This window comes from Nocardia sp. NPDC056541 (genome assembly GCF_042794235.1).
In the GTDB taxonomy this organism is placed as follows: domain Bacteria; phylum Actinomycetota; class Actinomycetes; order Mycobacteriales; family Mycobacteriaceae; genus Nocardia.
This window is the reverse complement of record NZ_JBHTUD010000007.1, coordinates 338,536-388,284: the sequence shown is the minus strand read 5'-3', so window position 1 is coordinate 388,284 and position 49,749 is coordinate 338,536. Positions and strand designations below refer to the sequence as shown.

Annotated in this window: 46 protein-coding genes (1 of these 46 only partly in view); 20 read left to right on the top strand and 26 right to left on the bottom strand. The window is 67.9% G+C overall.

Annotated elements, in window-relative coordinates:
• Positions 1 to 130 precede the first annotated feature (130 nt).
• From ACFQ9R_RS15440 to ACFQ9R_RS15415, 6 genes are all read right to left on the bottom strand, one after another.
• Positions 131 to 2,392, bottom strand: a complete 2,262-nt coding sequence (locus tag ACFQ9R_RS15440) for an MMPL family transporter (RefSeq protein WP_378991226.1) — start codon at positions 2,390 to 2,392, stop codon at positions 131 to 133.
• Positions 2,393 to 2,541: 149 nt separating this feature from the next.
• Positions 2,542 to 3,732: a fumarylacetoacetase gene (gene fahA / locus ACFQ9R_RS15435; protein WP_378991224.1), complete on the bottom strand. Its 1,191-nt coding sequence runs from the start codon at positions 3,730 to 3,732 to the stop codon at positions 2,542 to 2,544.
• 28 nt (positions 3,733 to 3,760) lie between these two features.
• Positions 3,761 to 4,963, bottom strand: a complete 1,203-nt coding sequence (locus ACFQ9R_RS15430) for a homogentisate 1,2-dioxygenase (RefSeq protein WP_378991223.1) — start codon at positions 4,961 to 4,963, stop codon at positions 3,761 to 3,763.
• Between the two features lie 73 nt (positions 4,964 to 5,036).
• On the bottom strand, positions 5,037 to 5,846 hold the full coding sequence (locus ACFQ9R_RS15425; RefSeq protein ID WP_378991222.1) for an exodeoxyribonuclease III: 810 nt from the start codon (positions 5,844 to 5,846) through the stop codon (positions 5,037 to 5,039).
• Positions 5,847 to 5,868: 22 nt separating this feature from the next.
• Positions 5,869 to 6,828 (bottom strand): GNAT family N-acetyltransferase, encoded by a 960-nt coding sequence (locus ACFQ9R_RS15420; RefSeq protein WP_378991221.1) that lies wholly within the window; start codon positions 6,826 to 6,828, stop codon positions 5,869 to 5,871.
• On the bottom strand, positions 6,818 to 7,408 hold the full coding sequence (locus ACFQ9R_RS15415) for a peptide deformylase (RefSeq protein ID WP_378991220.1): 591 nt from the start codon (positions 7,406 to 7,408) through the stop codon (positions 6,818 to 6,820). Before ACFQ9R_RS15415 ends, ACFQ9R_RS15420 begins: the two co-directional genes overlap by 11 nt.
• Positions 7,409 to 7,580: 172 nt before the next feature.
• On the opposite strand from ACFQ9R_RS15415, the gene ACFQ9R_RS15410 reads away from it, so the two are divergent.
• From ACFQ9R_RS15410 to ACFQ9R_RS15390, 5 genes are all read left to right on the top strand, one after another.
• Positions 7,581 to 7,907, top strand: a complete 327-nt coding sequence (locus tag ACFQ9R_RS15410) for a DUF3263 domain-containing protein (protein ID WP_378991218.1) — start codon at positions 7,581 to 7,583, stop codon at positions 7,905 to 7,907.
• A gap of 42 nt (positions 7,908 to 7,949) precedes the next feature.
• The gene (locus ACFQ9R_RS15405) at positions 7,950 to 8,507 is read left to right on the top strand and encodes a LytR C-terminal domain-containing protein (RefSeq protein ID WP_378991216.1); all 558 of its coding nucleotides are present in this window, start codon (positions 7,950 to 7,952) and stop codon (positions 8,505 to 8,507) included.
• A gap of 89 nt (positions 8,508 to 8,596) precedes the next feature.
• A complete protein-coding gene (locus tag ACFQ9R_RS15400; RefSeq protein WP_378633796.1) occupies positions 8,597 to 9,292 on the top strand; it encodes a superoxide dismutase family protein in 696 nt (231 codons plus the stop codon).
• A gap of 12 nt (positions 9,293 to 9,304) precedes the next feature.
• Positions 9,305 to 10,447 (top strand): glutamate--cysteine ligase, encoded by a 1,143-nt coding sequence (locus tag ACFQ9R_RS15395; protein WP_378991215.1) that lies wholly within the window; start codon positions 9,305 to 9,307, stop codon positions 10,445 to 10,447.
• Between the two features lie 50 nt (positions 10,448 to 10,497).
• Positions 10,498 to 11,850, top strand: a complete 1,353-nt coding sequence (locus ACFQ9R_RS15390) for a DUF5933 domain-containing protein (RefSeq protein ID WP_378991214.1) — start codon at positions 10,498 to 10,500, stop codon at positions 11,848 to 11,850.
• On the opposite strand, the gene mnhG is transcribed toward ACFQ9R_RS15390, so the two are convergent.
• From mnhG to ACFQ9R_RS15350, 8 genes are all read right to left on the bottom strand, one after another.
• Positions 11,847 to 12,149 (bottom strand): monovalent cation/H(+) antiporter subunit G, encoded by a 303-nt coding sequence (gene mnhG / locus ACFQ9R_RS15385; RefSeq protein WP_378991213.1) that lies wholly within the window; start codon positions 12,147 to 12,149, stop codon positions 11,847 to 11,849. The two genes, ACFQ9R_RS15390 and mnhG, sit on opposite strands and share 4 nt — an antisense overlap.
• Positions 12,146 to 12,406 (bottom strand): monovalent cation/H+ antiporter complex subunit F, encoded by a 261-nt coding sequence (locus ACFQ9R_RS15380; RefSeq protein WP_067450173.1) that lies wholly within the window; start codon positions 12,404 to 12,406, stop codon positions 12,146 to 12,148. The genes mnhG and ACFQ9R_RS15380 overlap by 4 nt, the downstream gene beginning before the upstream one ends.
• Positions 12,403 to 12,945: a Na+/H+ antiporter subunit E gene (locus ACFQ9R_RS15375; protein ID WP_378991211.1), complete on the bottom strand. Its 543-nt coding sequence runs from the start codon at positions 12,943 to 12,945 to the stop codon at positions 12,403 to 12,405. The genes ACFQ9R_RS15380 and ACFQ9R_RS15375 overlap by 4 nt, the downstream gene beginning before the upstream one ends.
• 8 nt (positions 12,946 to 12,953) lie before the next feature.
• A complete protein-coding gene (locus tag ACFQ9R_RS15370) occupies positions 12,954 to 14,549 on the bottom strand; it encodes a Na+/H+ antiporter subunit D (RefSeq protein WP_378991209.1) in 1,596 nt (531 codons plus the stop codon).
• Complete coding sequence (locus tag ACFQ9R_RS15365; RefSeq protein ID WP_378991207.1) at positions 14,546 to 14,929, bottom strand: Na(+)/H(+) antiporter subunit C; 384 nt, start codon at positions 14,927 to 14,929, stop codon at positions 14,546 to 14,548. The genes ACFQ9R_RS15370 and ACFQ9R_RS15365 overlap by 4 nt, the downstream gene beginning before the upstream one ends.
• Positions 14,926 to 17,715, bottom strand: coding sequence for a Na+/H+ antiporter subunit A (locus ACFQ9R_RS15360; protein ID WP_378991206.1), 2,790 nt, complete (start codon positions 17,713 to 17,715; stop codon positions 14,926 to 14,928). Before ACFQ9R_RS15360 ends, ACFQ9R_RS15365 begins: the two co-directional genes overlap by 4 nt.
• Positions 17,716 to 17,829: 114 nt before the next feature.
• Positions 17,830 to 19,107 (bottom strand): hypothetical protein, encoded by a 1,278-nt coding sequence (locus ACFQ9R_RS15355; RefSeq protein ID WP_378991204.1) that lies wholly within the window; start codon positions 19,105 to 19,107, stop codon positions 17,830 to 17,832.
• 72 nt (positions 19,108 to 19,179) lie between these two features.
• Positions 19,180 to 21,423: an AAA family ATPase gene (locus ACFQ9R_RS15350; protein WP_378991202.1), complete on the bottom strand. Its 2,244-nt coding sequence runs from the start codon at positions 21,421 to 21,423 to the stop codon at positions 19,180 to 19,182.
• 76 nt (positions 21,424 to 21,499) lie between these two features.
• On the opposite strand from ACFQ9R_RS15350, the gene ACFQ9R_RS15345 reads away from it, so the two are divergent.
• Entirely contained in the window at positions 21,500 to 21,964 is a 465-nt protein-coding gene (locus ACFQ9R_RS15345) for a hypothetical protein (protein ID WP_378991201.1), read from the top strand.
• Positions 21,965 to 21,971: 7 nt separating this feature from the next.
• Here ACFQ9R_RS15345 and ACFQ9R_RS15340 read toward each other — a convergent pair whose 3' ends face one another.
• From ACFQ9R_RS15340 to ACFQ9R_RS15320, 5 genes are all read right to left on the bottom strand, one after another.
• The gene (locus tag ACFQ9R_RS15340) at positions 21,972 to 22,319 is read right to left on the bottom strand and encodes a UBP-type zinc finger domain-containing protein (protein ID WP_378991200.1); all 348 of its coding nucleotides are present in this window, start codon (positions 22,317 to 22,319) and stop codon (positions 21,972 to 21,974) included.
• Complete coding sequence (locus ACFQ9R_RS15335; protein ID WP_378991251.1) at positions 22,312 to 23,769, bottom strand: ATP-binding protein; 1,458 nt, start codon at positions 23,767 to 23,769, stop codon at positions 22,312 to 22,314. Before ACFQ9R_RS15335 ends, ACFQ9R_RS15340 begins: the two co-directional genes overlap by 8 nt.
• An 85-nt stretch (positions 23,770 to 23,854) precedes the next feature.
• Positions 23,855 to 25,522, bottom strand: coding sequence for an FAD-dependent oxidoreductase (locus ACFQ9R_RS15330; protein WP_378991198.1), 1,668 nt, complete (start codon positions 25,520 to 25,522; stop codon positions 23,855 to 23,857).
• 33 nt (positions 25,523 to 25,555) lie between these two features.
• Positions 25,556 to 25,747 carry a hypothetical protein gene (locus ACFQ9R_RS15325; RefSeq protein ID WP_378633833.1) on the bottom strand — a complete coding sequence of 64 codons (192 nt, stop codon included), beginning with the start codon at positions 25,745 to 25,747 and terminating at the stop codon, positions 25,556 to 25,558.
• 190 nt (positions 25,748 to 25,937) lie between these two features.
• Complete coding sequence (locus ACFQ9R_RS15320; protein WP_378991197.1) at positions 25,938 to 26,963, bottom strand: beta-ketoacyl-ACP synthase III; 1,026 nt, start codon at positions 26,961 to 26,963, stop codon at positions 25,938 to 25,940.
• 233 nt (positions 26,964 to 27,196) lie between these two features.
• On the opposite strand from ACFQ9R_RS15320, the gene ACFQ9R_RS15315 reads away from it, so the two are divergent.
• From ACFQ9R_RS15315 to ACFQ9R_RS15295, 5 genes are all read left to right on the top strand, one after another.
• Positions 27,197 to 27,469: a GlsB/YeaQ/YmgE family stress response membrane protein gene (locus ACFQ9R_RS15315; protein WP_101465422.1), complete on the top strand. Its 273-nt coding sequence runs from the start codon at positions 27,197 to 27,199 to the stop codon at positions 27,467 to 27,469.
• Between the two features lie 70 nt (positions 27,470 to 27,539).
• Entirely contained in the window at positions 27,540 to 28,253 is a 714-nt protein-coding gene (locus ACFQ9R_RS15310; RefSeq protein WP_364403759.1) for a phosphatidylserine decarboxylase, read from the top strand.
• Positions 28,250 to 29,131 (top strand): CDP-alcohol phosphatidyltransferase family protein, encoded by an 882-nt coding sequence (locus ACFQ9R_RS15305; RefSeq protein WP_378633841.1) that lies wholly within the window; start codon positions 28,250 to 28,252, stop codon positions 29,129 to 29,131. Before ACFQ9R_RS15310 ends, ACFQ9R_RS15305 begins: the two co-directional genes overlap by 4 nt.
• A gap of 35 nt (positions 29,132 to 29,166) precedes the next feature.
• Positions 29,167 to 30,084, top strand: coding sequence for an RNA polymerase sigma-70 factor (locus tag ACFQ9R_RS15300; protein ID WP_378991196.1), 918 nt, complete (start codon positions 29,167 to 29,169; stop codon positions 30,082 to 30,084).
• Positions 30,085 to 30,168: 84 nt separating this feature from the next.
• Positions 30,169 to 31,251, top strand: a complete 1,083-nt coding sequence (locus ACFQ9R_RS15295; RefSeq protein WP_378991194.1) for an NAD(P)/FAD-dependent oxidoreductase — start codon at positions 30,169 to 30,171, stop codon at positions 31,249 to 31,251.
• 99 nt (positions 31,252 to 31,350) lie between these two features.
• Here ACFQ9R_RS15295 and ACFQ9R_RS15290 read toward each other — a convergent pair whose 3' ends face one another.
• Complete coding sequence (locus tag ACFQ9R_RS15290; protein ID WP_378991192.1) at positions 31,351 to 32,601, bottom strand: hypothetical protein; 1,251 nt, start codon at positions 32,599 to 32,601, stop codon at positions 31,351 to 31,353.
• A gap of 72 nt (positions 32,602 to 32,673) precedes the next feature.
• Between ACFQ9R_RS15290 and ACFQ9R_RS15285 the strand changes: the two genes are divergently transcribed.
• The 3 genes from ACFQ9R_RS15285 to ACFQ9R_RS15275 all read left to right on the top strand — a co-directional run bounded on the left by ACFQ9R_RS15285 (position 32,674) and on the right by ACFQ9R_RS15275 (position 35,702).
• Positions 32,674 to 33,405, top strand: a complete 732-nt coding sequence (locus tag ACFQ9R_RS15285; RefSeq protein ID WP_378991190.1) for a Clp protease N-terminal domain-containing protein — start codon at positions 32,674 to 32,676, stop codon at positions 33,403 to 33,405.
• A gap of 242 nt (positions 33,406 to 33,647) precedes the next feature.
• Positions 33,648 to 35,273: a chaperonin GroEL gene (gene groL / locus ACFQ9R_RS15280; RefSeq protein ID WP_266294031.1), complete on the top strand. Its 1,626-nt coding sequence runs from the start codon at positions 33,648 to 33,650 to the stop codon at positions 35,271 to 35,273.
• Between the two features lie 87 nt (positions 35,274 to 35,360).
• Positions 35,361 to 35,702, top strand: coding sequence for a hypothetical protein (locus tag ACFQ9R_RS15275; protein WP_378991188.1), 342 nt, complete (start codon positions 35,361 to 35,363; stop codon positions 35,700 to 35,702).
• Positions 35,703 to 35,711: 9 nt separating this feature from the next.
• Here ACFQ9R_RS15275 and ACFQ9R_RS15270 read toward each other — a convergent pair whose 3' ends face one another.
• From ACFQ9R_RS15270 to ACFQ9R_RS15260, 3 genes are all read right to left on the bottom strand, one after another.
• Positions 35,712 to 36,200: a suppressor of fused domain protein gene (locus ACFQ9R_RS15270; RefSeq protein ID WP_378991186.1), complete on the bottom strand. Its 489-nt coding sequence runs from the start codon at positions 36,198 to 36,200 to the stop codon at positions 35,712 to 35,714.
• A gap of 65 nt (positions 36,201 to 36,265) precedes the next feature.
• Complete coding sequence (locus ACFQ9R_RS15265; protein WP_378991184.1) at positions 36,266 to 37,066, bottom strand: DUF6585 family protein; 801 nt, start codon at positions 37,064 to 37,066, stop codon at positions 36,266 to 36,268.
• Between the two features lie 106 nt (positions 37,067 to 37,172).
• Positions 37,173 to 37,859, bottom strand: coding sequence for a ZIP family metal transporter (locus ACFQ9R_RS15260; protein WP_378991182.1), 687 nt, complete (start codon positions 37,857 to 37,859; stop codon positions 37,173 to 37,175).
• Positions 37,860 to 37,900: 41 nt separating this feature from the next.
• Here ACFQ9R_RS15260 and ACFQ9R_RS15255 point away from each other — a divergent pair, with 41 nt between their 5' ends.
• Positions 37,901 to 38,677 carry an alpha/beta fold hydrolase gene (locus ACFQ9R_RS15255; protein WP_378991181.1) on the top strand — a complete coding sequence of 259 codons (777 nt, stop codon included), beginning with the start codon at positions 37,901 to 37,903 and terminating at the stop codon, positions 38,675 to 38,677.
• On the opposite strand, the gene ACFQ9R_RS15250 is transcribed toward ACFQ9R_RS15255, so the two are convergent.
• Complete coding sequence (locus tag ACFQ9R_RS15250) at positions 38,664 to 39,611, bottom strand: SMP-30/gluconolactonase/LRE family protein (RefSeq protein ID WP_378991179.1); 948 nt, start codon at positions 39,609 to 39,611, stop codon at positions 38,664 to 38,666. The two genes, ACFQ9R_RS15255 and ACFQ9R_RS15250, sit on opposite strands and share 14 nt — an antisense overlap.
• 114 nt (positions 39,612 to 39,725) lie before the next feature.
• On the opposite strand from ACFQ9R_RS15250, the gene ACFQ9R_RS15245 reads away from it, so the two are divergent.
• Positions 39,726 to 40,175: a MarR family winged helix-turn-helix transcriptional regulator gene (locus ACFQ9R_RS15245; RefSeq protein ID WP_378633870.1), complete on the top strand. Its 450-nt coding sequence runs from the start codon at positions 39,726 to 39,728 to the stop codon at positions 40,173 to 40,175.
• A 50-nt stretch (positions 40,176 to 40,225) separates the two neighbouring features.
• Here ACFQ9R_RS15245 and ACFQ9R_RS15240 read toward each other — a convergent pair whose 3' ends face one another.
• On the bottom strand, positions 40,226 to 40,678 hold the full coding sequence (locus ACFQ9R_RS15240) for an SRPBCC family protein (RefSeq protein WP_378991249.1): 453 nt from the start codon (positions 40,676 to 40,678) through the stop codon (positions 40,226 to 40,228).
• A 1,174-nt stretch (positions 40,679 to 41,852) separates the two neighbouring features.
• Here ACFQ9R_RS15240 and ACFQ9R_RS15235 point away from each other — a divergent pair.
• Complete coding sequence (locus ACFQ9R_RS15235) at positions 41,853 to 42,485, top strand: TetR/AcrR family transcriptional regulator (RefSeq protein WP_378916482.1); 633 nt, start codon at positions 41,853 to 41,855, stop codon at positions 42,483 to 42,485.
• Positions 42,485 to 43,354, top strand: a complete 870-nt coding sequence (locus ACFQ9R_RS15230; RefSeq protein ID WP_378991177.1) for an alpha/beta fold hydrolase — start codon at positions 42,485 to 42,487, stop codon at positions 43,352 to 43,354. The genes ACFQ9R_RS15235 and ACFQ9R_RS15230 overlap by 1 nt, the downstream gene beginning before the upstream one ends.
• Before the next feature lie 3 nt (positions 43,355 to 43,357).
• On the opposite strand, the gene ACFQ9R_RS15225 is transcribed toward ACFQ9R_RS15230, so the two are convergent.
• The gene (locus ACFQ9R_RS15225; RefSeq protein WP_378991176.1) at positions 43,358 to 45,397 is read right to left on the bottom strand and encodes a prolyl oligopeptidase family protein; all 2,040 of its coding nucleotides are present in this window, start codon (positions 45,395 to 45,397) and stop codon (positions 43,358 to 43,360) included.
• A 203-nt stretch (positions 45,398 to 45,600) separates the two neighbouring features.
• Here ACFQ9R_RS15225 and ACFQ9R_RS15220 point away from each other — a divergent pair, with 203 nt between their 5' ends.
• A complete protein-coding gene (locus ACFQ9R_RS15220) occupies positions 45,601 to 46,815 on the top strand; it encodes an MFS transporter (protein ID WP_378991174.1) in 1,215 nt (404 codons plus the stop codon).
• Between the two features lie 28 nt (positions 46,816 to 46,843).
• Positions 46,844 to 49,749, top strand: partial view of a nitrate reductase subunit alpha gene (locus ACFQ9R_RS15215; RefSeq protein ID WP_378991172.1) — the 5' portion only. It continues 775 nt past the right edge of the window; 2,906 of the gene's 3,681 nt are visible here — the first part of the coding sequence; the start codon lies at positions 46,844 to 46,846; its stop codon lies beyond the right edge, outside the window.

Sequence of the window (49,749 nt, the reverse complement as noted above, 5' to 3'; positions counted from 1 at the left end):
CTCCTTCGTCGCCTACGCAACGGCCTCCCATCGGCGGGACGGCCGCGAACCGCCGCTTCGCGGCGAGCCCCTCCTCGAGGTCGGGGCATGCGTGGCTGGTGTGCAGTCTAGGCGGCGGCCTGATCGTTCGCTATCGGGTGCCGGATTCGGTCAGCTGGCGCTCGACCGAGGCCGGCATGTCGTCGGCTTCTTGCAGCCCGAACTTGTTGTGCAGTGCCACCAGTGGCTTCGGCGCCCACCAGTTCCAGGTGCCCATCATCCGCATGAGCGCGGGGGCGAGCAGGCCGCGGATCACGGTCGCGTCGCTGATCACCGCGAGTGCGCAGCCGAGGCCGAACAGCTTCATCATCGACACGCCGGAGCTGGCGACGCCGAGGAACACGATGCTCATCAGCAGCGCGGCGGCGGTGAAGATGCGCCCCGTGCGGGCCACGCCCATCGCGACCGCCTCGGTATTGCCCTCGGTGGTCTTCGGCCCGGCCAGCCATTCCTCGCGGATCCGCGACAGCAGGAAGACCTCGTAGTCCATGGACGCGCCGAACGCCAGGCTGAACATGAGGATGGGCATGGCCAGGTTGAGGGTGCCGGTCGCGGTGAAGCCGAGCAGGCCCGACAGGTGGCCTTCCTGGAAGATCCACACCATCGCGCCGAACGTCGCCGCCAGCGACAGGATGTTGAGGATCAGTGCCTTCACCGGCAGCACCACGCTGCCGGTGAACAGGAACAGCAGCACCAGCGTGGTGAGCGCGATCAGCGCGCCCGCCAGCGGCAGTTTGCCGGTGATCGCGTTGACCGAGTCCTGGTTCAGCGCGGCCGGGCCGGTGATCAGGGCTTTCGACGGCGCGGGAACGGCGCGCAGGGTGTCGAGTTGGTCGCCACCCGCGTCGGAGTAGGGGTCGACCGTGGTGGCGACCGACAGGTAGGCGCCGTGCTGCGGGTCCGTCATCTCGGGCACGCCAGGGGCCACCCGCAGCCCGTTGCGGTACACCGCCGCGCTGCTGAGCACGGCCGGTACGTCGGGCACCTTGGACAGGTCGCGGGCGTAGGTGTCGAGTTCGGCTGTGCTGCCCCGGAATTCGGGTAGCACGATGGTCGCGCTCGAGGCCAGGTCGGCATCGAATTCGGTACGCAGGATGTCGCCCACTTCGCGACTGGCGACATCGGTGGGCAGCGACCGGTCGTCGGGGTAGCCGAACTGGACACCCAGGAACGGCGAGCCGAGCAGCAGCAGGAACGCGGTGGTGGCCAGGGCGATCGGCAACGGACGCTTCATCACCGCGTTGACCAGGCGATACCAGAAGGTCTGGCGCGGTTCCTTTTCCGTCCTCGGGGCCAGCCGGAACAGCCGGCGCATCGGTGCGCGCAGGTCGCCCGAATCGATGCGGTGACCCACCAGAACGAGCAGGGCGGGCAGCACGATCACCGCGGCGGCCGCCGCGGCGGCGACCACGGCGATACCCGCGTAAGCGAACGACTTGAAGAAGTACTGCGGGAACACCAGCAGCGCCGACAGCGAGAGCGCGACGACCAGCGCCGAGTACACGACCGTACGACCGGCGGTTTGGATCGCACGGGTCACCGCCGCAGTCGGGGTAAGGCCCGCCGCCAGCTCTTCGCGATATCGACTGACGATGAACAGGCTGTAGTCGATCGCCAACGCCAGTCCGAGTGCCGTGGTCATGTTCAGCGCGAAGATCGACACATCGGCGAGCGCGGTCAGCACCCGAAGAATGCCCAGCGATGCCGCGATGGCGAACAGCCCGATCGCGACCGGCAGCGCGGCGGCCATGAGGCTGCCGAACACCAGCGCCAGCAGCAGGCCGGTGATCGGGATCGCGATCGCCTCGGCGATGATCAGGTCTTTGCTGATCTGGGTGTTGATATCGGCGAAGGAGGCGGCGAGCCCACCGGCCTTGACCGTCACCGGACCGCTCTCGACCTGTAGTTCTTCGCTCAGCTGGGCCGCCCGGACGGGCAGTTCGGCGTCGTCGCCCTCGATGCTGGCCAGGATGAGCGCGTGGGTGCGGTCCTTGCTGAGCATCGCCTGTTTGAGATCGGGGCGCGCGGTCCAGTACGACTGGACACCGCTGACGATCTCGGGATGTGCGCCGAGGACGGCGAGCGCGCGGTCGGCGGCGGCGCGCGCGGCGGCGGAGTCGGCCACGCCCTCGGCAGTGATCGTCAGGACGTAGTTGGGCTCGCTGCCGGGGAAGTGTTCGCTCAGGTATTGACTGGCCTGGACCGAATCGAGATCGGAGGTGACGAATCCGCCCGATTTCATGTGCGAGTGCACGGTGGCGCCGATCGCGCCGCACAACACCATCAGCACCAGCGCAACCGCGACCACCCATCGTGGTCGGGCAACGGCGGTGCGGGCGATTCTCGTCAACATCGTCGGGTGCCCTCTGCTCGGAAACGTTCGAACCGTCACCGTATCCCGCGTCGAATTATATCCGATACCGCCTCGGGGTGGAGGTCGGCCGAGTACCATCTCCGCCCCTGGGTGGACGCGGAGGACGGCCCACAACCGCTAGCGGTGTCTCAGGTATCGCGTGCCCGCAGGATTCGGCCGCCGACCGCGCCGAGGCCGATCCGCCTGCCCGCGGTGCCCGGCGCGGTGGCGGTGATCGTCACCTCGTCGCCGTCGGCCAGAAATGTGCGGGTCTGATCCTTCACTGTGATGGGTTGTGTTCCACCCCAGGACAATTCGATGAAAGATCCGCGCTGGGACGGCTCCGGCCCGGAGATGGTGCCGGAGGCGTAGAGGTCGCCGGGCCGGATCGAGGCGCCGTTCGCGGTGAGGTGGGCAAGCATCTGCGCGGGTGACCAGTACATGCGTGAGTAGGGCGGATGCGCGACGACCTCGCCGTTCCAGGCGACGGTCAGATCGATGTCGAGGCCGAAGTCGCCGGTACCGCGCAGGTAGGGGAGAGGTTCTGGGTGCTGTGCGGGTAGCGGCACCCGCGCCTGAGTCAGCGCGGCCAGCGGGGTGATCCAGGCCGAGAGTGACGTGGTGAACGACTTGCCGAGGAAGGGGCCGAGCGGCTGGTACTCCCAGGCCTGGATATCGCGGGCCGACCAGTCGTTGACCAGGGCGACGCCGAACACATGCTCGGTGAACTCGTCGACGGTGACCGGTGCGCCGAGCGTGGATCCGGAGCCGACGACGAAGCCCAGTTCGGCCTCGATGTCCAGCCGCTGCGACGGTCCGAAATCAGGTGTGCCCGCGGCGGTCCGGCGTTGTCCCCGCGGCCTGATGACCGGGGTGTCCGAGACGACGACGGTGCCCGCCCGGCCGTGGTACCCCACCGGCAGGTGCCGCCAATTCGGCAGCAGCGGTGCACTGTCCGGACGGAAGAGCCTGCCGAGGTTGGTGGCGTGGTCGATGCTGGCGTAGAAATCGACATAGTCGCCGATCCGTACCGGCAGTGCCATCCGCACAGCGGTCAAGGGATACACGGCATCGATCGGCAGCGCCGTGTCCGCGAGCGCGCGCAACCTCGCGCGGACCTCACGCCAGCGGCCGGAACCCTGTGCCAGGAACGCGTTCATCTCGGGGCGAGCGAACACCGGATCATCCAGCAGCACAGCCAGATCGAGCACCATATCGCCCAAGCGGCAACCGACCCGGAGGGTGCCGCCGGGGGGTGCGAATACGCCGTAGGGCATATTCTCCGGCCCGAACAGCGAGTCTTCGGGTACCTCGACGCGCAACACCTGCGCGCCCGTCATCGGCCGCCGTCCACGCCGCTGCGCTCACTCATGCGAGCCCCGGCCCGCGACCGGACCAGGTCCACGCGTACGCGGGGTCTTCGCAGGCCAGCGCCCCTTCGCCGAGTTGCAGCGGGCGGAACGTATCCACCATCACCGCCAGCTCGTCGAAGAACTCCGCCCCGATACTGCGTTCATAGGCACCGGGCTGTGGGCCGTGCGCGTAACCACCGGGATGCACCGACACCGAACCCTGGGCGATACCGGAACCCTTGCGCGCCTCATAGCTCCCGCCGCAATAGAACATGATCTCGTCGGAATCCACATTCGAGTGGTAGTACGGCACCGGAATCGACAGGGGGTGATAGTCGACCTTGCGCGGCACGAAATTGCAGATGACGAAATTGGTGGCCTCGAAGGCCTGATGCACCGGCGGCGGCTGATGAACGCGGCCGGTCAGTGGCTCGAAATCGGCGATGTTGAACGTGTACGGGTACAGGCAGCCGTCCCAGCCGACCACATCGAACGGATGCGTCGCGTAGGTCATCCTGGTGCCGATCACCTCGGTGCCCGCCCGATGCTTGACCAGCACCTCCACCTCGGTGTCCTCGACGAGCAGCAATTCGAGTGGCCCGTGCAGATCCCGCTCGCAATACGGCGAATTCTCCAGTAGCTGACCGAATCTGGAGAGATAGCGCTTGGGTGGGGTGATGTGGCTCGATGCCTCGATCACATACGCGCGCAACGGTTCCTCGCCCATCGGCAGCCAGCGGTGGGTCGTGGCGCGCGGCATGAGCACCTGATCGCCCTGGCGGACCGGCACGATCCCGAACACGCTCTCCACCACCGCCGCACCGGATTCCACGTACACCAGCTCGTCGCCGATGGCATTGCGGTACAGCGGGGACGCGCCCTTGGCGACCACGTACGAGATCCGCACATCGGCATTGGCCAGCAGCAACCTGCGCCCGGTCACCGGGTCGGTCGTCGTTGCCGTATCGCCGGGAAACAGCAGCGGCAGCCGCAGATGCCGGTGGTGCAGGGGATGATTCGGCGTCAATGTCTGGTCGGGCAGCTCCCAGACCGTAGCGTCGACGATCGCGGGCGGCAGCGCGCGGTGATACAGCAGCGAGGAGTCCCCGGAGAACCCCTCCTCGCCCATCAACTCTTCGTAGTAGAGGTTGCCGTGCGCATCCCGATGCTGCGTATGCCGCTTCGGCGGCACCGTTCCGACCCTGCGATAAAACGACATGAGGCGCGCCTCCCGCTACGTTGCAGGCTGAAACTTCCACCTCCAACGTAACCGAGAACGCGTGGCGGATCCGTCAGAATTCGGCGATCACCGGTGCGTGGTCGCTGGCGCCCTTGCCCTTGCGTTCCTCGCGATCCACCGAAGCGTCTTTGATCTGGTCGGCGAGGGCGGGGGAGGCGAGGATGAAGTCGATGCGCATGCCCTCTTTGCGGGGGAAACGCAGCTGGGTGTAGTCCCAATAGGTGTAGACGCCGGGGCCGGGGGCGAACGGGCGCATCACGTCGCGGAAGCCGATGTCGAGCATGGTCTGGAACGCCTCGCGTTCGGGCGCGGACGTGTGGGTCTTGCCGGCGAACAGCTCCGGCGCCCAGACATCGTCGTCGGTGGGGGCGATGTTCCAGTCGCCGACCAGCGCGATCTTCGCCTGCGGGTCGTCGGCCAGCCAGCCTGCCGCCTGCGCGCGCAGGGTCGAGAGCCAGTTCAGTTTGTAGGTGTAGTGCGGATCGGCGAGCGTGCGCCCGTTGGGGACGTAGAGGCTCCACACCCGCACCCCGCCGCAGGTCGCACCGATCGCGCGCGACTCCACCACCGGCGATTCGATCAGCGAATCGCCGGCGTTCTTGTCGAAGCCGGGCTGATCGGGGAACGCGAGCTCGACATCGGTGAGCCCGACCCGCGACACGATCGCGACACCGTTCCACTGATTGATCCCCACGTGCGCCACCTCGTACCCCGCGGCCTCGAACTGCTCGAACGGGAACTGATCGTCACGGCACTTGGTCTCCTGCAACGCCAGCACATCGATGTCGTGACGGTCCAGAAAAGCGATCGCTCGATCGACGCGGGAGCGGATCGAGTTGACGTTCCAGGTGGCGAGACGCACGGTTGTGACGGTCCTTTCGAGGCTAATGACTCTGCGGGGCGGCGTAGCGATAGGCGTGGTGCTCCATGAAGCCGAGTTCGCGGTAGAGGGCGAGGGCGCCGGAATTGCCCACCTCCACCTGGACGTAGGCGTGGCTCGCGCCCAGCTCGGCACCCCACCGGATCAGTTCGGCGCACAGCAGCGCGCCGAGTCCGTTGCGGCGGTGCGCGGTCGCCACGGCCACACAGGTGAGCCCGACCCAGCGCCGGCCGTCGGGGGCGGTGGTCACCGCGCCGCGGCCGATGGACAGGGGTTCGGGCAGGCCGAGGGACGCGAAACCGAGAGTGCCGTCCAGGACCGAGGTGAGCACGGCACGGTCCGGTTCGCGCACGGAGGGGTCGAGGGGAATCTCGCCGCGGTAGCGGTGCGTCCGCAACCAACCGTCCTCTGGCTCGTCGGTGATGCGCACCATCGACGGTCCCTGCGGCAGCACGAAATTCGCGATGTCGAGACCGAGGACCACGGTCTCGCTCCAGGTGTTCCAGGTCGGCGGGACGGGAGCGAGCCGGTCGGGCAGTTGCAGCAGCAGCGGCAACCCCCGACTCGTGTACCAGTCCGCGATCTTGCGCATGGTGTCGATCGACAACACCGCGGGCACACCCGACTCGCCCAGCGGCACCGCCGAATTCGCGCGCCCGGTGTAGCCGTTGCCCGCTCGTACCAGCCAGCCGTCGATCCACAGGTGCGCGCTGCCCGGCCAGGCCATGGCCGCCGCGGTCTCCAGCGACCGGATCTCCTTGGTCCGAATGGGCCTGGGCCCCAGCGCCTTCAACGCCACAACGCGATCGGCGGACACCGAGACCAGCTCACCCTCGGCGGTCCGCACCGACGGCGGCGTGAGCGACACCAGTTCGCCGATCACGTCGGTGAGTGGCTGGGGATAACCCGCGGGCAGCTGGTACCGCATCACCACCCGGCGGCCGAGGGGGATATCAGTCGTCATGACCGAACGGATCAGGAACCGTTCCCGGGATCCAGCTCAGACCCGGTGTGCCCCAGCCGTTTCGCTTGATCGCCTTCTTGGCGGCGCGGGCATTGCGGCCGATCAGCACGTCGACGTAGAGGAAACCGTCGAGGTGGCCGACCTCGTGCTGGAGCATGCGCGCGAAGAAGCCGGTGCCCTCGAGTTCCACGGGCTCGCCGTTCGCGTCGGTCCCGGTGACCTTCGCCCAGTCCGCGCGACCGGTCGGGAACTGCTCGCCGGGCACCGACAGGCAGCCTTCCTCGTCGTCATCGGGGTCGGGCATGGTCTCGGGGATCGCCGAGGTCTCCAGCACCGGGTTCACCACCACGCCCTTGCGGCGGAGGGGATTGCCGGTGGCGTCGAAGTCGGGGCAGTCGTAGACGAACAGGCGCTTGCCGACGCCGACCTGATTGGCCGCCAGGCCGACACCCTTGGACTCTTCGAGAGTGTCGTACATATCCGCGATGAGCTCGGCCAGCTCCGCGGGGGTCTCCGTCACCTTCGCGGTGGGGTTGTGGAGAACGGGGTCACCGACGATCACGATCGGGAGAATTGCCATGGTCGCCATTATCGCCGCTGGCGCGGGCGGACGATCGGCGGACCCCTGTGGGCCGCGCCACCCCTACTGGCCTTCAGTCAACACGCCGTGACATGGGTCGAAGGATCGGGGGAACCCGTGGTTGAATGACGACGGTATCTACCCATCTCGTGATACTCGGCGAGGGAGCAAGATGGACGGCGCAGCAGCTCGGCACATCGCGCAGGGCCACACTGCGGGCGAACAGGATTCGGCCGCCGACGAGAGCACCGGTCTGAGTCGTCGTGAACTCGACATCCTGGACTTCGAGCGCAAATGGTGGAAATACGCGGGCGCCAAGGAAGACGCGATCCGCGAGCTGTTCGCCATGTCGGCCACCCGGTACTACCAGGTCCTCAACGCTGTCGTCGACTCCGACGCGGCGCTGGCCGCCGACCCGATGCTGGTCAAACGGCTGCGCAGGCTGCGAGCGAGCAGGCAGAAATCGCGTGCGGCCCGCAAACTCGGTTTCCAGGTCTGACATGACGGCCACACACCCTTCGTTGCGACTAGGGTTGGGCGGGTGAGCAACCCGAACCCCACCCCCGGCGGCCCGCCGTTGCGCGCGCTGGCGATGGTGTTGATCGCGCTGGCCATTGTCTTCGCCGGTCTGGGTGCGATGTCGCTGTCGAACTCCGATGCCGTGGCATCGGATACCGAGCAGACCGAGACCACCACCTCCAGCGCGGTCGCGCAGGCGCCCGCCACCACGCCCGCGCCGAAGACCACCAGCGCGGCCGCCGCCCCGACCACCACCACGACCTCCGTCGCACCGACGACCACCACCACGGCACCCGCTACGGGCGGCACGGATCAGACGGTATCGGTGCGGGTGCTGAACAACAGCCTGGTCGCCGGCCTGGCCGCGCGCACCGCGAGCGAACTGACCACCGCGGGCTGGACCAACGTGAGCACCGGCAACTACAGCGGTGAGAACCTGACCACCACCACCGTGTATTACGGCGGCGGCGCGCGCGACAAGGCCGCGGCCACCGAGATCGCCGAGCAGGTCGGCGGGACGGTCGCGCCCAAGTCGGGGGACACCTCGCCGGGTGTCGTCGTCGTACTGACCGGTCGCTGAACCAGGCGCGGCACGCGGTGCCGTAGGCCGTGTCGCCGCTGTGGCATCATCTTGAGCGGTATAGCCCCAGTCCGATAAGGAGTCCCCTGATGGCCACGTCGACAACTCGTCGCCCGTCCTGGCGCATTGTGACCCCGGTGCTCGCGGTCGCCGCGTTCGGGCTCGCAGCCTGCACCAACAGCCAGGAGTCGAGTGACGTCAAGGGCACCACGCCGCCGGTGTGGACCAGCTCGGCGGCACCCGCGGGCGAAAGCGGCGGTCACGGTGGCGGTCACGCCGCACCGTCGGAGACCGCGGCTCCCGGCCACGGCGACGACCACGGTGGCGTGGCGGGCGGCCTGAAGACCTCGCTCAAGAACGGTGCGGGCGCCGAGGTCGGCACCGCGACCATCGTCCAGGAGGGCGGCCACCTGGTCGTCACCGTCGAGGCGCGCGGTCTGACGCCCGGCTTCCACGGCCTGCACTTCCACCAGAACGGCACCTGTGAGGGCGACTTCGCCTCGGCCGGTGGGCATCTGCAGGTCGGCGGTGCCACCGCGCACCCGGCCAGCGGTGACCTCACCTCGCTGCAGGTCGGCGCCGACGGCTCCGCGAAGCTGGTCACCCGGACCGACTCGGTCACCCTCGACAACGTCAAGGGCAAGGCGCTGATCATCCACGGCGGTGCCGACAACTTCGGCAACATCCCGCCGCGCTACACCCGCGAGGGTGGCACCGGGCCGGACGAAACCACGCTGACCACCGGTGATGCGGGCGCCCGGGTGGCGTGCGGCGTCGTCGGTTAGCGAGACACTCCCATGGCCGGGGCATTCGAGTCGGTTTCGTTTCGCGGTTCGCCCCGGCCGACCATCGGCATCGAATGGGAGATCGCGCTCGTCGACAAGGTGACGCGGGATCTGTCCAACACGGCTTCGGCGGTCTTCGACGCGGTCGGTGACCTGCGCGCCCACGACGGCACCCAGCAGGTCACCAAGGAACTGCTGCGCAACACGGTCGAATTGGTGACCGGCGTGCACGACACGGTCGGCGGCGCGGTCGAAGACCTGCACGGCACCATGAACGCGGTGCGGCGCGCGGCCGATCCGCTCGGTGTCGACCTGTTCTGCGCGGGCACCCACCCGTTCGCGGCGTGGTCGGCCCAACAGCTCACGCGCTCACCGCATTACGACGAACTGATCGAACGCACCCAGTGGTGGGGCCGCCAGATGCTCATCTGGGGCGTCCACGTGCATGTGGGAGTGTCGCACCGGGACAAGGTCTTTCCGATCCTGAACTCGCTGCTGCTGTCGTATCCGCATCTGCTCGCGCTGTCGGCGTCGTCGCCGATGTGGTCCGGCGACGACACCGGCTACGCCAGCAACCGGGCGCTGATGTTCCAGCAGTTGCCGACCGCCGGGCTGCCGTTCCAGTTCGAGAACTGGCGCCAGTTCGAAGGTTTCGTGCACGACCAGATGAAAACCGGTGTGTTCGAACAGCTCGGTGGGATGCACTGGGATATCCGGCCCGCGCCCAAGTGGGGCACCATCGAGGTGCGCGTGTGCGACGGGCTGTCCAGCCGCACCGAACTGGCCTCGGTGGCCGCGCTGATCCACTGCCTGATCGTCGACCTGGACCAGCGCCTCGAGAACGGCGAGCAACTGCCGACGCTGCCGCCATGGCATGTGCAGGAGAACAAATGGCGCGCCGCGCGCTACGGGCTCGACGCGATCGTGATCGTCGACGACGCCAGCAATGAGCGTTTGGTCACCGACGATCTGATGGATCTGCTCACCCGGCTGGAGCCGACCGCGAAGCGTCTCGGCTGCGCCGCCGAGCTGGCCGCGGTGGCCGACATTCCCCGTCACGGTGCCTCCTACCAGCGGCAACGCCGGGTCGCCGCGCAGACACAGGGCGACATGGTCGCGGTCGTCGACGCGCTGGTGCGCGAGCTCGATCAGTAGCGTTCAGCTGCGCGGGGAGACAGCGTTCACCCGCCGTTTACGATGGTCGGATGCTTGTCGAACATCCGCGCGCCGTTGCGGGGGGTGCCACCCTCGGTTCGCGTCTACGTGAACCACGCACACTCGCTGTCGCCGGGGTGGCCGCAGTGCTCGCGCTGCTGGTCGGATTGCAGATCGTCGCGTGGATCATGGGTTTCGACGGACCGCTGGCCAGCCTGGCTCGCGACTTCGTCGGTACGCCCAAGTCGATGTCGGTGCCGTGGGCGGGACTGGTGCTCGCGCTCGTCGGGATCTCCACGCGCCGCCGGGTGTTCGCGCTGGCCGCCGCGATCGGGATCGACGCGGTGTGGGTCGCGCTGCGACTCATCGACGGCAAGCCGTTCACCGTCGGCAACGGGCCGACGATCGTGCTGGCCGCGCTGGCTGTCGTCGCGGCAGTGCGATGGCGGGGTCGTGAACGCCGCGACGCGTTGACGGCGGTCGCGCTCGGTGCGCTGCTGGTGCTGGCCACCAAGGTCGGCGATGTGTGGCTGCACCTGACTTCGGCGGTGCGGCCCACCGTGCTCGACGAATACGTGCTGCTCGCCGATCACGCGCTCGGTGATCCGTCGTGGGTCGTCGGGCGTGTGCTGGATGTGCTCGGGCCCGAGGTGTACGCGGTGCTGCACTGGGTCTACATCGAATTGCCGGTGGCCGCGATCGCGGTGGCCGTGTGGCAGTTGCGCACCGTGGTCACGACCGGGCAGTGGCCGACCCACTACCTGGTGCGCACCTTCCTGGTGCTCGGTCTGGTCGGGCCGCTGTTCTACGTGCTGTTCCCGGTGGTCGGGCCGATGTTCGCGTTCGGCGCCGACGGGCACGGCTTCCAGGTGGGCAATTTCTGGCCCGCCGCGATGCCGCCGCTCGATTCGAACCCGGCCGCGCTCACCTTCGACGAGTTCACCCCGCGCAACTGCATGCCCTCCATGCACACCGCGTGGGCACTGTCGCTGTTCATCCACACCCGGCGCGATGTCGACGGGTCGCGAGCCCCGGTCTGGATGCGCTGGGGCGGGGCGTTCTGGCTGGCTGCCACGGTCACCGCCACACTGGGTTTCGGGTATCACTACGGCGTCGACCTCGTGGCGGGCGCGGTGCTGTGCCTGACCGTCGAGTCGGCGCTGCGCGCGCCCGAGCGGGGTTGGGGCGGCTTCCGGATCCGGCTGGTCGGCTTCGGGGCGGCGGTGTTCGCGGGGCTGCTGCTGTCCTACCGGTACCTGGCGGTGCCGATGGCGGAGTATCCGGTGGCGGCGGGCGCGATCGTCATCGGGTTGCTGGCCGCGGTCGCGATCGCCTTCCACAACACCTGGTTCGCCACCGCGCCCGCACCGGCCCTCGAGCGAATCGCGACGCCCGCCACCTAGAACAACCCGTCGCGGTGGCGCTGTTCGCGGTAGGCGGTGCGGCCGATGAGATGGGCGATGACCGGCGCGGTGATGATCGTGAACAGGCCGGTGAGCACGAGCATCCAGACATTGACGTCGTCGCGGATGTCGATGCCGGTGCCGACGAGAACCAGCATGAGGCCGACCACCTGTGGTTTGGTGGCCGCGTGCATCCGAGTGAGGGTGTCGGGGAAGCGGACGATGCCGATCGAAGCCGTGAACGCGAGTGCGCAGCCGGTGAGGATCAGCACCGCCGACACCCATTCCCAGACGCTCATCGGTCGTCCCTGACCCGGAATCGGGTGACCGCGGCCGAGCCGAGGAAACCGACCAGCGCGAGCGCCACGATCGCCGGGATCACCGTGGTGTCGCCGCTGTAGGCGGCCCACACCGCGAGCCCGGACGCGGCGATGGCCATCAGTGAATCGATGCCGACGACGCGATCGAGGGTGCTCGGCCCCGCGAGGACGCGGTAGCTGGTGATCACCGCGGCGGCCGTGAGCAGGACGGCGGCGATGACGGCGACGACAGTCATGGTTGCACCTCCGGTGGTGTTTCGACGCGGCGGCGTTCGCTCGGTCGTTCGAAGGCATTGATCATCAGGTGTTCCAGGCGCCGGGTGGTGCGGTAGAACTTCACCACCGCCTCGTCGCTGCCCACATCGAGCACGTGGACATAGACCACGCAGCGCGCGCGGTCGAGTTCGAGGACCATGGTGCCGGGGATCAGGTTGAGCAGATCGGTGCACATCACCAGCACCAGATCGGACTGGATGCCCAGATGCACGCGCAGCACGCCGGAGACCGGCGGGCCGCTGGGCCGAATCGCGAACCAGGCCACCTGCAAGCTCGATTCGAGCGCGTAATAGGTACCGACAGCGATCAATTCGAGAAACGACAGCGGATGGAAACGCCCGGACACCGGGACCAACGGGAGGGGCAGGGCGAAGACCACGATCAGTGCGACAACGGCCCCGGCGAGGGTGTTGGCCAGGCTCAGATCGCCCCACAGCGCGACCCAGACGGCAGTGAGCCAGATCAGCACGGCGACGCGAAGGATATTGTCGCGATTCACGAATCGGCTCATCGCAGCACCGGGCCGAGGACCGAGTCGATGTAGACCGACGGGTCGTTCAGGTCGCCGGCGGCGCGCTCGGCGATGCCGAGGACCGGCCCGGCGAACACCGTGAGCGCGAGGCCCGCAGAGACGAGCCCGATGGTGGCCAGCACCATCAGGACCGGCATCCGGCCGGGATCGGTGCGATCCTCGTAGTACACATCGGTCGAATCCTCCACCAGTGTCGGTAGATTCGCTGCGGTGAGATGACCTTCCGGTGCCTCTTCGCGTGGTCGCCAGAACGCTTTGCTCCAGACCCGCGCCACCGCGTACAGCGTGAGCAGGCTCGTGATCACCGAACCCGCGACCAGCACCCACGCCAGGACGCTGCCCTCGGCGGCACCGGCTTCCAAGAGTGTGACCTTGCCGATGAATCCCGAGAAGGGCGGGATACCACCGAGATTCAGGGCAGGGACAAGGAACAGCACACCCAGCAGTGGACTGGCGGTGGCCAGTCCGCCGATCCGGCGCAACGACACCGAACCGGCCTGGCGTTCGATCAGTCCGACAGCGAGGAACAGCGCGGTCTGCACCAGGATGTGGTGGGCCACGTAGAACACCGCGCCGGTGAGGCCGGCGGTGGTGGCGAGACCGATACCGAACACCATGTAACCGATATGGCTGACCAGTGTGAACGAGAGTAGTCGCCGGATATCGGTCTGCGCGATGGCGCCGAGGATGCCGACGATCATCGTCGCCAGTCCGCACACCAGCAGGATGTTGTCGAACGCGCCGTCGGGAAACCAGAGCGTGTGCGTGCGGATGATCGCGTACACACCGACTTTGGTGAGCAGACCCGCGAACACCGCGGTGACCGGCGCGGGTGCGGTGGGGTAGGAGTCGGGCAGCCAGCTCGACAGCGGGAACACCGCCGCCTTGATCCCGAACGCGACCAGCAGCACCGCGTAGCAGGCGGTGCGCACGCCACTGGGCGTCGCTTCCAGGCGCACGGCCAGTTGCGCGAGATTCAGGGTGCCCGTCGCCGCGTAGGTGAGGCCGATGCCGATCAGGAAGATCAGCGACGACACCATCGACACCATCACATAGGCGATGCCGGTGCGGATCCGTTCCTCGGTGGCGCCCACGGTGAGCAGCACGAACGAGGCGACGAGCAGAACCTCGAACCCGACGAACAGGTTGAACAGGTCACCGGCCAGGAACGCGGTCGACACGCCCGCGGTCAGGACCAGATAGGTGGGCCGGTAGATCGAGGTCGGCTGGTGTTCGCCACCATCGGAGATGTTCTGTCCCGCACCGTAGATCGACACCACGAGCAGCACGAAGGCCGAGACCAGCAGCATCGCGGCGCTGAGCCGATCCACCACCAGCGTGATGCCGATCGGGGTCGGCCAGCCACCCACCTGCACCGCGGTGGTGCCGTCGCGGTCGGCGAGATACAGCAGCAGGGCGCTGATCAGCAGCACCACCGACAGTGCCGTCAGCGTGATCATCGCCTGGAGCCGTGGGCGGCGGCCGAACACCAGCGTCGCCGCGGCGGCGAGCAGCGGAACCAGTACGGGTAGTGGGGCGATGGCGGGCAACAGTTCCGGGGACAGGGTCACTGTTCGGGATCCTCCCGTTCGCGGCGGGCGGCGACCTGGGCGTCCTCGGGGTCGTTGGTCACGTCTTCGGTGGTGGTCAGCATGTAGGAGCGATAGGCCAGCGCGAGCACGAAAGCCGCCAGGCCCATGGTGATCACGATCGCGGTGAGCACCATCGCCTGCGCGAGGGGATCGGCCATGCCGTCGGGGGAGGTGTCGGCGCTGCCGAGGATCGGTGGCTTCCCGTCCGGGCCGCCCATCGTGAGGATCAGCAGGTTCACCGCGTTGCCGAGCAGGATCATCCCCAGCAGCATCTTCGACACCACCCGCTCGAGCAGCAGGTAGACACCGCACGCGGTGAGCACGCCGATGGTGATCAGGAGAACGAGGTCGGCACTCATCGGATTTCCTTGTCCAGGCGGGCGCCGAGGCTGCGCAGGACGTCCAGCACCAGCCCGACGATCACCAGGTAGACGCCGAGGTCGAAGAACATGGCGGTGACCAGTTTGAGGTGACCGAGCAGCGGCAGCGTCACCTCGATGATCGCCGAGGACAGCGGCGGTGCGCCGAGCAGCAACGACGCGGTCGCGGTGCCCGCCGCGAGGGTGAGGCCGGCGCCGAGCAGGTGCCCGGCGTCGACCGGGAGCGCTTCGCCCAGTTCGTATCGGCCACCCGCCAGGTAGCGCAGGGTCAGGGCCAATCCGGCGACCAGGCCACCCGCGAAGCCGCCGCCGGGCGCGTTGTGGCCGGCGAAGAAGAAGTACACCGACAGCACCATGATGGTGGGGAAGACCAGGCGGGTGGTGATCTGCAGGACCATCGAGCGATCGCGGCGATCGAGGAGGCGGGCGGCGGGCAGCCAGCTCACCGCGTCGGGATCGTAGTTCGGGGAATCGGCGGCGCGGGGTGCGCTGCCGAAGCGGCGGCTGCGGAAGACCAGCGACGCGACGCCGGTCGCGGCGACGACGAGCACCGAGATCTCGCCGAGGGTGTCCCAGGCGCGGATGTCGACCAGCAAGACGTTGACCGCGTTCTTGCCGCCGCCGATCCGATAGGCGGCGTCGGGGATGGCGTCCCAGATCGGGTTACCGTGCTTGGCGGCGATGGCGAACGCGGCGAGTACGGGGACGGTGATGCCGACGCCGACGGCCAGCAGTGCCCGGCGGAACTTGAACGCCGTGCCCTGGCTTTCGGCGATCTCCGCCGGGAAGGCGCGCAACACGAGCACGAAGACGACCAAAGTCAGTGTCTCGACCAGGAATTGGGTCAGTGCGAGATCGGGGGCGCCGTGCAGCGCGAAGATCACGCCGCAGCCGTAGCCCGTCACCCCGACGACGAGCACGCTGGCCAACCTGTTGCGCAAGACGGTGGCGGCCAGCGCCATCGCGATCATGATCGCGCCGATCGCCGCCTGCAACGGTGAATCCCACAGTCGCAGTTGCACTCCGGTCCGCGTGCCGATCGCGAGCATGACCGTCGGCAACACGATGAGCGTGCCGAGGATGGTGGCCTGGCTGGCGGGCAGTGAACCGGACTGCACAGTTCCGGTGATACGCAACGACAGTCGGTCCATCGCGCGCAGGGCCGCGTCGTAGTTGCGATCGGCGTTGCCGAGACGCGGGTGCGCGGGTTCGCCGATCCGGCCGCGGATCAGGAACAGGGCGATACCGGCCGCGACGATGACCACCGTCAGCGCGAGCGGTCCGGTGAAGCTGTGCCAGAGGGCGAGATGGGTGTCGAGCACGCCCGGCAGCGACTCGGCGTAGGGGCTCAACCATCGATCGACCGCCTGGGTGTCGAGACCGCCCGCCAGCCCGGCCACGGCGAGCACCGCGGGTGGACCGAGCAGCAATGGGCCGGGCGCGTGCCAGGTGACCGCGCGTTCGGGATTCGCGGTGACTCCGAAAGCGCCCCAGACGAATCGGATGCTGTAGGCCACGGTGAACGCCGACCCGACGGTGACCCCGGCCAGCAGGGCGAACCGCACCGGCGGACTCAGTATCTCGGCCGACCACAGCGCGCCGAGCGCCGACTCCTTGCCGACGAAACCGAGCAGCGGCGGCAGCCCGGCCATGCTGAGCGTGGCGAGTACCGCGATCGCGCACAGCACCGGCGCGCGCCGGCCGAGCCCGGACAGTCTGCGCAGATCCCTGGTCCCCGCGCCGTGATCGATGATGCCGACCACCATGAACAGGCACGCCTTGAACAGTCCGTGCGCCACCAGGAGAGCGAGCCCGGCCAGCGCCGCGTCGGGCGTGCCGATGCCCATCATCATGATCATCAGCCCCAGCTGGCTGACGGTGCCGAACGCCAGTACCAGCTTGAGATCGTGTACCTGGATCGCCCGCCACCCGGCCAGCAGCATGGTGACGATGCCGAGCGGCAGCAGCATCAGATGCCAGGGCGGGGTCTGCGCGAGCGCGGGCGCCAGCCGGGCCACCAGGTAGATACCGGCTTTCACCATCGCGGCGGCGTGTAGGTACGCGCTCACCGGTGTCGGCGCCGCCATCGCGCCGGGCAACCAGAAGTGCAGCGGCACGATCGCCGATTTGCTGATCGCCCCGATCAGCACCAAACCGATCGCGACCGGCACCGCGCTCCCGGCCGGGACCGAGCTCGCCGCGAGCAGGTCCGAGAGCAGGAAACTGTCGTAGCGCAGCCCGAGGACGACGATGCCGACCAGCATCGCCAGCCCGCCCGCGCCGGTCACCAGCAGCGCCTGGATCGCGGCCCTTCGACTGACCGCGCGTTCGGCGTAGTGGCCGACGAGCAGGAACGACAGCACCGTCGTGATTTCCCAGAACACGTACAGCAGCAGCATGTTATCGCTGGTGACGAGCCCGAACATGGCACCGGCGAACCCGGTGAGCTCGGCCGCGAACACCCCGAGCCTGGCCTCGTCACGCTCGAAGTACCGCCCGCAGTACGCCAGGATCAGCGCGCCGACGCCGAGCACCAGCGTGCACATCACCGCGGACAGGGCATCGAAGCGCAGATCGATGTCCATCGAGATCTGCGGTGCCCATTGCACATGCGTGCGCACGGTGGTTCCCCAGTGCGCGATCACCCAGCCGAGGCTGCCCAGCGGTACCAGGGCGAGCAGGTAGAAAGCGTTGCGGCCGAGCACTCGTACACACAGCGGGGCCAGGAGGGCGGCCAGTGCGTGAACGAGCAGTACGGCTAGCAACTCCCCCTCCGTCGGGTAGGTAGCGGTCGAGTAGCGCGTCCCGATCCTACGGGCGCGGACGGGATGTTCGGCGGCACCGAGGTTGTCGCGTCGGCCATGTCGCGAGCGGTTCGGCTATGGCTGCGCCGCCCGTGGCTGCGCGGGTGGCCGGATCTGATACAGCACCGCGAGTCCGGCCGCGGCGCCGACGGTGATGGCCAGTGCCACCTGCCCCGGCACTCGATCGGCGACGGCGGTGCTGCCCGTCGGCCAGTGCCGCTGCCCGGTAGGAATCGACCACAGGATCGACGGCAGGTACAGCGCACCGAGCGCCAGCATCGCGCTCGGCAGGTAACTGACCCGGATCGAGCCGATCGCGAAACCGGTGACACAGGTCAGCAGCACCACCCCGGCCGTCCACACGAATGCCCACGGAAGACGCTCGGCCACAATGGCGAAACCGCAGATCACGGCGACGCCGAGTAACACGCCCCACGGTGTCGCCCACCGCAGGCCCGCCAGGATGGCGACCACACCGACCACCAGGACGAGGACGAGATGCCAGCCGAGGCGGGGTGCGTCACTGAGTGAATCGGCCGCGGCGGCGACGCTCACGGCGATCAGCACACCGGTGCCGTCGCGGCCCGGCAGGAGCGCGGCGGCCACGAACGCCGCCACGAGGGTGACGATCACGGCGAGCGCGACCTGCCAGGAGTTTCCGCGGCGGCCGTCGAACTCGCGGCCCAGCCACTCGGTGGCGATCAGCAGCGACAGCGACAGCACGGTGGTGGCGATGATCGGGGCGATCGGCAGATCCGCCGCCATCCGTGGCACCGCGGGCAGCATGATGCCGTGCCGATGGCGCGCGGTGTTCACCGCCAGCAGCACGACGGCGGAGCCGATCAGCCAGAACGGGGTGTGCACGGCCTTGTCCGCCGTCGCCGCGGCGTTCGAGGTGAACACCGCCACGACTTCGCCGTAGACGAACACGACCAGGACCCCGAGCCCGAAACCGACCGCGGACCAGCGCATCCGCCACGCGCAGATGCACAGCGCCCCGAACAGCACACCGCCGCACAGCGAGTCGATGTAGTTCTGGGTGGTGAGTACGTCGGCGGAGGTCATCGCCTCGCCGATGAAGTAGTTGATCGCCAGCGCCGCCGCCCCGCCCGTCGCGGTGAGCCAGATCAGCCCCGGCCGGGTGATCGGCCTGGCCAGCACGGCGACGACGACAGCGACGATGAGACCGAGTGCGGCCGCGCGGGGAACGCTGTTGATCAGACTGGTGACGCGGTACGGCGAATCGATCGACGAATCGTCACCGAAGCTGAACGGCAGGAACAGCGACATCCCCGCGGCCGCGGCGCCGGCGAACGCCGTGACCACGTCCAGACCATCACCGATCTTGGGCACCGTGCCGACGTTACCGGCGACACACGCCCGCACCGGGGATGTCGCGGCCGGATCAGGGTGGCGAGTTCGGCCTCAAACCCTGCTCTCGGCATAGCGACGCAGCGATTCGACCTGCGCGGGGTCGAGGGACGGCCGCACGCTCGCGCGGGCGGTGGCCACGTCCTCGGCCGTGACGTCGGCGGCGGCCATATCGCGGCGCAGTGCCGAGAGCGCGGCCTCGCGCAGCAGGGCGGCGCAGTCGGCGGCCGAGTAGCCGTCGAGATCCTCTGCCAGCGCGGCCAGGTCGACATCCCGGGCCAGCGGTACCGAGCGTCCCGCCGTGCGCAGGATCTCGAGCCGGGCCGGGCCGTCCGGTGGCGGGACGAAGACGAGGCGGTCGAGCCGACCCGGCCGCAGCAGTGCGGGGTCGATCAGTTCGGGGCGGTTGGTCGCGCCGACCACCACCACATCACGCAGGGGTTCGACGCCGTCGAGTTCGGTGAGCAGCGCGGCGACCACCCGGTCCGACACCCCGGAGTCGCTGCTCTGGCCGCGTCGGGGGGCGAGCGCGTCCACCTCGTCGAGGAAGATCAGCGAGGGTGCCGAGTCGCGGGCCCGCTGGAACAACTCGCGCACCGCGCGTTCGGAGGAGCCGACCCACTTGTCCATCAGCTCAGCGCCTTTCACCGCGTGCACGCTGAGCTGGCCGGTCCCTGCCAGCGCCCGCACCAGGAACGTCTTGCCGCAGCCGGGTGGTCCGTAGAGCAGGACCCCGCGCGGCGGTTCGATGCCGAGGCGGGCGAAGGAGTCGGGGTGGCGCAGCGGCCACAGCACCGATTCGGTGAGTGCCTGTTTGGTTTCGATCATGTCGCCGACGTCGTCGAGGTCGAGCGAGCCGATCGCCAATTCCTCTGTGCCCGAACGGGACAGCGGGCGAATCACGTCGAGCGCGCCGATCAGATCGTCTTGGACGAGTTCGGGTTCGGTGTGCTCCCGGCTGGCCCGGCCTGCCGCGCGCACGGCCGCTTCCCGGCACAACGCGGTCAGGTCGGCCACCACGAAACCCGGTGTGCGTGCGGCGATCACGTCGAGGTCCAGTTTTCCCGCCGGCACCTTGCGCAGCAGCTGTTCCAGCAGTGCCCGCCGGATCGCCGCGGTGGGCAGCGGCAACGCCAGTTCGCGATCGCACAGATCCGGAGCGCGCAGACGCGAATCCACCTGTGTCGGATGGGCGGTGGTGGCCAGCAGGGCAACGCACGGTGCGCGCACCGCGGCCCGCAGCTGGTCGAGAACGAGGGTGGCGACGGGCTCGGCCTCGGCGGGCAGCAGCGCGTCGATATCGGTGATCAGCAGCACGCCGCCCTGTCCGGTGGCGACATCGGCCACCGCCTCGGCGACCTCACGCAGCCGGGTGCCGCTCTCGGTCGCGCCGACGCTCGGGCCGTCGAGCTCGACGATACGACGCGGTGCGACAACAGCTTTGGCGAAGGTGGCCTTGCCGACTCCGGCGGGTCCGGTGATGAGTACACCGAGATGGGCCGGTGCGCCGAGCGTCTTCAGCAACTCCGGCTCATCGAGAGCCAGGCTCAGCCATTCGGCCAGCTTGGCCGCCTGGCTCTGCACGCCCGCCAGATCCTCGATCTGGACCGGCGTGCTCCCCGAACTCACCTTCACCGCGCCGGATCCCGGCTGATCCGGCTCCGAAAACCACTGCTGACCCGGCGTGCTCGAAGGCTGGCGTACGTCGCCGTCACGTTCCACCGTGTGCTGGATCGCTGCCGCACCCGCACCCCAGCCGACGGCCGAATTCGGTTGCACGCTCACCGGTCCCGGCATGGGCTCGATCGCCGTCACGGTGAGCAGTTCGGTGGTCCAGGCGATCCCGAAGGCACGCGAGAGCGCCTGGGTGGCCGCCGAGGAACTGATATCGGGTCCGAGATCGCGCGGCAGCAGCGACACCGTGTCACCGACGGTCACCACCTTGCCGAGCAGCGCCTGCCGCAGGGTGGCCGCCGGGATGCTGGCCACAGCGTGCGCCGAGCCGCTCAGCGAGATCTGTCTGGCGCCGAAGACTGTCACCGGGGCGACCGTCACCGCCGCGTTCTCCCGCAGTCCCACATTCGACAGCGTCACGTCATCGAGCAGCGCCACCCCCGGCGGACTGTCCGCGGGCGCCTTCGCCACCACCGCCGCGGTCCGGCGCGCGCCGATCAGCGCGATGCCGTCCCATTCGCGCAGGCCGAGCGCAGTGAGCGTCTCGGGGTGCAGGCGCACCACCCCGCGACGAGCGTCGGCTGCGGAGGGATTGAGCCGGGCGGTGAGCGAAAGTTCAGCCACCGCCCCATTCTGCCCTTCTCGCCGCGATCAGGAATCGATAGGCCGACGGCAAGGTCAGACGGCCATTCTGGCTGACATGACGAACTATCGCCGCCAGTCGGTACGCTGCACCGGACGCGCCGGAGGTGCCGGCGCCGCGATCTACCGGGGAAAGCAGCAGATGAACCGAATCTCCCTCGCCGTTCTGGCCGCCGGGGCACTGACCCTGACCTTGGTCGGGTGCGGGTCCGACGACTCCGCTGATGCGAGCGGGCTGCGCAAGGGCACGCCGAGCTCCAGCGCGTCCGCCACCGCCACCAAGGCGCCCACGTCGAGCGCGGCGCCGAGCTCGGCCGCGGCGGGCACCGACATCACTTGCACACAGTTCAAGACGCTCGACCCGGACGGCGAGAAGAAGGCCATCGATCAGATCCTCGCGGCACACCCCGGCGGTCCGTTCGAGGGCAGCCCCAACGTGGCGCTCAGCACTGTGAAGCTGGTCTGCCTCGTCCCGGCCAATGCCGACAAGCCGGTTGCCGACGCCGCCGGGATGAAGCCCTAGCCATCGCTCAGCCCAGCAGCGATTGCCAGTTCGCGGGGACCCGCGCGGCCGGTCCGGGGACCGACTGATCGGTGGGATGGCTGGTCGGCGCGGCGAGCTCGGGACCATCGCTGTACATCTCGCCGCTGGCGAAGTTGTAGAACCAGTCCTCGCCCGGTTCGTAGCTCTGCATGAACGGGTGCGCGGTGGCCTCGAAATGCTTCGTCGCGTGCTTGCTGGGAGAGCTGTCGCAGCAGCCGACATGCCCGCACTCGGCACAGCGGCGCAGATGCACCCACCAGCCGCCGCTCGCGTCGCATTCGACGCACCCGGCGCCGCTGGGCGGCACGCTCGGATCGATCCCCGCGTCAGCCATCTAGACCTCCTGTAGTAGGTGTGCTGACATCCTCCGCCGCCGGGTGCAACGGCAGGCGGACGATGAAGCGCGTGTTGCCGGGTTCCGATTCCACCCGGATGTCACCGTTGTGCTTGTTCGCCACGATCCGGAACGAGATGTCGAGACCGAGACCGGTACCGTCGCCGACCGGTTTGGTGGTGAAGAACGGCTCGAAGATCCGCCCCCGCGCCTCGGGGGGAATGCCCGGCCCGGTGTCCCCGATTTCGATCGCGGCGCAGTCGTTCTCCTTGAAGGTGCGGATCGTCAGGGTGCCCTCGCCGCCCATCGCGTAGACGGCGTTGTCGATCAGGTTGGTCCACACCTGGTTGAGTTCGGCGGCGAAGCAGGGGATCGGCGGCAGCGCGCGGTCGTAGTCCTTCACCACGCGGATGCCGTCACCGAGTTTGCGGTTGAGCATCACCAGGGTGGAATCGAGCAGTTCGTGCAGGTCGACGACCTGATAGGGCGCGCGATCCATCTGCGAATACTGTTTGGCCGCCCCGACGAGAGTGGAGATGCGGGTGGTCGAGTCGAAGATCTCGTTCATCAGCAACTCGGTCTCGATGGTGTAGTTCAGCCAGCGCACGGCGCCCTCGAACACCGGCGCCTGGCAGGCTTCCAAGGTCGCGTGCACACCCTCCAGCCAGTCGGTGTCCAGGCCCGCCTGCACGAAGGTGGGCGCCAGATTCCAGCCGTCGGCGATGCCGCGCTCTTCGAACCAGTCGGCCAGCGCGTCCTCCCGATCGGCCGCTTCCAGTGGGCTGAGGTCGGGTGCCTTGGCGACCTGGTCGGCGGCCTGCTCCTGCATCTCGACGAGCTTGACCAGCGCGTCGGCCGGGAACTTGCCCTCGGCCATCATCTTCAGCTTGTGCCGCATCCCGGCGACGCGTTCGCGCAGGCCGGAGGTGGCGCGCACCGCGGCGGCGGCGGGATTGTTGAGTTCGTGGGTGAGCCCGGCCGACAGCGATCCCAGGGCGAGCAGCCGTTCGCGTTCGGCGATCCGCTGGTTCGACTTCTGCCCGCCGAAGAACGCGCCCTCGAGCAGGTGCACGGCCATCGGGAACCACTCGTGCATGATCCGGGAGAAATCGGCCGCGTCCATGACCAGGAACCGGGAGCGGCGCAGCACGTACATCGAGCCGTTGTAGTCCTGGTTCGCCCGATCGCCCAGGTAGGCCATCCAGGCGCCCGCGTACACCCCGCGATGGTCGGTGCGGTTGATCTCGATCTCCACCCCGCCGGACAGTTTGGTGAGCCGGACCTCGCCGTCGATCAGCACGTAGAAGCAGGTGGCGGGTTCGCCCTCGCGAAACACCGGGCCCGGTTCGACGTACTCGATGCGCCCGATGGCGCACAGTTCGGCGAGCTGGGAGTCGTCGAGCTTCTCGAACAGGAACAGGGTGCGCAGTTCTTCCGGATCGCAGATCATGGAGTCCTCACTCACGCTGTCTCAATGGGCATGATCGGGCGGCCTGCGTGGTTACGCTCCGCTACCGCCTCCGGCCGCTGACCTCTCATGCCAGATACCGGTGGACGAGCATGACCGCCATCGCGCCCTCGCCGACCGCCGAGGCGACCCGCTTGGCGGATTCGGCGTGCACATCGCCCGCCACGAACACGCCGGGGACGCTGGTCTCGAGGTGTTGCGGCGGGCGCGGCAGTTCCCAGCCGGGTGGTCGCGCGCCGTCGACCATCAGGTCGGGCCCGGCCAGCACGTATCCGGCGGCGTCTCGGGTGACGACGCCGTCGAGCCAGCCGGTCTGCGGCGCGGCGCCGATGAACAGGAACAGCCGTTGCGCGTCGACCTTGTCTTCGGTGCCGGTGCTGTTGTCGCGCAGAACGATGCGTTCCAGGTGTGTGTCACCGTCGACGCCGACGACCTCGGTCTCGGTGTGTACGACGATGTTGGGGATGGCCGCGATCTGCCGGACGAGATAGTGCGACATCGACTTGTCCAGCGAGTCGCCCCGGACAACCAGGTGCACGCGACGCGCGTTGCGGGACAGGAACACCGCGGCCTGTCCGGCCGAGTTGGCCCCGCCGACGATGTAGACCTCCTGTTCGGCGCACTCGGCCGCCTCGGTCATCGCCGAACCGTAATACACACCGCGCCCGGTGAATTCGTCCACACCCGGTGCCGGATGGCGTCGATAGTCCACGCCCGTAGCGATCAGAACCGTATGCGCGCACAGCTTTCCACCATCGGCGAATCGCACGGTGCGCGCCGACCCGTTGATCTCGAGCGCGACCACATCGCGAGTGGTGATGATCTCCGCACCGAATTTCGCCGCTTGTCGCCGCGCCCGATCCGCCAGCTGTGACCCCGAGACCCCGTCGGGAAATCCGAGATAGTTCTCGATCCGTGAGCTCTGCCCCGCCTGTCCGCCGGTGGCCGTGCGCTCGACCAGCACGGTGCGCAAGCCCTCCGACGCACCGTAGACCGCCGCGCCGAGTCCGGCGGGTCCGCCGCCGACCACGATCAGGTCGTAGAAGTCCCCGCTGGGTTCGACGGTGAGCCCGACGTTTTCGGCGAGCTCGCTGTCGGTCGGCTGGATCAGGGCGGTGCCCGCGGCCGTGATCACCACCGGACAGGTCAGCGGATCGGCACCCGCCGCCTCCAGCAACCGGGTGCCCTCCGGCTCGTCGACCGGATACCACCGATACGGCAACTGATTGCGCGCCAAGAACTCTCGCACCTGCGAAGACCGCGGCGACCAGCGATCGCCGACGACCTTGGTCTCGTACACCGGCCGCTGCTCGGCGCTGCGCCACACCTCGAGCAACCCGTCGATCACCGGGTAGAGCTTCTCCTCCGGCGGGTCCCACGGCTTGAGCAGATAGTGGTCGAGATCGATGACATTGATCGCGTCGATCGCGGCGTCGGTGTCGGCATAGGCGGTGAGCAGCACCCGGCGTGCGTAGGGGTGCAGGTCCATCGCCTGTTCGAGGAATTCGATGCCGTCCATGCCGGGCATCCGGTAGTCGGCGATCAGCACCGCCACGGGCTGCCCGCGCAGTTTCATCTCGCGCAGCGCCTCGAGTGCCTGCGGTCCCGATTCGGCCCGCAGAATCCGGTAGTCGGCGCCGTAGCGGCGGCGCAGGTCCCGCACCACGGCGCGCGATACGCCGGGATCGTCGTCAACGCTCAGAATGGCCGGTTTGGTTACCGAGGGAGTGCTCACCCGATCGAGTATCCCCCTGCTGTGAGGTAGCCGTCAGAGCTGGTGGTGGAGGACGAGGTCTAGTTCGGTGGGGGTGAGCAATCGTTCGAGGCGTTCCTCGCGTTTGAGACGGGTGCCGCGGGGCACGAACGCGCTGGGGAGCGCGAAGGCGTCGTCCGGTCCGATGCTCGGCAGGAGCGGGACCTCGTTGATGTGCCTGCGTGGCAGGAGTGAGCGCAGTTTCACGGCCGATCACCTCGGGTTGACGACGGGAACGCTGGAGGCTGAGCTTCGTCGATCAGCAAACGTCGGTAGCGAAAAGTTTGCCAGCATGTCCGAGTTGGTGCAAGCGGGACAAGGTGGACACGGCGAGCCAACCGGTCGGTGGCCTGCTTCGGCGCAGGCCACCCCGGTTTTGTGAGAATTTGCTGATCGGTTATTTCCAGGCGGGCATGGTGACAACCTGTGCCGCATAGGACAGCCCGGCGCCGAAGGCGATCAGCAGCGCGGTGTCGCCCGGCTTCGATTCGCCCTTGCGCAACAGCGCCTCCATCGCGAGGGGGACCGATGCTGCCGAGGTGTTGCCGGAATCCTCGATGTCGTTGGCGAGGGCGCAGTGCTCCGGTAGCTCGAGCACCCTGGCCATGATCTCGATGATCCGGCCGTTGGCCTGGTGCGGGATCATCGCGTCGAGGTCGCCGGTGGTCAGGCCCGCGCGGTCGATCGCGTCGCGGCACACCTTCTCCAGCGAGTGCGCGGCCCAGCGGAACACCGCGGTGCCCTCCATCGTGAGATAGGGGCGCACCGCGTCGGTGCCCTTCTCCTCGATCTCGTCGAAGAACTCCACCCAGTCCTTGGTCTGGCGGATGGCGTGGTGCTGAGTGCCGTCCGAACCCCACACGGTCGGGCCGATGCCCTGTTCGGTGGACGGGCCGACGACCACCGCGCCCGCGCCGTCGGCGAACAGGAAGGCCGTCGCGCGGTCGGTGAAGTCGACGGTGGGGGTGAGTTTTTCGACGCCGAGCACCAGCACGTGATTCGAGGTGCCCGCCCGGACCAGGTCCGATGCCATGCCCACCGCGTGACAGAACCCGGCGCAGCCCGCCGAGATGTCGAAGGCGGCCGCGCCGGTCATGCCCAGCTCGGTGGCGATGCGTGGGCCGATGGCCGGGGTGAGCATCAGATGGGTCGACGTCGCCACGATGACGCAGTCGATCTGGTCGACCTGCACCCCGGCGGCGGCGATCGCGTCGCGCGCGGCGGCGACGCTCATGGACTGGATGGTTTCCTCGTCCGAGGCGAAGCGCCTGGTATGGATGCCGGACCGGGTGCGGATCCACTCGTCGCTGGAGTCGATCGGCCCCGCTACCTCGTCGTTGGTGACCACCCGAGCCGGGCGGTAGACGCCCAATCCGAGGATGGCGGTGTGCTCAGTACCCGTCGTCTGGGCGATTCGAGCCATTGTGCGTCTCCTATGTACCTGTCAACCTGCGGCAGTACCGCTGGGTGTACCCGAAGCATCGAAATCTGTCCCTCATCGCCCGTGACCCGTACGTGGACACCATGTGAACGCTCAGACATGAGGCTTCCTCATATTAGCGTCTCATGATCAGAGTGTCGATTGTCACAGTGGAGCCGGGGGTATCTTGGGGATAAGGCGATTGCTCGCCGACCCTTCGAGGGATCGAGGACAGCATGCTCGGACTCGGCATCATCAGTTGGATCATCATCGGCGGTCTGGCCGGTTGGATCGCGAGCAAGTTCATGAAGACCGACGCGCAGCAGGGCATCCTGCTCAATATCGTGGTCGGGATCATCGGCGGGCTACTCGGCGGCTTCGTGCTGAGTCTGTTCGGCGTCGATGTGGAAGGCGCGGGCTGGATCTTCAGCTTCATCACCTGTCTGGTGGGCGCCTGCGTGTTGTTGTACCTGGTGAAGCTGTTCACCGGGCGTAAATCGGTCCACTGACCACAGGTGCTTGCCCCGGGCTTCCCGTAAGGTGTGATCGCTTGTAGTCATCACACGAAAGAGGGAGCCCGTGGCACGCCGCCCCACCCCGCCCGGCACGCCCGATACCACCGGCGTCGGACATGTCGTCGACTTGGTGCGGGCCGCTGTACCCCCACTACATCCCGCCGGACTGCCGTTCGTGGCGGTGCCGTTGGCAGTGGCGGTCATCGGCGGACGTAATAAATGGGTGCGGAGGGCCGGTCTGGCCTCGGCCGCCGCCTGCGCCGCTTTCTTCCGCCACCCGCATCGCGTGCCGCCGAACCGGGCGGGCATCGTGGTCGCGCCCGCCGACGGTGAAGTGGCGCTGGTCGACACCGCGGTGCCGCCCGTCGAACTCGGACTCGGCGATCAGCCGTTGCCGCGCGTCAGCATCTTCCTGTCGGTGCTCGATGTGCACGTGCAGCGCGTTCCGGTGTCCGGAACCGTGCGCGAGGTGCTGCATCAGCCGGGCAAGTTCCTCTCGGCCGATCTGCCGGAGGCCTCCGACGCCAACGAGCGCAACAGCATGGTCATCGACACCGCCGACGGTAAGCAGGTCGTCGTGGTGCAGATCGCCGGACTGCTGGCCCGTCGCATCGTCTGCGACGCCCGCGTCGGTGACCTGCTCACCATCGGTGACACCTACGGCCTGATCCGGTTCGGGTCTCGCGTCGACACGTACTTCCCGATCGGCACCGAACTGCTGGTGGCCCCCGGGCAGCGCACGATCGGGGCCGAAACAGTCCTGGCTGTGCTGGGATGATCGAACAGGCTCGCACAGCACCTCGCAAACGACCCCGCTCGGTGCGATTGCTGCCGAGCGTCGTCACCATTCTCGCGCTGTGCGCCGGCCTGTCGGCAGTGAAGTTCGGGCTCGACGGTGAGCTCGGGATCGCGCTGGCGATGGTCGGTGCCGCCGCCGTGCTCGACACGCTCGACGGGCGGCTCGCGCGCATGCTCGACGCCACCAGCAAGATGGGCGCCGAACTCGATTCGCTCTCGGACGCGATCTCGTTCGGCGTCGCGCCCGCGCTGGTCATCTACGTGACCCTGCTCGACGGCAACAGCGCGGGCTGGATCGTCGCGCTGTTGTTCGCGGTGAGCCTGGTCTTGCGCCTTGCCCGCTTCAACACCCTGCTCGACGACGATTCCCGGCCCAACTGGGCGCGTGAGTACTTCGTCGGTGTCCCCGCGCCCGCCGGAGCGCTGATCGCGCTGGTGCCGATCGCGCTGAAGGTGCAGTTCGGCGACGGCTGGTGGGACGGTTTCGCCTTCGTCGCCGCCTGGACGGTCTTCGCCGCGCTGCTGTGCGTGAGCACCATCCCGACCCTGGCGATGAAGTCGGTGTCGGTCGCTCCGCAGGCCGCGGCCGGGCTGCTGGTGCTCACCGCGCTGGCCGCCGCGCTGCTGGTCACGTACCCGATCGTGCTGCTGCTGATCTTGGTCGCGCTCTACCTCGCGCACATCCCGTTCGCCTGGCGGTCGGCCCGCTGGGTGGCCGCGCGGCCGGAGACCTGGCAGCACAAGCCGGCTGAGCGGCGGGCCCAACGGCGGGCGCAGCGACGGATGCCCGCGATCCGCCGACCGGCGATCCGCGGCTCGGCGCGCCTGCGCCTGCGTCGCCCGCGCAACGACGACTGACCAGGCATCCGACCCTCGCGACTGGACGTTTCGACATGGAGCAATCAACGCCACCTCCGCCACCCGAGGACCCCGCGGCGCCGGCCAGCGATATCACTGAGTTTCTGGAGCATCGGCCGCGGCTGTTCTCGCTTGCGTACCGGATGTTCGGTGCGGCGAGTGAGGCCGAGGACGTCGTGCAGGAGGTATACCTGCGGTGGGCGCTGGCCGACCACGCCGAGATCGCCAATACCGAAGCGTGGTTGACGACCGTCACCGTGAATCTGTGTCGTACTCAGCTCGTTTCGGCTCGCGCCCGGCGCGAGACCTATGTCGGGCAGTGGCTTCCGGAGCCGGTACCGACCGGCGGCGGCGCGCTCGGTCCGCTGGGCACCGTCGAGGAACGCGAATCGGTGTCCCTGGCGGTGCTCACCGCGATGGAACGGCTCAGCCCGATCGAACGCGCCGTGTTCGTGCTGCGCGAGGCGTTCGGCTACTCCCATGCCGAGATCGCGGAGATGCTCGACCTCACCGTGGCCAACACCCAGCAGATATTCCATCGGGCCGGTCAGCGGGTGCGCACCGGTAAGCAGCGCTTCGTGGTGTCGGCCGAGCACGCGCGCACGATGATCGAGAAGTTTCTGCAAGCGGCCTCGACCGGCGATGTGGCCGGTCTGCGCGAACTGCTCGCCGACGACGTGGTGTCGGTCGCCGATGGCGGCGGCCGGGTGGTCGCGGCCAAGATCCCGGTGGTCGGTGGCGATGTGGTCGCGCGCTACCTGTCCAACCTGCGGCGTTTCCTCAGCCCCAAGTCGCGGTTCGAATTCACCGAGATCAACGGCGACGTGGGCCTGATCCTGATCCAGGACGAGATTCCGGCCGGTGTACTCGTGTTCGACTTCGACGAAGCGGGCTCGATCGCGGCGGTCCGCACGGTCGTGAACCCGATCAAACTGGGCGCCATAACCATGTGATCCAGATCACTTCGAGAACCTGTCAGGAACTCGGGGGCTGATCGGTCTGGTGTGTGTAGGCATTTCGAGAGAAGGAGCCACACCATGACCGGTCAGCATCGGATCGTCGTCCTCGGCGCCGGGTACGCGGGACTCACCGCGGCCCGTGCCCTCGCGAAGAAGACTCGCGACTCCCAGATCACCGTCGTGGACGGCCGCGCCGAATTCGTGCAGCGGGTGCGTCTGCACCAGGCCGCCGCCGGTCAGCCGGTCAAGCGGCTCGACCTGCGGAAGTCGCTGGGACGCAAGGGCATCGAATTCCTCCAGGCGCGGGTCACCGACCTGGACCCGGATCGCAAGATCGTCGCCCTGGACGGCGAGTGGACGTTGCACTACGACACCCTCGTCTACGCGCTCGGCAGCCAGGCCGACCGCGACGCCGTGCCCGGAGCGGCCGAGCACGCGAAGTTCGTCGCCACCGCCGAGGACCTGACGGAACTGTCGGGTCAGATCGTCATCGTCGGCTCGGGCCCGACCGGCATCGAACTGGCCACCGAACTCGCTGAGTCGCAGCCGGATTCGCGGATCAGCCTGCTCGGTACCGAGGACCCGGGCGCTTGGCTCTCGCCGCGCGCGCACCAGTTGATCCGGGACGCGCTCACGCGGGCCGGCGTCGAAATCCGTTCCGGCGTCAAGGTTGTCGAGGTGCTCTCCGATGCGGTTCGCCTCGCCGACGGCACCCTGGTGCCCGCCGATACCACCGTTTGGACCACCGGTTTCACCGTCCCCGATCTGGCTCGTCGCGCGGGTCTGGAGGTCGCCGACGACGGCCGTATCCGCACCGACGACACGCTGCGCTCGGTGTCGCACCCCGACATCTACGCCGTCGGCGACGCCGCGCTGATGGTCGGCGTGGACGGCCGCCCGCTGCGGATGGCTTGCGCGACAGCGATTCCCGCCGGCCAGTACGTGGTCGGGGCCATCACGGCGCGGGCGCGTGGCCGCGAACCCGAGCCGATGAAGGGCCGCTACGTCGCGCAGTGCATCAGCCTGGGCCGCCGTGACGCGGTGTTCCAGGTGGTCAAGGCCGATGACACCCCGACGAGCACGGTGCTCACGGGCCGTGTCGGGGCGCTGATCAAGGAACTGATCGTGCGCGGCACGGCCTTCACGGTCGGCCTGCGATAGTCCGACCGGAGTGGCGTAATCGCCCTCTTCGCGGCCGTTGGGTCAGATCTGACCGGGGGCCGCGAAGTGGGGCGATCGCGCCGGGGTCGTCCGGTGCGGTCAGGTGGCGGTGTCTCGTCTGCGGCGCGGCCACCGGCGTCGAGCGTGTCGGGTCAGCGGCCCTGCCCAGGGCGCGATCGCGATCACGAGGAGCACGCTGAGCCATGGCAGCCGCCACCACCAGCGCACATCTCGTGCGAGCGCCGTCGTCGGCTCGGTCAGCAGACGTGCCGTAGACGACCACACCACGAACGCGTCCCCGATGGGCATCAGGCCGAAGGCGTACCGCTTGGAGCCGGGCAGGCCGACCGGCAGTCCGAGCAGCTCACCTGCGGAGCCGATCGCGGCCGCCAAGTCGCTGTCGCCGTTCACGCGGGCGGCGCCCTGGGCGACAACAGTGGCGGAAAGGCTGACTCCGGCGACCAACGGTCCCGAATCGACGTCACCGCTCCCGTCGACACCCTTCGGATATTCGCGAATGGCGGGCCCGAAACCGCCTGGATAGGTCAGGTATCGGTCTCGGTACCGCGCGTAGTGGCTCTTCGCGAATGCTGGGTCGATCTCGGGCAGGAATCGAAGTATCACTGTCTGTGAGGTTGCCCGGGCGCCGGTCAGCATCGATCCGTCGGTCGGTGAAACCTGATGCGGCAGTAGGCCGGTCGCGGGGTCGAGGCGGGTCTCGGCCTGCGCGAGCCAGCGATCTATCACTGCCGTGTACTGCGCCCCGAACAGCTTGTCGTGCAGGCGAAGGGAAGCCACCGCGACGGTCGAATCGACCGGCCACGCCTGACCTCGATAGGCCTGGAGAAACGGTGTGCCGGCCGCGGAGAACGCCTGTGCGATCTCGGCGCTGTGCGTGGAGAACTGGTGCACCGCAGTGGTATCGGAGCGATCGAGCGACAGGATCGCGCCCCGCAGCCAGTTGGTCCACCCGGCCCAGAACACTCCGTACGCGGGCTGCAACCCGGGGCTGAAAACCGCACGGCCCTCGTCGGATTCGGTTCTGGCCAGCGCCCAGCGTGCTTCGCGGAGCGCGTTGTCACGCAGTCCTGGATCGGTGTGCGCGGCCTGTACCCAGGCGAGGCCGTAGAGCACGTTCGAGAAGACGTACCCCTCCGGAAACAGTTGCTGCGCAGCGGTATCCGAGCCGTCGTCGAGCGCGTCACGCACGAAGGCCAGCTGGCGCGCGGTCGACCCGGGCTGCCCGTCCAGGCCCGGTTGCGGCCACAGCAGTCGCCCGGCTCCGATCAGGCACGCCGCCGTCACGATGATCCCCACCACGCGCGGCGCCCAGCGCCGAATTCTCCCCATGGCGACACTCTGCCAGGAATTTGCCGTCAACCAATCGTTGACGATCCGACATCGTCAACCTATGGTTGACGCATGAGCACTCCGAACTTTCGCCTCGACGACCTCATCGACGGCATCAAGAAGGCCCGCCCCGACAACGTCCTCGACCAACTCTCCGACGCGGTGGTCGCCGCCAATCACCTCGGCGAGACCGCCGACCACCTGATCGGCCACTTCGTCGACCAGGCTCGCCGTTCCGGCGCCTCCTGGACCGATATCGGCGCCAGCATGGGCGTCAGCAAGCAGGCCGTGCAGAAACGCTTCGTGCCCAAGGGTCCGAGCGACGCGGCCGCCATGGATCCGCAGGCGGGCTTCGCCAAGTTCACCGACCGGGCCCGGCAGGTGGTCGTCGGCTCGCAGGAGGCGGCCCGCGCCTCGGGGAGCAGTCAGATCGCGCTCGGGCATCTGATCCTCGGCCTGATCGGCCAGCCGGAAGGTCTGGCCGCCAAGGAGATCATCGCCAGGGGTGTCGCACTCGACGCCGTGCGCGCTGCCGCGGCCGCCTCGCTGCCCGCCGCCGACGGTGACGTGCCCGCGCTCATCCCCTTCGACGGCGACACGAAGAAGGTCCTCGAGCTCACCTTTCGCGAGGCGCTGCGGCTCGGTCACAACTACATCGGCACCGAGCACATCCTGCTGGCTCTGCTGGAACAGGAGAACGGCGCGGGCGTACTCAGCGGTCTGGGCCTTGGCAAGGCCGTCGTAGAGGCCGAGCTCGTCGAGCTGCTGAATCAGTTCCTGGCTTCGGTGCAGGACGAGACCTGAGAACGCGGGGGCGCGCCCGGTGTGTCCTGCGCGCTGGGCGCGACCTTGCACTCTCACCACCTGAGTGCTAAAAATGGCTTGGCACTCGTGACTGTTGAGTGCCAGGTCGGGACGGTGAGATCGGGTTCCATCGACACCCTCGGTCGTCCGTCGCGGGCACCTCCTGGCCAGCGTACTTTGGGGCGATCCAACCTGTGGTCGTCTCGTGTGTCAGCCATAGACATGTGGAGGATCTCAACGCAATGGCCAAGACAATTGCGTACGACGAAGAGGCCCGTCGCGGTCTCGAGCGGGGTCTGAACGCCCTCGCCGACGCTGTCAAGGTGACGCTGGGCCCGAAGGGTCGCAACGTCGTACTCGAGAAGAAGTGGGGCGCCCCCACGATCACCAACGATGGTGTGTCCATCGCCAAGGAGATCGACCTCGAGGACCCGTACGAGAAGATCGGCGCCGAGCTGGTCAAGGAAGTCGCCAAGAAGACGGACGACGTCGCCGGCGACGGTACGACCACCGCCACCGTGCTCGCCCAGGCGCTCGTGCGTGAAGGTCTGCGCAACGTCGCGGCCGGCGCGAACCCGCTCGGCCTGAAGCGTGGCATCGAGAAGGCCGTCGAGGCCGTCACCGCCAAGCTGCTCGACACCGCCAAGGAGATCGACACCAAGGAGCAGATCGCTGCTACCGCTGGTATCTCCGCGGGCGACCCGGCCATCGGCCAGCTCATCGCCGAGGCGATGGACAAGGTCGGCAAGGAAGGTGTCATCACCGTCGAGGAGAGCAACACCTTCGGGCTCCAGCTGGAGCTCACCGAGGGCATGCGCTTCGACAAGGGCTACATCTCCGGTTACTTCGTGACCGACCCCGAGCGTCAGGAAGCGGTCCTCGAGGATCCGTACATCCTGCTCGTCTCGTCCAAGATCTCGACGGTCAAGGACCTGCTGCCGCTGCTGGAGAAGGTCATCCAGGCCGGTAAGCCGCTGCTGATCATCGCCGAGGACGTCGAGGGCGAAGCCCTGTCGACCCTGGTCGTGAACAAGATCCGTGGCACCTTCAAGTCTGTCGCCGTCAAGGCGCCGGGCTTCGGTGACCGTCGCAAGGCCCAGCTGGCCGATATCGCCATCCTCACCGGTGGCGAGGTCATCAGCGAAGAGGTCGGCCTCTCCCTGGAGACCGCAGGCATCGAGCTGCTCGGCACTGCGCGCAAGGTCGTCATCACCAAGGACGAGACCACCATCGTCGAGGGTGCGGGCGACGCGGAGGCCATCAAGGGCCGCGTGGCGCAGATCCGCGCCGAGATCGAGTCCTCGGATTCGGACTACGACCGTGAGAAGCTGCAGGAGCGTCTGGCCAAGCTGGCCGGCGGTGTCGCGGTGATCAAGGCCGGTGCCGCCACCGAGGTCGAGCTCAAGGAGCGCAAGCACCGCATCGAAGATGCCGTGCGCAACGCCAAGGCCGCCGTCGAAGAGGGCATCGTTGCCGGTGGTGGCGTCGCGCTGCTGCAGGCCGCCCCCGCGCTCGATGGCTTCAGTGGTCTGACCGCTGACGAGGCGACCGGTGTCAACATCGTGCGCGTCGCGCTGTCGGCTCCGCTCAAGCAGATCGCCTTCAACGCGGGCCTCGAGCCCGGCGTCGTGGCCGAGAAGGTCTCCAACCTCCCCGAGGGCGAAGGCCTGAACGCCGACACCGGTGTCTACGAGAACCTGCTGGCCGCCGGCGTTGCCGACCCGGTCAAGGTCACCCGCTCGGCCCTGCAGAACGCGGCCTCCATCGCCGCGCTCTTCCTCACCACCGAGGCAGTAGTCGCCGACAAGCCGGAGAAGTCCGCCCCCGCGGGCGACCCCACCGGCGGCATGGGCGGCATGGACTTCTGATCTCCTGATCAGCTGGCCCAACGCAAATCACGTAGACCGGTCCACCACTCGGTGGGCCGGTCTTCGGCATGAAATAGGGGAGTGAACGTGGCGATCGTCCACACGGTCCGCAAGTACTGGTTGTTCTGTGTACTGATGGGGATAATTTGCGGCTGGGCGATCCTGTCGGGTCTGCTCGACCTGGTCGACGGCACGGTCACATGTCACGACTGGAGCCCCCTCGTCCTGGATTTCACCAGCTACGACATGGCCCCAGACGACAACTCGTGTGCGATGTCGAAGTCCGGCGCCAACTACGCGGACGTGAAGATGATCAACAATGTCCTGGACTCGGTGCGGGTCATCGTCGGTGCGGCGATGTTGTGGATAGGTTGTTCGAGCCTGAACGACCTGGCGAAGAAGGATCTCGCACCGCCGTCGGACGGGTAGTCGGATGAGTCACGTCTCGTGGTCGAATGCGATGACCAGTTGTGGGCGGATGGGGAGCGGGCCAGGGCTGGTGTTGTGGAGCGCTGCTACCAGCGCGCTCAGCTCGGCGGGGAGAAGATCGAGCGTAAGAACGCCTTCGTCGAGGGCGGCGCCCCCTGAATCGGAGTCGGAGGGGGAGAAGGTGATCGAGCGTCCGTCGCCGGAGATCGTCAGTGTTCTGCCGTGGGGGAGGCGATTGACGAGGGCATCGGCGATTGCGGGGCAGGCATCGACATGGTCACCAGCTTCGAACCAGTTGCCCGAGGAGTAGACGTAGCGAGCCAAATTCTGAAGGAAGCCGACCGGCCACACCGGCGCCTCGTGTTCTTCGGGCCGACGGGTGAGGCGGAACGTGAATTCGAAGCCCCAACCGGACTCGTCGGGATTCTGGGATTCCTTCTCGTCCAGCTCGGTCATTCCGAAACTTATGTAGTGCAGCCGTGAGGCCGGATAGATCATCCACGCGCCGATCTCAATGAAAGTGATCGGTATGCAGCTGATCGAGCAGGCGGGTTCGTGCGAGCTCAGCCGACCGGTGTGAGGCGGAGGCGTTCGGCGAGTTCGTTGAAGATGTAGAAGTTGGGGATGGTGCTGACGGGGGCCAGCGACATCCACACGCCGGAGAGTTTGATGCGGATGTGGCCGCTGCGGGCGTCGATGAGCTGGATGTCTTCCCAGGACAGGGCTTCGCTGCGGAAGGTGAGGGCGTCGAGGGAGAGGGAGAGGTCGCCGAAGGGGACGGTTTCGCCGTTGTCGATGGCGGCCACCGCGGCGGGGAGTTGGGTTGCGGTGACGGCGGATTGGATGGCGCGGGCCCATTCACGGGCGCGGGCGAAACCCTCTTCGTCGATGGTCGCTTCGACACCGCCGGGGCCCGACAGCTCCAGCAGGTAGGTGACGGGGGTGGTGTCGTGGAACGGGATCGCGTGCTGACGCACTTCGGTGCTGTCCCACCGGAATCCGGCCACGCGCTGACCCGAGCGGTAGACGGTGACGCCCTGGTCGAACAGGTCGATGCGGGCGGCGCGGTTCTGCCGGTTGATCACCCCGCGGCGCAGTGCGAGCAGGACGGGCGCGCCGGCGATCACGAGCAGTGCCACACCGCCCTGCCAGCCGCCGACGGCCGCGACGATGATGCCGATGGTGGCGATACAACCCGCGACGATGCCACAGCCGCGCACGAAGGTGTCGTCGGCGGGGGTGGCGAGAAAGGTGTCACGGTGCGCGCCGAGCTGCTGATACTCCGCCATCAGGTGTATCAGTTGGGTCAACGGCACCGCGTGCCGAGCATCGGCTACGTCCTCCGGCCTGTTCGGAGTGATCACTCGTCCCTCCAAGAGGCGTTTTCATCCGCGGCGAAGCGTATGCGAACCGGCGGAATATTGCCACCGGTACGGAGATGAAATTCTGGCCGCGACCGGGCGGAATGGCTCAGCCGATGGCGAAAGCGACGAAGAATCCTGCCGCGGTTGCCATTCCGACCCACCAGCCGCCTTCGCGATAGGCCTCGGGGACGAGCGAGTCGGCCAGTACCGCGATCGTGGCGCCGCCCGCGAACGCTTGGACCGCGCTGATCGCGGTCGTCGAAACCGAGTCGGCGTAAGCGTTTCCCAGCACGGTCACCGCGACGAGCACCGCGGCGGTCACCGCCCAGAGCGCGAAGGTCCGGCCCGCCTCGAACCCGTGCTGCTCGCGCATGAGTACCGCCCCGCTGACCGCTTCGGGCACATTGCCCGCCGCGATCGCGACCACCAACACCAATCCGCCTCCGCCACTGAGGGATACACCCAGTGCGAGGTTCTCCGGCACGCCGTCGAGCACCGTCCCGAGCAGCAACGCCCAGCCGATAGCGGCGGGCCCCAGTTTGTTCTCGATGAGATGGTTGGCGACCACGTACACCCCCGCGCCGGCGAACAGCGCGCTGCCGGCGAGCAGCGCGCCGTCGCGGTGGAAGGCGGGCGCGAAGAGCTCCTCCGATATCGCCGCGATCATCGTGCCCGCGCCGAACGCCATCATCGCGGCGAGCACGGCTTTCGGCAGCGTCCACCGCAGCCCCACCGCCACCCCGATCAGCAGCGGGACCGCGGTACCGAGGCCGTACAGCAGGGCGGTAGACATGCCGAGAGCCTATTCGGCTGTGCGCGACTAGGGTGGTTGACGTGTTGGTTGTGGACGAAGGCGAACCCACGGCACCGGCGATCGTGTTCCTGCACGGCATCCCCGGCTCGGTCGACTGGTTCGCCGCGGTCGCCGAGCGGATGGTCGCGACCTTCCGGGTGATCCGCGTGGACATGCACGACTTGGGCGCCGACGGCGACTTCAGCGCCGCGGCCCGCACCGCTCCGCTCGTCGCCCTCATGAACGACCTCGACCTCACCGACGTGACGGTGGTCGGCCACTCGTTCGGCGCCGAGATCGCGCTGGAACTCGCCGCCGCGTCGCGTCGGGTGGCTCGCGTCGTGGTCGTCGGCCAGGCTCCGGACTACCGGGCCGCGAGCATCCCGACCGCCGCGAGATGGGTGGTTCGTCCGTGGTCGGTGCGCTTGGCGCAACGGTGGACACCCGGACCGGTGATCCGCCTGGCGAACCGTTCGGTCTTCGCGCCCCGATTCCGTTACGACTCGGCGCCCGGCCTGGCCGAAGCGCTGGTCCGCGATTTCCGTACTGCCCTTCCCGGCGGCCTCGCCTACGCGGTGGGCGGCCGTGCCGCCGACTTCGCGGCCGCCCCGCTCGACATCCGCGCGCAAGCCCTCGACCAGCCCGTCCTCGCCGTCCACGGTCGTCACGACAACCTCTACGACAGCACCGAGACCCTCGCCCGCTTCGCCGCGGCGGGCGCCGACACCCACCTCGTCGAGCACGCGGGCCATTCGCCCCAGGTCGAGCAACCGGACGAGTTCGTCTCCGTGCTGGGCGAATTCATCAGATCCCACTGACGGCGGAGACCACGAACGTCCCCGGTGTGCCCTGCGCCCCCAGCGGTCCGCCCTTGTCGAACTGTGAGGAGACGATCAGCGCCTGCTCGCCCGAATGCACCATCGTGGTAGGAACATTCAGCGCGGGATCGTGGAATTCGCCGGTGCGGGTGGCGGTGGCGCCGTTGTCGCCGAGGGCCCAGCGGCTGATGGTGTTGTCGAGGTTGTGAACGATCCACAGGGTGTCCCCGCGCAGGTCCAAGCCGTCGCCGTGGCGCGCATCGCCACCGGTCAGCGCCACCTTGCGAATCGTTTCCGGGCCGCCGGTGAGGTCGATGCGGTACAGCTCGGCCGCTGACATGGCGACGACGATCAGATACGTCCCGGCCGGGTCGGCGACAATTCCGTTGAGCTCGAACACCTTCGGCTCACGCGGTCCGAGGGTGGCGGTCAGGTCGTAGGCCACGGTCAATTCGCCACGGCCGGAGCCGACGACCGCTCGGTAGACGACATTGCGCCCGCTGTCGGTCAGGTAGGCGGACCCGTCCGCCCCGAAATCCAGATCGTTGACGAAACGTGGTGCGTCACCGGGTACTGCGAACTTCGCGAGCAGTGCGCGTGACCCGGTGTCGTACACACTCACGCCCACACCGGAATCGATCACCCACAGCCGACCGCTCCGATCGACCTTCACGCCGTTCGCTGTCTTCCTGCCGTCGGCGCCCGCGGGCAGGAACACCTCCGCGCGCGCGGCGTCGGCCGTCGCCCGGTAGACGGCTCCGTCCGCGAACGACCCGACATAGGTGTCACCGTTGCGCGCGTCCAAGCCGATGCCCTCGGGATATACGGCGCTGCCCGGCAGTTCGTAGGCCGTGCTCAGCGTGGGTGTGGCAGGCGAGGTCCCGCACGCGGTCAGGGCCAGGCATGCGGTGGCGACGGCAATGGTTCGCAACATGATGAAGCCTCTCAGTGATGTAATGCTGAACATCAAGCGATAGGCAGTAATGTAAATTAGAGTCGTTATGATCGTCAAGAGAGTTACGAAGTGATGGGCGGATATCATGCACCCATGACGTCCATGCCCGCCGCCGAGAGGCTCGGCTCGTACATCAAGCGCGCCGAGCAAGCCCTGATCGCGACCAAGACTGCCGCGCTGAAACCGGCCGGGCTGACCGTCGCGCAGTACAGCGCGCTGTTGCACCTCGCGGAGAACCCCGGCATCTCGGCGGCCGCCCTGGCCCGGCTGGCCGGCGTCACCCCGCCGACGATGAACACCGTGCTGACCAACCTCCAGGAGCGCGGCCTGGTGGATCGGACCCCGCACGAGTGGCACAAGAACGTGCTGGAGACTCGCCTGACCGAGGCGGGACGGTCGGTGATGGCCGATGCCGACACCCGCGCGATCGCGGTGGAGCGCACACTGGCCGATCGATTCACCGCGGCGGAACTGGCGGCGGTGCAGGAACTGCTCACGCGCAGCGCGCAGGCACTCGACGAGATCCGCGACAACCTGCCGTGACGAAAAAGAGCCCGCCGGAAAGTTCCGGCGGGCTCGGGCGTAGCTCGGCGTCAGCGCTCGGCGGCGACTTTCACCTTGCTCAGCGTCTCATACATCCCCGAGACCAGGTCGGCCTCGAACTTCTCCTCGCCGCCCATGGCGACCTTGATCGTGCCCCGCAGCCAGCCCGGCAGGCCCTTGGCGTCGACGGTGCGCGTCTCGACGACGCGGGTGCCGGTGGCGGTCGGCTCGAGCTCGTAGGCCCAGACCGTGCGGTTCTCGTTCATCCGGAACGCCAGCGCCTTGTTCGGCTCGAAGCGCACGATCCGCGAGGTGGTCGGGTAGACCTTCCAGCCCACCTTGTTGACGTTGACGGTGAAGGCGCCGTCGCGAACGCCGCCGAGCGCGACCATCTTCAGGGTTGTCGGACTGAGCTCGGACATGCGGCGCAGATCGGCGAGTACCGACCAGACCTTCTCCGGCGGTGCGGCGATGTCGATGCTGGCTTCGAGAGTGTTCGGCAACAGTGCCTCCGGGTATGCGTGACGGGCTGTCACGCTCAGCATAGGCACCCCCATGGGGACCGGCCCCCGCCCGTAGGTGAATTCTTGCAGGCTGATCGCAACCCGGGCGCGGCGGCTGAGGCAGCGCAGAACCAACCGCGGCGCGCGGAACGCGGAGGCGAACCCCGCACGGCGGGACCCGTGCTCGAATTCCGCACCACGATCACCGCAGGGGTGGACAAGGCCGTCGGACTCCCGGCGATCACCGGGCTCCACCGGTCCCACGGCGGGCCGGTGACCGGAGGGCCGGCGCGGTGGGCGAGCCTGAAAGCAGGGATTGTCCAGGTCGCCGCGCCGCGGGCGGTGTCCTGCGCCTCGGTCGGGTCGCCGAGCATCGGCAGCGCCACGTAGAGCTGTCCGGCGACGAGAATCCCTACGGCACAGATTGTCGCGGCTGTTCTGCCTGTCGGCGCTCACCCCCGGTCCGTCGTTTCAGTAGTCGCCGACGGGCTCGAGCCCGTCGCTCAGCGGAGTGGTCATGGGAACAGGAGTACCCCGCCCAGCGCTCGGCGGCAATGATTTGTCGCACCCTGCGCTGATCCGATTGCGCCGTATTCGACTGTCCGGCAGTCACATCGGTTGTCACCGGATCCGTCTGCTCGTGGGTATCGGCGATCAGCGGATGTGAGTACCGCGCTTCGGTACACTCACGTTTCACATCGCGGTTGCCCCAGCGCGTCGATGACGTGTCGGCGATGCCGATATTCACGATCCCGTGCTGTCGACGGCTTCGTTCTCATGAGTGAATCGGCTCATGTAGGGCCCGCGCGCGCCCCGAGTTCCTTGGTCTTGTGTCCCATGGCAAAAAATTCTAGAAAATTCCTTTAAAACACTCCCACTTCACATTGTCACTGGGTATCGTCCGAGACGGCAAATGGCCAGTGACAACGAAGTCACAAAACATCGACTTGGAGTGACACATGCTTTACAACATCACTGACGACAGCAGCGACGGCAACATCCTGACCCTGCTGCTCGGCCTGCTCACCAGCTCGCTGAGCACCGGTTCGGTGCAGGGCTCGGGCAACTGAGCCGTCTGTAGCCATCTTTCGGCTAACGCGCGGTTGGCCGATTGGGCAGCCGAAGGGCCTGATCCATGACGAGGGGATCAGGCCCTTCGGTATTGTCAGCGACAATGTCACAGGATGCGAATACGGGACGAATGTATGCCGGGCAACCCGTAGAGGACCGGCAACGCCAGCGGCGTGCGCGTTTTCTGGAGTCAGGCCTGACGGTCTTCGCGCGCGACGGGTATGCCAACAGTTCGGTCGGTGCGATCTGTAAGGACGCGGGACTATCGTCTCGGCAGTTCTACGAGGAGTTCACCGGTCGCGAATCTCTGCTGCTGGAGCTGTACGAGCAGATCGACCGACATTCGCGCGAGGCGGTGGCCACCGCGCTCGAGGACAAGTCCGAGGCGACCGTACTCGAGCAGATCGATGCGGCCGTGCGGGCCTACGTCGAGTCGATCGGCAACGATCCCCGCAAGGCGCGGGTCGCGTTGGTCGAGGTGGTCGGAGCAGGCCCCAAGGTCGAGAAGTTCCGCCTGGAACTGCGCCGCGTGTGGGGTTCGCTGCTGGCCAGCGCCGCCGAGGACGCGGCCATGCACGGCGAAATCCCGCCCGGCGACTACGAACTGCGCGTGCTCGCCATCATCGGTGCGGTGAACTACGTGGTCGACGGCTGGAGCGGCAGCGACCCACGCCCGCCGCTCGACGAAGTGATCAAGGTGCTGAGCCGGGTGATCCTGGGCGCGGTCGGGGCTTGATGGCGCGGGTCGAGATCGTCCCGATCCAGGTACCCGACGGCAGCACCTTGCCGGTGCGTCTCATTCCGGCCACCGGTGCGCACCGGCATCCGGTCACCCCGGACGCACCACGCGCGGTCGTGGTCATCGTCCCCGGTCTGGCCGTGCCCGGCGAGTTCTACGAGTACTTCGGACACCGGCTGGCCGCGTGCGGATTCGATGTCGCCATCGGCGAATTGCGTGGTCAGGGCGAGAGCACCCGCCGACCCGATGGCGAGAGTACCTACGGCTACCACGAATTGGTCTCGGTGGACTTTCCGGCGATGCTGGCCGCGGTGCGCAACCGGTTCCCCGCCAGCACGCCGTACCTGCTCGGCCACAGCATGGGCGGGCAACTCGCGGCGATGTACGCGGCCAGGGTGCGCGGCAGGCTCGGTGGCCTGATCCTGATCGCCTCCGGCACACCGTATTTCCGGGGGTATCGCGGGGTGTTCGGTCCGGGCGTGCTGGTGGGCACCGCGGCGGTGGCGGTGGCGTCGAACCTGGCCGGGTTCTGGCCGGGGGACCTGCTCGGCAAGCGCGCCTACGGCAGGCAGTCCAAAGTTCTCATGTCGGACTGGGCCAGGCTGGCGCGTACCGGGCGCTTCGTGCCCGTCGGCGCCGATATCGACTACGACGAGCGGATGTCGCGGCTGAAGTTCCCGGTGCTGTCGATCACCGTCGCCGGTGACGACATGGCCCCGCAGACCTCCGCGGATCACCTGCTGAGCAAGCTGCCCGGCACACAGGTCACCCGGTGGTTCCAGCCGGAGGCCCTCGGGCACAACGGCTGGATCACCGATCCGGACTCCACCGTCGACGCGGTGGAGAAGTGGCTGCGCGACCGCTGACCCTCAGGCCGAGCGGCGCCCCTCGATCAGCATCTGGATGAAGAACTCGTAGACCAGCGCGGACAGGTACGCCGACTGCTTGTTGTCGGCGGCGCCGCCGTGACCACCCTCGATGTTCTCGTAGTACCAGACGGTGCGATTCTGGGACTCCAGGAGCGCGGCCATCTTTCGCGCATGGCCGGGATGGACCCGGTCGTCGCGGGTGGAGGTGGCCAGCAGGATCGGCGGGTACTGCTTGCCGGTGTCGGTGTTCTGATACGGCGAGTACTCGCTGATGTAGGCCCATTCCTCCGGCTTGTCCGGGTCACCGTATTCGGCGACCCACGACGCGCCCGCCAGCAGCAGGTGGTAGCGCTTCATGTCCAGCAGCGGCACCTGGCAGACGATGGCGCCGAACAGTTCCGGGTACCGGGTGAGCATCACGCCCATCAGCAGGCCGCCGTTGCTGCCGCCGATCGCGCCGAGCCGGTCCGCGGTGGTGATGCCGCGGGTCACGAGGTCGCGCGCGATGGCGGCGAAGTCCTCGTAGGCGCGGTGGCGGTGCTCTTTCAGTGCGGCCGTGTGCCATTCGGGGCCGTACTCGCCACCGCCGCGGATGTTGGTCATCACGTAGGTGCCGCCGCGTTCGAGCCAGTTCATGCCCGCCGAGCCGAGATAGGCCGGAGTCTTGGAGATTTCGAAGCCGCCGTAGCCGTTCATGATCGTCGGGCCCGGCGTGCCGCGCCGGTCGCGATGGCGGATCACGAAGTAGGGCACCGCGGTTCCGTCGTCGGAGGTCGCGAAGAACTGTTCGGTCTCGATGCCGGTGGCGTCGAAGTAGCCGGGGGCCTGCTTCAGCGTCACCGCGGTTTCGCCGATCGCGCTGCTGAGCAACGTGGTCGGCGTGGTGAAACCGGTTGTGGTGAGCATGAACTCGTCGCCGCCCTCGAGTGGGTCGAGGTTGGCCACCGAGGTGGACGACATGGCGGGGGAGTCGGCGAGCTCGCTGCTCGCCCAGCCGTCCGGGCCGGGGGTGAGCACGCGGAATCCGGTCTGCACATCGCGCAGGGTGGTGAGGATCAGGTGGCTCTCGGTCCAGCCCCACGATTCCAGTGAGGTGTGCGGATCCGGGGCGAAGAGAACCTCGAATTCCCGCGCCCCGGAGAGGAATTCGTTCAAATCGGTGACCAGCAGGCTGCCGGGAGCGAAGGTGGTCTCGCCCGGTGTCCACTCGGTCTTCAAGCGCACCAGCAGCCAGTCGCGGTACCAGTCCACGTCCGCGTCGGTGGGGGTCTCGATCAGCCGCCACTCCCCGTCGTCGAGCAGCGATACCTCGCTGTTGAAGAAGTCGGTCGACCGGTGCAGATAGTGCCGTTCGTAGCCGGGGTGGCGGTCGTATCCGGCGCCGATCGAGACGTCGCTCGACTTGCCCTCGAACACCGTTTCGGCAGCGGACAATTCGGTGCCACGCCGCCAGCGCTTGGCGATGCGCGGGTATCCGGAATCGGTGAGTGATCCCGGCCCGAAATCGGTGCCGAGGTAGACGGTGTCGGCATCGATCCAGCCGATCCGCGACTTCGCCTCCGCGACGAAGAACCCGCCGTCCTCGGGCGCGACGAAGTGCCTGGTGGTCAGGTCGAATTCGCGCTCGACGGTCGCGTCGGCGCCGCCACGGGACAGGTGGATGATGGCGCGCTCCTGCGACGGCCGCAGCACCGCGGCGCCCGCCCACACCCAGTTCTCCCCGTCGGCCTCGGCCAGCGCGTCGACGTCGATCAGCACATCCCACTCGGGGGCGTCGGTGGCGTAGGACTCGAACGTGGTCCGCCGCCACAACCCGCGCTGATGCTCGGCATCACGCCAGAAGTTGTACAGCCACGGCCCCCGTCGGCCGGGATAGGCGATCTTGGTGTCGTCGTCGAGCATCGCCAGTACGCGACGCTCCATCTCGGCGAATCGGTCGGTCGCCGCGAACCGCCGCCCCACCACGTCGTTGCGGGCGCGCGCCCAGTCCAGCGCGCCCTCGTCGGTCACGTCCTCGAGCCAGAGATAGGGATCGGTCACGTTTTCTTCAACGCCGCTTATCCCCACATTGTTGCCGATGCGGCCGATCGCGGTCACACTCGTGCTGGTTTGTGGTTTGCCACGCCAGGGCATCGGGCCTGCGCGCATAATCCCCATACCTGGTAGGTACGGGTAGTGGTCGAGGTTGCCGTGCTGTTGCGTGTTGCCCCGGTCGGGGTAGGGGAGTGTGTTCTCCTGATTCGGTGACCTCGCTACAGACAGCGGTACGCACCGGGTCCCCGACCCTCAACCTTGTCTTGGCCACCTGGGTTTCGGCCATCAACTTCTGGGCGTGGAACCTCATCGGTCCTCTCTCTCCGAACTACGCCGACAAGATGGCGCTCAGCAGCATGGCGGCCTCGATCATGGTGGCGATGCCGATTCTCGTCGGCTCGCTGGGCCGGATCGTGTCGGGCGCGCTCACCGACCGGATCGGCGGCCGGATGATGTTCATCGGGGTCTCGCTGGCCTCGATCGTGCCGGTCGTCGCGGTCGGGATCGCGGGCAGCATCGAGTCCTACCCGATGATGCTGGCGTCGGCTTTCCTGCTCGGCATCCCGGGCACGGTGTTCGCCGTCGGTATCCCGTTCGCGAATTCCTGGTACGTGCCCGCCCGGCGCGGCTTCGCGACCGGAGTGTTCGGTGCGGGCATGGTCGGCACGGCGGTGTCGGCGTTCTTCACACCCCGGTTCGTCCGCTGGTTCGGGTTGCTGCCCACCCATCTGATCGTGGCGGCCGCGCTCGCGGTGACCGCGGTGCTGTGCATCCTGTTCATGCGCAACTCGCCGGACTTCACTCCGAACACCGACCCGGTGCTGCCCAAGCTGCGCGCCGCGATGAAGCTCGGTGTCACCTGGGAGATGTCGTTCCTGTACGCGGTGGTGTTCGGCGGCTTCGTCGCCTTCAGTTCGTATCTGCCGACCTACATCAAGAATGTGTACGGGTTCTCCGCGGTCGACGCGGGCACGCGCACCGCCGCCTTCGCGCTCGCCGCGGTGATCGCCCGGCCCATCGGCGGCGCGCTGTCGGACCGGATCGCGCCGAAGTACATCGTGGTCACCTCGCTGGCCGGGACGGCGGTGATGGCGGTGGTCGCGGCTTTCAAACCGCCGGCCGACGTGGCCTCGGCGGCCACGTTCATCACGATGGCGCTGTTCCTCGGGATCGGTACCGGCGGCGTCTTCGCCTGGGTGGCCAGGCGCTCGCCGAGTTCCAGTGTCGGCAGTGTCACCGGAATCGTCTCGGCCGCAGGCGGTCTCGGTGGCTACTTCCCGCCGCTGATCATGGGTATCACCTACGACGAGGCAGGCCACAGCTACACCATCGGGCTGCTGTTGCTCGCCGCTACCGCGCTGGCCGCCCTTGTCTACACCTCGGTAAAACTGCGCGCCGTCGAACAGTGCCCCGCCGCAACTTGATCCGACCTCGTCGAAGGAGACAGATCCAGTGCCATCCCCAGCGCGAATCGGCGGTGCCGTCGAAGACCTGCTCGTGCGCAGCGGCCGGTTCTTCACCCCCGGTGTCGAATCCGCGGATCTGCGCACTGTCAGCCGCATCGGCGGTCGTGAGGGCGACATCTTCTATCGCAACCGTTGGAGCCACGACAAGGTGGTGCGATCGACCCACGGGGTGAACTGCACCGGGTCGTGTTCGTGGAAGGTCTACGTCAAAGACGACATCATCACCTGGGAGACCCAGGACGTCGACTACCCCTCGGCCGGTCCCGACCGGCCGGGTTACGAGCCGCGCGGCTGCCCCCGTGGCGCCGCCTTCTCCTGGTACACCTACTCGCCGACGCGGGTGCGCTACCCCTACGCGCGCGGGGTGCTGGTCGAGATGTATCGCGAGGCCAAGCGGCGGCTGGGCGATCCCGTGCTGGCCTGGGCCGACCTGCAAGCCGACCCGGAGCGGCGCCGCGCGTATCAAAAGGCCAGGGGGATGGGTGGTCTGGTACGGGTGAGCTGGGACGAGGCCGTCGAGATGATCGCCGCGGCGCACGTGCACACCATCGCCGAATACGGTCCCGACCGGGTGGCCGGGTTCTCGCCGATCCCGGCGATGTCGATGGTCTCCTTCGCGGCGGGGTCCCGGTTCGTCGAGATGATCGGCGGGGTCATGACCTCGTTCTACGACTGGTACGCCGACCTGCCGGTGGCCTCGCCGCAGGTCTTCGGCGACCAGACCGACGTGCCGGAGTCGGGTGACTGGTGGGACGCCTCGTATCTGATGATGTGGGGCTCCAATGTGCCGGTGACACGCACGCCGGACGCCCACTGGATGGCCGAGGTGCGCTACCGCGGTACCAAGGTCGTCACGGTCAGCCCCGACTACGCCGACAACACCAAATTCGCCGACGAATGGATGCCGTGCGCGGCGGGTACCGACGGCGCGATGGCGATGGCGATGGGCCACGTCATCCTCACCGACTACTTCGTGCGCGAACGGGAACCGTTCTTCGTCGACTATGTCCGCCAGTTCACCGATCTGCCCTTCCTGATCAGCGTGGTCGAACGTGACGGCCGTCTGGTTCCCGGCAAGAATCTCACCGCCGCCGATCTCGGCTCCAGCGCGGAGAACGCCGCCTTCAAGCCCGTGTTCATCGACAGCGTCACCGGTGAGCCCGCGGTACCGCACGGCTCGCTGGGGTTCCGATTCGGGCCGGAGGGCGTCGGGAAATGGAACCTCGACCTCGGCGACCTACAGCCCGCGCTGACCGCCGACGCGGGCGACGGGCGGTCGGTGATCGTGACGTTGCCGCGTTTCGACACCGTCGACGGCCACGGCGAGACGATCGATCGTGGTGTGCCGGTGCGGATCGTCGCGGGCCGCCCGGTCTGCACCGTCTTCGACCTCATGCTCGCCCAGTACGGCGTGGCACGGCCGGGGTTGCCGGGGGAATGGCCGAGCGGCTACGACGATCCCGGTTCGCCGTACACCCCCGCCTGGCAGGAGCCGATCACCGGCGTCTCGAGCGCGCAGGTGATCCGGATCGCCCGCGAATTCGCCACCAACGCCGTCGATTCCGGCGGACGCAGCATGATCATCATGGGCGCGGGCATCTGCCAGTGGTTCCACGGCGACGCCACCTACCGCGCGATTCTGGCGATGCTGCTGCTCACCGGCTCGATGGGCCGCAACGGCGGCGGCTGGGCCCACTATGTCGGGCAGGAGAAATGCAGACCGGTGACGGGCTGGTCCACCGTCGCGATGGGCACCGACTGGTCGCGCCCGCCGCGCCTGATGGCAGGCACGTCCTACTGGTACGCGCACACCGACCAGTGGCGCTACGACGGGTACCGCGCCGACGTGCTCGCGGCGCCGACCGGTCGCGGTCTGTTCCGCGACAAGCACACGATGGACGTGATGAGCTCGGCGGTGGCCATGGGCTGGACGCCGTTCTACCCCCAGTTCGACCGTTCGTCGCTGGACCTGGCCGACGAGGCGGCCGCCGCGGGCCTCGACCCGGTGGCCTACACCGTCGACCAATTACACAGCGGCACACTGCGTTTCGCGGTTCAGGATCCGGACAGCCCGAAGAACTGGCCCCGGGTCCTGAGTGTATGGCGGTCGAATCTGCTCGGTTCGTCGTCCAAGGGCAACGAGTACTTCCTCAAACATCTGCTCGGCACCGGTTCCAACGTGCGCAACACACCCGCGGGTCCCGGGCACCGTCCCGTGGATGTGGTCTCGCCTGATCCGGTGCCGGAGGGCAAGCTCGATCTGCTGATGTCGATCGACTTCCGGATGACCTCGACCACTCTGTTCTCCGACATCGTGCTGCCCGCGGCGACCTGGTACGAGAAGGCCGACCTGTCCAGCACGGACATGCACCCGTTCATGAACGCCTTCACCCCGGCCATCGATCCACCGTGGGAAACCAAGTCCGACTTCGACGCCTTCGCCGCGATCGCGCACGCCTTCTCGGCGATGGCTCGCGTGCACCTGGGGACGAGAACCGATGTCGTGCTCGGCACCCTTCAGCACGACACACCCGGCGCGATGGCCTACCCCCATGGCACCCAGTCGAATTGGCAGACCACGGGCGAGGTGCCGATACCGGGCAAGACGATGGGTCCACTGGCCGTCGTCGAACGCGACTACGCGGCGATCGCCCAGAAGTGGGCCGCGCTCGGACCGCTGGTGGAGCAGAAGGGGATGACCACCAAGGGCGTCACGGTGTTTCCCGATCAGGAGGTCATCGAGCTGGGACACCTGCACGGGGTGATGGATTCCGGTGTGGCGGTAGGTCGTCCGGCGATGGAGACGGCGGAGAAGGCGGCCGAGACCATCCTCATGCTGTCGGGCACCTCCAACGGCAGGCTCTCGGTCGCGGGGTTCGAAGAGCTGGACCG

Coding starts and splice junctions, on each gene's coding strand:
- ACFQ9R_RS15440 (WP_378991226.1), bottom strand. CDS start 2,392: ATGTTGACGAGAATCGCCCGCACCGCCGTTGCCCGACCACGATGGGTG.
- fahA (WP_378991224.1), bottom strand. CDS start 3,732: ATGACGGGCGCGCAGGTGTTGCGCGTCGAGGTACCCGAAGACTCGCTG.
- ACFQ9R_RS15430 (WP_378991223.1), bottom strand. CDS start 4,963: ATGTCGTTTTATCGCAGGGTCGGAACGGTGCCGCCGAAGCGGCATACG.
- ACFQ9R_RS15420 (WP_378991221.1), bottom strand. CDS start 6,828: ATGACGACTGATATCCCCCTCGGCCGCCGGGTGGTGATGCGGTACCAG.
- ACFQ9R_RS15415 (WP_378991220.1), bottom strand. CDS start 7,408: ATGGCAATTCTCCCGATCGTGATCGTCGGTGACCCCGTTCTCCACAAC.
- ACFQ9R_RS15410 (WP_378991218.1), top strand. CDS start 7,581: ATGGACGGCGCAGCAGCTCGGCACATCGCGCAGGGCCACACTGCGGGC.
- ACFQ9R_RS15400 (WP_378633796.1), top strand. CDS start 8,597: ATGGCCACGTCGACAACTCGTCGCCCGTCCTGGCGCATTGTGACCCCG.
- ACFQ9R_RS15395 (WP_378991215.1), top strand. CDS start 9,305: ATGGCCGGGGCATTCGAGTCGGTTTCGTTTCGCGGTTCGCCCCGGCCG.
- ACFQ9R_RS15390 (WP_378991214.1), top strand. CDS start 10,498: ATGCTTGTCGAACATCCGCGCGCCGTTGCGGGGGGTGCCACCCTCGGT.
- mnhG (WP_378991213.1), bottom strand. CDS start 12,149: ATGAGCGTCTGGGAATGGGTGTCGGCGGTGCTGATCCTCACCGGCTGC.
- ACFQ9R_RS15380 (WP_067450173.1), bottom strand. CDS start 12,406: ATGACTGTCGTCGCCGTCATCGCCGCCGTCCTGCTCACGGCCGCCGCG.
- ACFQ9R_RS15365 (WP_378991207.1), bottom strand. CDS start 14,929: ATGAGTGCCGACCTCGTTCTCCTGATCACCATCGGCGTGCTCACCGCG.
- ACFQ9R_RS15345 (WP_378991201.1), top strand. CDS start 21,500: ATGACGAACTATCGCCGCCAGTCGGTACGCTGCACCGGACGCGCCGGA.
- ACFQ9R_RS15340 (WP_378991200.1), bottom strand. CDS start 22,319: ATGGCTGACGCGGGGATCGATCCGAGCGTGCCGCCCAGCGGCGCCGGG.
- ACFQ9R_RS15335 (WP_378991251.1), bottom strand. CDS start 23,769: ATGATCTGCGATCCGGAAGAACTGCGCACCCTGTTCCTGTTCGAGAAG.
- ACFQ9R_RS15320 (WP_378991197.1), bottom strand. CDS start 26,963: ATGGCTCGAATCGCCCAGACGACGGGTACTGAGCACACCGCCATCCTC.
- ACFQ9R_RS15315 (WP_101465422.1), top strand. CDS start 27,197: ATGCTCGGACTCGGCATCATCAGTTGGATCATCATCGGCGGTCTGGCC.
- ACFQ9R_RS15305 (WP_378633841.1), top strand. CDS start 28,250: ATGATCGAACAGGCTCGCACAGCACCTCGCAAACGACCCCGCTCGGTG.
- ACFQ9R_RS15300 (WP_378991196.1), top strand. CDS start 29,167: ATGGAGCAATCAACGCCACCTCCGCCACCCGAGGACCCCGCGGCGCCG.
- ACFQ9R_RS15295 (WP_378991194.1), top strand. CDS start 30,169: ATGACCGGTCAGCATCGGATCGTCGTCCTCGGCGCCGGGTACGCGGGA.
- ACFQ9R_RS15290 (WP_378991192.1), bottom strand. CDS start 32,601: ATGGGGAGAATTCGGCGCTGGGCGCCGCGCGTGGTGGGGATCATCGTG.
- ACFQ9R_RS15285 (WP_378991190.1), top strand. CDS start 32,674: ATGAGCACTCCGAACTTTCGCCTCGACGACCTCATCGACGGCATCAAG.
- groL (WP_266294031.1), top strand. CDS start 33,648: ATGGCCAAGACAATTGCGTACGACGAAGAGGCCCGTCGCGGTCTCGAG.
- ACFQ9R_RS15270 (WP_378991186.1), bottom strand. CDS start 36,200: ATGATCTATCCGGCCTCACGGCTGCACTACATAAGTTTCGGAATGACC.
- ACFQ9R_RS15260 (WP_378991182.1), bottom strand. CDS start 37,859: ATGTCTACCGCCCTGCTGTACGGCCTCGGTACCGCGGTCCCGCTGCTG.
- ACFQ9R_RS15250 (WP_378991179.1), bottom strand. CDS start 39,611: ATGTTGCGAACCATTGCCGTCGCCACCGCATGCCTGGCCCTGACCGCG.
- ACFQ9R_RS15245 (WP_378633870.1), top strand. CDS start 39,726: ATGACGTCCATGCCCGCCGCCGAGAGGCTCGGCTCGTACATCAAGCGC.
- ACFQ9R_RS15235 (WP_378916482.1), top strand. CDS start 41,853: ATGTCACAGGATGCGAATACGGGACGAATGTATGCCGGGCAACCCGTA.
- ACFQ9R_RS15230 (WP_378991177.1), top strand. CDS start 42,485: ATGGCGCGGGTCGAGATCGTCCCGATCCAGGTACCCGACGGCAGCACC.